Source organism: Thioalkalivibrio sp. ALE30 (genome assembly GCF_000377465.1).
Classification (GTDB): Bacteria; Pseudomonadota; Gammaproteobacteria; order Ectothiorhodospirales; family Ectothiorhodospiraceae; genus Thioalkalivibrio.
Genome location: NZ_KB898170.1, coordinates 281,290 through 336,760 on the forward strand (window position 1 = coordinate 281,290; position 55,471 = coordinate 336,760).

Consider the following 55,471-nt stretch of genomic DNA (forward strand, 5'->3'; position numbering starts at 1 on the left):
CGTCTGCCATCGCTCGACCAGAGGTTCTGGTGCGGTGACACCCACAACAGCAACCAGAATGACCCCGGCCAGGAGCATCAGACCCTTTTTCTGCATGTGCCAGAACAGGAACGGCGCTATCGCTAACAGGCCCACGAAGGCCCCACGAGAATAGGTCGCGAGGATTGCGATCGCTGTTAGCCAGAAGACGGCGTAGACGAACCATCCGATGGGGCGAGAGAAGCGGTTGAGAAGTTCGATTCCGAGGTCGGCTGCCCATCGTCGATCAAACATGCGGGCAGTGGCCAGGATCAGCGGCAGGATCATGAGCATCGCCAGGCCGATATAGGTGTTACCGGAGAGGTAAGACCCGGAAGGCCCGAGTACGTGGTGGGCTCCGCCAGTCTGGATCGCGAAAAGCCCGCCCTTGAAACCGTAAAAGGCGATGGATGCGGTGATGACCAGCAGGAGCCACACGACTCGGCGCTCGCCGTAGATCAACATGGGGGTAATGAAGGTGATCAGCAGGATCTTCATGAAGTGGATCCAGAAGTCCCACGCCCCGCTGGAATTGACCGCAAAGTAGCTGGTCATTGCAAGGTAGCCTGCCAGCACAAAAAGCATGACCGTCTCGCGGGTGAGCGGGATCGGCTTCCGGTCTTTTGTGAGGAACAGCGCGATGAGGGTTGCCCCGCCCACGTACTGCGCCAGCGGTGCGCCGCGCATGAAGGTCCATGTATTCCACTGGGGCGCAAAGAGCCCGACCCAGAACCAGGCCAGGATGCCGATCCACGCGTAGCGCACGATCAGGGGCACGAGCACGACGACGATCAGGGCGAGCAGGTAGTCACGCATGCAGTTCGAACCTCGCGCCGCTGTGGCTGGTTCAGGCGATAGGGGCTGGCTCATGGCCCGTTTCGTCGCATGTTACACGCGGCCGCTCCCGTGTAACCCCGGGCCGACGAACGGGCTACTAACGGTGCGCCCGGGCCGCGGCCGGAAGCGGCTAGTGCCTGGGGTATGATCGAGCCGTCAGTTTCCGATAGCCCCGGGCGCCGAGATGTCCTTTCTTGTGCACGATTCCGTATGGATGCAAGCCGATAGCGCAGCGGCCGCCCCGGCCCTGCGCTATCGGGACGAGGGCGAGGACTACGCGACAGTTGCGGCCAGTATCGATCGAGCCGCCCGGCGCCTTCTGGGGTGCGGTCTGGGGCGTCAGGAACGGGTGGCGGTCTACCTCGACAAGCGTCCGGAGACGGTGCACGCCCTGTTCGGCGCCAGCCGGGCCGGCGGCGTCTTCGTGCCGGTGAACCCGTTGCTCAAGGCGGAGCAGGTGGCGCACATCCTGCGCGACTGCAATGTGCGCATCCTCGTTACCTCAGCGGACCGCCTTTCGGCGCTGAGTCCGGTCCTCGCCGGCTGCCCTGATCTGCACACGGTGCTGCTGGTGGGGCGGGAGCCGAGCCAGGACTCGGGCGATGCCGAGGTCGGGCATGTCCGAGTGGATGCCTGGGATGCCGCGCCGGAGCGTGACGGCTTGCGCCCGCACCGGGTGATCGATACGGACATGGCGGCGATCCTCTACACCTCCGGGAGTACCGGACGTCCCAAGGGGGTTGTGCTCTCGCATCGCAACATGGTCGCGGGGGCGCAAAGCGTTGCGACCTATCTGGAGAACCGGCCCGAGGATCGTCTCCTCGCCGTGCTGCCGTTCAGCTTCGACTACGGCCTGAGCCAGTTGACCACGGCGTTTCGCACCGGGGCCCAGGCCGTGTTGCTGAACTACCTGCTCCCGCGCGACGTGATTCGGGCGGTGGAGCGTTACGGCATCACGGGGCTGGCGGCCGTGCCTCCGCTCTGGATTCAGCTTGCGCGTCTGGAATGGCCCGAGGCGGCGCGGGAGAAGTTGCGCTATCTCACCAACTCCGGTGGCGCGATGCCGAAGGAGACGCTGTCGGCCCTGCGAGCCGCACTGCCCGGCACCGACTGCTATTTGATGTATGGCCTGACCGAGGCGTTTCGCTCTACTTACCTTCCACCCAAGGAACTGGATCGGCGTCCGGGGTCCATGGGCCGGGCGATCCCCAATGCGGAGATCCAGGTGGTGCGGCCGGATGGCAGCCCCTGTGCGCCGGGCGAGCCGGGTGAACTCGTGCATCGTGGCGCGCTGGTCGCCATGGGGTACTGGAACGACCCCGAGCGCACGGCGGAGCGGTTTCGGCCCGCACCCGGGCAGCCGCCTGGCGTGCCGTTGCCCGAGATAGCGGTGTGGTCCGGCGACACCGTGCGCATGGATGAGGATGGCTTTCTCTATTTCGTGGGGCGGCGCGACGAGATGATCAAGACCTCCGGCTATCGCGTGAGCCCCAACGAGGTGGAAGAGGCGGCCTATGCCTCCGGGCTGGTGGCCGAGGTCGCCGCGCTCGGGGTGGAGCATCCGACGCTGGGGCAGGCCATCGTACTGGTGGCCCTGCCGCAGCAGCCGGATCTGAGCCCGGAGACCCTGATCGATGCGCTGCGCCCCGGCCTGCCGGGGTTCATGTTGCCGGCGCATGTGGGGCTGCGCACCGAGCCGCTGCCGCGCAACGCCAACGGCAAGATCGATCGCAAGGCGCTGGCCGCCGAGTTCGGAGACCTGTTCCGGGAGGGGGTGCCGGCATGAGTGATACCCGCCCCGAGCACTGTGCGCTGCATCCGTTCCGGGTGGTGGACGACTGCCTGGAACTTGGCGGGCAGTCGCTGATGGAGCTGGCGGCCCGAGTCGGCCAGACACCCTTCTATGCCTACAGCCGGGAGGCTATGACCGAACGGGTTGCGCAGTTGCGCGCGGGACTGCCGCAGGGGCTGTCGCTGCACTATGCGATCAAGGCGAACCCGATGCCGGCGGTTGTGCAGCACATGGCTGGCTTGGTGGATGGGCTCGATGTGGCCTCCAGCCGCGAGATGCAGGTGGCACTGGATACCGGCACGGCGCCGGGGGATATCAGCTTTGCGGGTCCCGGCAAGGCGATACCAGAGCTGGAGGCGGCGGTGGCGGCCGGGATCACCATCAACCTGGAATCGCCGACCGAACTGGAGCGGCTCGGGGCCATTGCAGAACGCACGGGTCGGCAGGCGCACGTGGCCGTCCGGGTGAACCCGGATTTCGAGCTGAAAAGCTCCGGCATGCGCATGAGCGGCGGGCCCAAGGCCTTCGGCGTGGATGCCGAGCGTGTGCCCGAGCTGCTGACCCGTATCGGCGAGCTGGGCCTGCACTTCCGCGGGTTTCACATCTTTTCCGGCTCACAGAACCTGCGCCCGGAAACCCTGGTCGAGGCGCAGGGGCATACCTTCGATCTCGCCCTGCGCCTGGCCGAGTCGGCACCGGGGCCGGTCGAGATGCTGAATATCGGCGGCGGTTTCGGCATCCCGTATTTTCCCGGCGACCAGCCTCTGGACCTGGGCCCCATCGCCGATCATCTGGAAAACCGCCTGCCTGCGGTGCGCGAGGCGCTGCCGGATGCGGAGATCATGCTGGAGCTGGGTCGCTATCTCGTCGGCGAGGCCGGCATCTACGTGGCCGAGGTGCTGGACCGCAAGGAGTCCCGTGGTCAGGTCTTTCTGGTCACGAACGGCGGGCTGCACCACCACCTGGCTGCCTCCGGCAACTTCGGCCAGGTGATCCGCAAGAACTATCCGGTGGTGGTGGGCAACCGGGTGCATGGCCACGAGCGTGAGCTCGTGAACGTGGTCGGCCCGCTGTGTACCCCGCTGGACGTGCTGGCCCAGCAGATGGAGCTGGCGCGCGCCGATGTGGGCGATCTGATCGTGGTCTTCCAGTCGGGTGCCTACGGCTACACCGCCAGCCCGACGCGCTTTTTGAGCCATCCGGAACCGGTGGAGATCCTGGTGTGAACAAGCAACCGATCGCTGCCCTCGACCCGAGCAGGCAGGCCGAGGCCGGTGAACGCCCATGAGCCAGCGGTTTTCTCCAATCGTTGTCGTGGGCAGCGGGCGTTCCGGCACGACATTCCTGGCCAAACTTCTCGACAGTCACCCCCGTGTTCTGTATCGACACGAACCGGACTGGGCACTTGTCGACAGGTCAATCCCGTTTCTTCCCGGGCCGGACGATCGGCAACGTTGTCTGCGTCTGGCGGGCGAATATTTAAGGCGGTTGGAGAATGTCCGGGCGCTTAAGGTCAGCGGCAAGGAGCCCTTCTTCCGCAAGTCTTACCGGTCCAGCCCGAGAGAGGCCGCTTACCGGCTCAATGTTGCGGCCGCTCGCCTGCTGGACCGGCTGGGGATCGCACAGAAACGAGACACCGTCGGGGACATGGTTGGCCGGGGTGCCCCCGATAACGTGGTGACTGTCATCAAAAGCGTGAATTCGGTGGCGCGGGCACCGCTGTTTGCGGATGCGCTGCCCCGTGTGCGGCTTGTGCATATCGTTCGCCATCCGGCTGGGGTCATTGCATCCAGACTGCGCGGAGCCGACAGGGGCCTTATGGACTCTCGGGTCTACATCAACAGCCTGTTCGACGCGGGCTATGCGGACCAGTGGGCGTGGCAACGAGAGGAGGTCAAGAGCTGGCCTATCGAGAAGCAGTTGGCCTTTGAGTGGATGGCGGTTAACGAATTCGTTTACCGATCACTCGAAACCCACGAGGCCTACATGTGTGTGACTCATGAGGCGTTGTCCCGGTCCACCGAGGCGGAAACCAGAAAGATCTTTGCCCACGCAGGGCTTGACTGGAATGAACAAACGGCTGGGTTTGTTCAGTCGCTGACCTCTCGTTGCGGCCAGTCCGGTTACTTCGACGTGCAGCGGGCGCCGGAGGCTCAGATCGCCAAATGGCGCGAGGAACTGACGGAGCAGCAAGTGTCCTGGATCGAAGAGGTCGTCACGCCCTCATTGGTGGGCAAGTGGTTTCTTTGAGCCATTTGCGGAACGCTGGCCAGACTGATCGGTGTCGCCTCAAGCGCGTACTTCTCTCGGCCCCGTGAGGTTGCGGGCCAGGCGCAGGCCGAAGCGCAGGGGGGTGCGATCCCAGGGGGTGAAGCGCGGGAGCTGGAAGAGATCGGAATCGAGACGCGCGGCGCCCGGCGCGGTGGACACGGCGGCCTCGAAGCCGCAATCGCGCGCGATCTGCACATGTTCGGCGGCGTAGTCCTTGTTCGGGCGTCCGTTGGGGTAGGCAAACAGGCGTGGTGCCCGCCCGAGCAGGGCCTCGAGGTCTTCCCGGCCCTTCTGGATCTCGGCGCGGGCGGTGGCTGCGTCCACCTCGGTCAGGATGGGATGGGTGGCGGTATGGCCGCCGATTTCCATACCCGCGTCCGCGAGTTCGCGCACCTGCTGGCCGCTCATCATCAGGTTGTCCGGCAGTTGCAGGCCAAAACGCGCGGCCAGGGCCTCGGTACCGGCTCGGCGCTGTTCGGCGGGCTGGTACTTGAAGCGGCCGATCAGCGCGTGGATCAGTTTCAGGCGGTCCTGGTGGGTCTCCAGCGCCCACTCCCCGAGGCCTTCCGGGCTCATGTCCGCATTTTTCGGCAGGCGGCGCACCGTCTCGATCAGGGTGTCGTTGAACATCCGGCCGCCATCGAGATAGCCGGTGGCAATGAAAAACGTGGCTGGCACGCCCTCCTCTTGCAGTAACGGCAGCGCCACCTCGGCATTGTCGGCATAGCCGTCGTCAAAGGTCACGCATACGGCCCGTGGCGGCAGGGTGTGGTTTTGCAGGCGTTCGACGGCCTCGGCCAGCGGTAATGGGTTCATGTGGCGGGCGAGCAGGCGCATTTGCCAGCGGAAGTCATCGGCGTGCGGATCGCCATCCAGCAGCGGGTCGGGCTCCGGCAGTACGCGGTGGTAGATCAGGATGGACAGACGCCCCCGGGAGCCACCAGGCGACATCAGGGACAGCAGCGAGCGCAGCAGCATGAGGCCTAGACCGTCCGAATGCGCGCGACGCAGCACCGCCGGGCGATCACGGGGGCGGTCTGCTCGCTGGCCTGGCTGACCCGCGCCAGCCTGTGCGGCGCCCGGCCAATTTTCATGAACCTCGGCCGGGCGCCGACCCCTCGCATGGTTTTGCATGGCGGATGAGATTTCATGGTTGTCGCGGTGTTCTGTTGGTGGATCTTCAGGGCGCTGTCGTGGCGCCGCCGACGGACGCTGCTCGTGTCCCTGGCGGGACTGTGTGGCCAGTCCAGATCCCTCCTTCAGATTTACTCTAACCTGCCTGCAGAAACATGCCGGCCCTTCGTGAATGACCCGTTATATCGCGAGGTTGGAAAGGAGCGTGACAAGGCCGGTTGAGCGGTCCACCTTTAGGTAAGTCTAGGATCAGGTTGTTGCGTTCCTGCGTCTGATTGCTCGTTGGGTTGGCGGGCCGGGGCAGTGCGCATGCGTTTCCTTGCGTGTGGTTCGTTTTCGGGCAATCCGCCGGAGCTATTCAAGGGGGTGGGCCATGGATTACAGGAAGCTGTTCAGCCCCCGCCGGCTACGAACGGGCTTGCGCGGCCGGTTCCTCGATGCCCGGGATACCTGGCGTCACCTGAAGGACGAACAGGCCTATTTCAAGGCTCGGTTCCCGAGCGCATTCCGCCGCTATCGGTACTTGGCCTCGCGGGGATTCTCGGCGCGCGAGATCAGGCTCTGGGGGTTGATGAATCCCGGGCTCGGTCGGCGGGCCCTTGAGCAGTATGTCAGCAAGCGCGAGATGCTGAAGATTCAGGCGAGGCACAGTCCTGTTGGGCACGCCGCCCTGCTGGAAGACAAGGCGGTCTTCTATCGCTACTGCCATGAACTGGGGTTGCCTGTTCCCCAGACCGTCGCGTTTCTCTCGCGGGACCTTGTGCGATTCCCGGATTCCCTGGAGCCCTTGTCCAGCGAGGACATGCCGAACGCCCTCAATAGAGAAGAGGGGCGTGAGTTGATCCTCAAGCCTGCCAACGGTGTGTATGGGGCCGGGATTCGCCGCTTTCGGGTCGTGGAGGGATGGTTACAGGAAGGTGAGCGGATCCTTGATCTTGGGGATCTGCTTGGTGAGCTCAAAGGGCAGACGCGTTATGTCCTGCAACGCAGGCTTGATAATCACCCGTCCATTGCAGACTGGACGGGCCTTGAAACGGTCCAGACCGTACGGATCGCGACCGCCATGCCCGCGAGTCCCGGCTCCAGCCCGAAATTGATCTCGGCCTTTTGGCGCTCTGTGGTCACGAATGCCGATAACGACAACTTCAACTACGGGGATACCGGAAACCTGCGCGCGCGATTGGACCTTCTATCCGGCCGGATTCTTCGGGTAGTCCGCGCATCGCCCTCGGGCATTGGCCTGGAGGAGGTAGAAAACCACCCCAATACCGGATCCCAATTGGTTGGGAGAACATTGCCGCACTGGGAAGAAACACGGCGACTTGCTCTGGCAGCCGCGCAAGCGTTCTATCCGATTCGTCTTATTGGATGGGATGTCGCGATCACCCCGCAGGGGCCTGTGTTGATCGAGGGTAATTACTGGTTCGACCCGGACAACGCCTGGGGCGAACTAAGGGGTCAGCTGGACAACGCCTTGAAACATTGACGGGCCCGGAGGTTGGACGTGGGCTTGCAAACACTGCGGTACCGGGTATCCGACCGTTGGCCGATCGGTTGCATCCTGTGGGTGCTCGCTCTTGGCATGGCGGCAAGTTATCCCCTTTGGGTTGCGGCAGAACCCCCTTCCGTTGCAGATGCTCCGCCTTTTGTTGGGCAGGTCGTGCGTGCGGGGCCGGAGGACTACCGGGTGGCGGTGGCTGCGCTTGAGCCTGGTGACTGGTTGCGGCTGGAGCCAGGGGACTATCCGCGTTCGCTGCGGTTGCACGGAGTGCGCGGGACGCCGGAGCGGCCCATCGTGATCAGCGGGCCAGCGGAGGGTGAGCCGGCCGTGCTGCGCGGGCGCCGCGGGGAGAACACGATCAGCCTGGTGGATGCGGAACATCTGGTGATCCGGCATCTGACGCTGGATGGCGGCGGGGAGCCGGTTGCGGGGGTGGTGGCGGAGGCGCGCGGTGACGGCGTGCATCACGTGACGCTGGCGCACCTGACCATCCGCCATTATGACCGTTCGCAGGGCAATACCGGGATTACGACGCGTGTGCCGGCCTGGGGCTGGGTGATCCGGCACAACGAGATCCATGATGTGGGTACCGGGATGTATCTCGGACAGCCGGATGGCACCAGCCCATTTGTCGGTGGCGTGATCGAACACAATCATGTGCACCGCACTCTGGGGTACAACATCCAGATCAAGCACCAGACGGAAAGGGAGATGATTCCAGGTCAGGACCCGGGCGCGCGCGAGACGCGGATTCGCTTCAATTTTCTGAACAAGGCAGAACGCGGGAGCGACGGGGCCCGGGCCCGCCCCAATCTGCTGGTGGGGCATTTCCCGCCCACCGGCCCGGGGTCTGAAGACCGCTATCGCATCGAAGGGAATCTGTTCTACCAGAACCCGCACGAGCGACTGTTCCAGGGCGAGGGCAACCTCCTGATCCACGACAACCTGTTCGTGAATGATGTCGGCGATGCGGTGCTGGTCCGCCCGCACAATCACCTGCCTCGCGAGGTCCGCATTGTGAACAACACGGTCCTGGCGACCGGGTTCGGGATTCGGGTGGACGAGCCCGACCAGGCATACGAGCAGGTGGTGGAGGGCAATGCCGTGTTTGCCGGGAATCCCCTGCAGCTTTCAGGCGGTATCGCCGGTGACCACAACTACACCGCACCGCGGGAAGACGCGGCCCGGTATCTGGAGGCACCGGATGCGGGACTGGATGAGCTGGATCTCTACCCGCGCGCGGGCGGTTTGCAGGAACGTGGAGACAGCGTGAGTTCGCCCGCAATCGCGGGCGCGGATCGCGATTACAATGGCCGCCTGCGCGAACGACCGGTCTGGGGAGCCTATGCCGGTCCGCCGGGCCCCAATCCGGGGCGTGTGGAGGGGATCGGGCCGCGCGTGCCGGGTTGCGCGCCCTGCCAATAGGGAAACATCGATCCGTGTTTCCCTGAGTTGGACGCGGTCCAGGGACAGAACGGCCCCCGCCGGGGTGCCGCATGACGAAGAGCAACGAGAACGGACATCTTATGCATACGCTTCCCGCGCTGGATGAAGTCACCATTGGGGTCATCGGACTTGGATACGTTGGCCTTCCGCTGGCCGTCGAATTCGGACATCACTGGTCCACCATCGGGTTCGACATCGACCCGGAACGGGTGCAACAGCTGCGGGCCGGGGTGGATCGCACGCGCGAGGTGGAGGCGGACAAGCTGGCGGCCACGCCGCATCTGGAATACACCTCGGACCTGGAGGCGATGCGGGCCTGCAACGTGTTCGTGGTGACGGTGCCGACCCCCATCGACCGGCACAAGCGCCCCGACCTCGGACCGCTGCTCGGGGCCAGCCGCAGTGTGGGGCGGGTGCTCAAGCCGGGCGATACGGTGATCTACGAGTCCACCGTGTATCCGGGCGCCACGGAGGAGGACTGCGTGCCGATCCTCGAAGCGGAGTCCGGCCTGGTGCACAACCAGGATTTCTTTACTGGCTACAGCCCCGAGCGCATCAACCCGGGCGACAAGGAGCACGGGGTCACCTCCATCATGAAGGTCACCTCGGGCTCCACCCCGGAGGTGGCCGACTTCGTCGACGCGCTGTACGCGCGAGTCATCACGGCCGGCACGCACAAGGCCGAGAGCATCCGCGTGGCCGAGGCCGCCAAGGTGATCGAGAACACCCAGCGTGATGTGAACATCGCGCTGATCAACGAGCTGGCGTTGCTGTTCGAGCGCCTGGGGCTGGATACGGAAGCCGTGCTGAAGGCGGCCGGGACCAAGTGGAACTTCCTGCCGTTCCGCCCCGGGCTGGTGGGCGGCCACTGCATCGGCGTGGACCCGTACTACCTGACCCACAAGGCGCAGGCGGTGGGGCATCACCCGGAGATGATCCTGGCCGGGCGGCGTGTGAATGACTCCATGGGCGCCCACATCGCGGACAACACGGTGCGGGCCCTGGTGCGCAAGGGCATCAATCCGGTGGGCGCACGCATCCTGGTGATGGGGCTGACCTTCAAGGAAAACTGCCCCGACCTGCGCAACACCCGCGTGATCGATATCCACGCGACCCTGGCCGGCTACAACGCCGAGGTAACCGTCTTCGACCCCTGGGTGGACCCGGCCGAGGCCGAGCACGAATACGGCATCACCCCGGTGACCGAGACCCCGGCCCCGGGGCAGTTCGATGCGATCATTGTCGCGGTGCCGCACCGCGAGTTCCTGAAGATGGGGATCGAGGCGATCCGGGCGCTGGCACGCCCGGAGTCGGTGATCTTCGACGTGAAATCGGTCTTCCCGCGGGAGACGACCGACCTGCGCTTGTAGCCGCGGTTCGGGGTGCACTCGCAGGGAGGCATCGAATCCATCGCGTTCGGTGTCGCCCCGGTTTTGCGACGAAACGATCTTCGACGGGTGGCGCAGCGCCCGTCGAAGATCTCCGTGGTGGATGTTTCAGCTGCCGCTGTCGGACTGCTTGCGGCGCCAGAGCATCGATCCGGCTACCAGCAAACCGCTGGCAAACAACACCAGCGTTCCCGGCGCGGGAACGGGCTCTCGCTCAACTTGCTCGAGTTCACCGATGGTCATGTTGTCGAAGCTGAAGATGTCGGTCTGCGGGCCTTCGACCAGGTCAAAGTCGAGCGAAGTGAACAGGAAGTCCTCACTTGAGGCGATTGCGCCGAAGTAGAAGACCGAGCCGTCCGTAGACCCGCCGGATCCCACGGTGTGCGGGACGGTTTCCTGGTGGACGCCTCCCGAACTCAGGTTGAAATTGATCAGCAGCTGCCCGCCGAAATCCCCGATGTCGATCCCGTAGAACCCGAAGGCGGCGATGTCCTGCCCGAAGTCCACGCCAAATCCGTCGTCTCCCGTCGCATCGGCCCGCCAGGTGTTGGTGCCGGATACGGAATAACGACCGAAGAAGGCGCTGCCCTCGGAGACGGTCTTGATGCGGCCGTCCCCCGTAAGGGTTGCGTCAAGCGTGCCACCAGCGAAGCCGGGGAAGGTCAGATTCAGTGGCGCAGTGGTCCCCGTGGCAAAGCCTTCGAAGTCCTCGGTCCCGACGCCACTGAGCGACCCGAGAAAGGCGCTTTCGGCCGCATCGGAGTTGGGGGTCTCAGACAATGGAACGGTCGCCGAGTTGTTCAGGTCCTCTCCGAAATAAGTGATGAACGCGGCCTGGGCCGAGGTTCCAGCCAGCATCGCGCCCGCGGCGATCAGTGCAATAGCGAGTGGTCCTTTCATGCTGCGACTCCCTTGTTGACATCCTGGGCCCCGGCCAAGGCAGAAATTGTGCCATTGCTCCGCAAGTGACTGACTTGTGGGTGTTCAACGGGGCACGCGAGCGGGTTCGGCCTTGCCGGTGTAAAGGTTCGTGACGCTTGTCGCGATTCCTGTGCGCTACTGCTCCGCGGACTCCACCGGGTATACAGTGATGACCCGGCCCCATCCCCGAGCGCCGCATGAACGCGATGGCGAATGCAGACGAGCCCTTGTCTCTGCGCACCTGTGCGCTGTGGGCCTGGCTGTCGCTGGGGGCGGCGATCTATCTGACGCTGCTGCCGTTCGAATTCGGCTCGATGAGTCTGGAGCGTGCCTGGGAGGTCTATCGGGGCATGAGCCTGACCGGCCCCGGGACCAGCGGCCGCCAGCAGTTTATGGCCAATGCCCTGATGTTCCTGCCGCTGGGGTTCTTCTGGACCGCCTGGCTGACCCATGGCCGCCGTAATCGACTGACGGCGTTTGCGGTGTTCACCTTTGTGGCGGCCCTGGGGCTGGCGGTTACGGCGAGCGTGGAGTTCCTGCAGGTCTGGCTGCCCTATCGGCACCCCGCGGGCGCCGATATTGCCGGTAACTTTTCCGGGGCCGTGGCCGGTTCGCTCGCCTGGCTGGCCCTGCGCAATCCGCTGGTGCGCTGGCGACAGGTGCTGGAAGGCGCGGGTGCGCAGACCCTGACCGCCGGCCTGGTGGTCTATGCCGCGCTCTACGTGCTGGTTGGCTTCGTCCCCTTTGACTTTGTACTGGCCGCGGACGAGTTGCGGGCCCGGTTGGCATCGGATGCCTGGGGCTGGTGGGTGGCGGCCGGCGCCTGCACGGGTGGTCTCCGCTGTATCAGCTGGCTGACGCTGGAGGTGGTGGTCAGTGTACCGGTGGGCTTGCTCCTGGCGCTTTGGCTGCAGCGGCGCGGAGCTTCGCTGCTAGGGGCCGGGATTCCCCTGGCCCTGCTGCTGGCGGGCCTGCTGGAGCTGTTGAATCTGGCGACTCTGTCGGGGATTGCCGAAGGACGTTCCGTGCTGCTGCGGGCACTGGGGATGGGGATCGGCCTCGTCCTGTTCCGGCGCCTGCCCGCGCATCCCCATGGCGTGATCCGGACGCTGCAGCAGTTCGCCACCCCGTTGCTTGTGACCGGCGCTGTCGCCTATGCCTTGCTGCTGGTCGCACTCAACCACGGCTTCGGTGCGTTTCACGCCGACGGGGAGGCGGTCCGTGCCCAGTGGGCCGACCTGAACCTGTGGCCGTTCTACTACCACTACCACGTGGACGAGATCCACGCCCTGCGCAGTACCGCGCTGCACCTGGCCATGTACGCGCCTCTGGGGATGCTGGTCTGGCTCTGGCAGTTGCGTCATCCACTGCAACCGGCCGCGTTGAACCTGCTGGCGGTCGTCGCGGGGGGTGCGCTGGCACTGGCGGTCGAGGCCGCCAAGCTGTTTGTGGACGGTGCCCGACCGGACCCGGCCAGCCTGGTCCTGGCCGGGCTGGCGGCCGGGCTCATGGCGGCCTCACTGCAGTGGCTGGAACGCGCGAGCGTGGCGGGTGTCGCGCAACCGGCCGTCGCGTCGCGAGACGAGCCCCGCAATGCAGCCCCGGGACCGAGCGTTCCCGGCCCCGTCGAGGGCTCTCTGCAGCGGTTGCGGCAGGCCCTTGGCGGTCTCCTGGCTTTGGTGGCCGTGCTGGCGGCGGTGACCTGGCCGGTGGCGCCGGTGGCGCCGGTCGCGCTGGCCGCGGGGTTGCTGGCCTACGCCGCCTTGCTGGCCTGGCGCCCGCAGGCCTGGTTGGTCGTGATCCCGGTTCTGCTGGCCACGCTGGACCTGACCCTCTACCACGGGCGCCTGTTCGTCTCCGAGCTGGATCTGTTCCTGCTGATGAGTCTGGCCGTGGCCCTGTGGCGGGGGCCCCATGCGCTGCATGCGGGCGTATCGCTGCTGCCGCGCGGGATCCGCTGGCCACTGGGGCTGCTGGTCGTTTCCACATTGGTCGGCCTGGGGCTGGCCCTGTGGCCGCCTGGAGGCTGGAACCCCGGCGCAGCGGTGCACTTTGCCCACGAATGGAATGCGCTGCGGGTGGCCAAGGGACTGCTGTGGGCGGTGGTGCTGCTGGCGGTGTTGCGCGTGGCGCCCATTCCGGTTCGGGAGCAGGTGACGCGCTGGTTCCTCCCAGGCGTGGCCCTGGCCCTGCTGGCGCAGCTGGCCTTCGTGGTGCGCGAACGGATCACCTACCCCGGGCTGCTGGATTTCGACAGCGGCTACCGGCTCTCCGGCCTGTTCTCGGAGATGCAGGCCGGTGGCCCCAGTATCGAGAGCTTCCTGGTATTGGCCTTTCCGCTGGCCTTGGTCTGGTGCTGGCGGCAGCGTCCCGGCCTGATGCTCGCCGGGGCGGCTGCGCTGGCGGTGGGGACGGCCTATGCAGTGGCCATGACCTACTCCCGCGGCGGCTATCTGGGGCTGGTCGTGGCGGTGGTGGTGCTCGCCGGCGGGGTATTGCTGGCGGCGCTGCAGGGGCGCATTCGGGCGCGCGGCGGGGCGCTGATCGGCGTGCTGTTGTCGGCCGCAGCGATCGCCCTGATTGCGGGCACGACCCTGGGCGGATTCGCCGAACAGCGTCTGGGTCAGATCGAGCGCGACTTCGGCAGTCGCGTGGATCACTGGCAGGCCGCGCTCGAATTGCCCGGTGGCGGGCCGCTGGCTCCCCTGTTGGGTCGGGGCGTCGGCAGTTTCCCCGAGCACTATCGCACCGGGAACCGCGACGGGCGCCTGCCCGGCAACCTGGCGTTTACCCGCGAAGAGGGTGAGCCGCGCCTGCAGCTGGGCGGCGGCGATTCGCTGTTCGTCAATCAGCGGGTGGACCTGCCGCGGGAGGGTGTCTATCGCATGACGGTTGAAGCGGCCAGCGCCCGACCCGCGGGTTTTCGTCTGTTCCTCTGCGAGAAGCCCATCCGCCATTCGTTCGCCTGTCGCAGCGAAGGGGTGCAACTGGAGGGGGGCGCGCGCCAGACGGTTGAATGGACCTTCGATCTCGATCCGATGGAGTCCCGCCCGTGGCCGTTCCAGCGCGGGCTCGTGCTGTCGCTGGCGGTCGATGCGCGGCAGCAGTCTGTCGTCGAATTTTACAACGTTCAGCTCCGGGGCCTGGACGGTCGCGAGTACGTGGCGAACGGCGACTTCCGGCATCTGGGGCGTCACTGGTATTTCACCACGGATCACCTCTGGCCCTGGCGGGTCGAGAACCAGTGGCTGGAGCTCTATTTCGATCAGGGCTGGCTGGGCCTTGTTGCCTTCGTCTGGCTGACACTGGCCGCCCTGGCAATGCTGATACGGCGCGGGCTGAGGGGCGATGCAGTGGCGCTGGCCATGGCGGCCGCGCTGGCGGGGGCATTGGCGATTGGCCTGTTCAGTACGCTGTTCTTCTCGCCGCGTATCGCGCTGTTGTTCTATCTGGTGCTGTTGCTGGGGGTGGCCTCCGCCATCATGCACGTCGAGGAAGAAAGCCGGACTCGGGCCCGGATGCCGGCCGATTCAGACCCGCGGGGTGCCGGTTGAACACAATGTCTGGATTATTCGACAGGCCTGAACGGATGGGCAGTCGGTGGGGTGTCCGATTTTTTTACGCAGCCAGGTGCGTGGTGTGTATCGGTGACGGAACACCCGGAGCGTGTTGTTAAAAAACAGCGGCCTATCGCGGGTGGCATCGTGATTGCTTGCGGGTCGGGCCAATGCCTCGGAACACCGACCAAGGGACGCGACCCATGAAAAAGGCACTTCTGATCGTACCGCTGGCGCTGCTGTCAGTCTCCGCCCACGCTGCGACGGTCGATCCGACCTACCAGTTCTTTGGTGCGTTGCCGGACGCTGATTTCGGAGGGAGTGGCATCCCCAACGATTCCGTTGCCCAAACCCCGTTCGAGACGGCGGAGGCCCCCGGCCTGCTGGGCCTCTCCGCGGCGCAGCGTTTCGGTTCGCCCGAGGTCACCAACGACGGCGCGGGCACGTTTTTCGCGCAGCCCGGCATCAGCGACCCGACCTACGACTCGGATTTCGGGTCCGGTCTGTCGTTGTGGAACTTCAATTTCTACATCGATCCCGGCGCCGGTTTCATGACAGGCGCGCCGCTGACTTTCGAGCTGTATTTCGAGACCGTGCCCGGCCAGATCAGCACGTTGCAGCTGGGAAGCCTGGAGGGCGTTACGCAGGGCTCGCAGAATCTCGGCTTCGACTGGGTGAACACCCTGGCGGGTTCACAAGGGAATGACCCGTTCGACCCCTTCGCGGAGGGCATCTACAGCTTCGGGCTAGCCGCGTTTAGCCAGTCTCTCGAACTGCAAACCACGCAGAGCGTTGCCCGTCCGGTGGCGGAAACCTGGATCAATGTCCAGGTGGGAGATCCGACTGCGGTGTCTGAGCCGGGCAGTGCGTGGATGCTGGGCACGGGCCTGGGGATGCTCGCGCTGATGGCCTGGGGTGTGGGGCGCCGGCGCCCCGGCGCTGGCACGGCCTGACACCGGCCTAGTCTGCCCCTGGCAACCCCCGGTGCTGGCTTTCGCCAGACCGGGGGTTTTTCGTATCGGGCTCACGTTCGCGCAGACGACTTGCCCCAAGGCGGGTATCTGTCCGGAAATCCCACCTGCTACTCTCGTTTGACCAACCTTCCTTGGATCCCGGGAGATGAACAAGGCCTTCGAGGCGTTTGACGAGCACCTGCTCGAGCTGGCCCGGTTTGTTGAAGAAGCCGAGTCCATGGAGAAGGGGCTGCACCAGTTGACGGTCCTGGTGGGCCACGCCATGGACTGCCGGCATTGCTCGATCATGCTGGTCAAACAGGATCCGGAGACCGGTGAACCGCGTCTCCGGGTCGAGGCGCACCAGGGGGTGCTTGTGCCGCAGGCCTACGGGGAGTCCCAGCGTTTCGGGACTGGCATCGCGGGACAGGTCGCCGCATCCGGCAAAGGACTCCTGATCAACGATCTCCACCATTCCGAATTTGCCGGCGACGCCCGCCGTTGCCACGAGGTGGAGGCGGTCGACGTGATCGCGGTGCCGGTGGTGCTCGATGGCGAGGTGATCGGCGTGATCAATATTGATTCCCCGCGTGATCAGCGGCGGCTGACGCAGGAGGATCTGCGCATGGCGTCGATCCTGGCGCTGGTGGTGGCCAAGTCCGTACTGGTCCATCGGCTGAAGGGGCTGCTGCGCACCAGCTTTACCCAGATGGCCTTGGCCCGTCAGCCGGGAGCGGCGACGGGGCCCATTACCCACGCACCGGAGCGCGTTGCCCGGTTGCTCGCGCGCACGCTGTACGACGAGATGAGCCGCGCCGGGTTTTCCCGCGATCATGTGCTGACGGCCGCGACCGAACTGATCGGCCAGGTGAGCGAGGGGCGGGAATGACGGCGAGGGTGCCATGAAGGACACCGGATTCGAGCGCCGCTGGCGCCAGCGTTTCCTCGAACGCGGAGCGAGCCTGGAGGATGACGCCGGGATCGCCGGCTGGACGCCGACCGGCCTGAACAGCCGCGTGCGGCAGTTCGAGCGTCTCTGGCGGGACGCGGCCCATGCGCCCGGACGCTGGCTCGATATCGGCTGTGGCGCGGGTACCTACACGCGGATGCTGCATGCGCAGGGTCATGCGGTGTGGGGGCTGGACTACTCCACCCCGTCCCTGGCGAAGGCGAGGGATCGCAGCAATCCGACGATCCCGTGGCTGGCGGCGGATATCCAGCAGCTCCCGCTGCCGGATGCCGCGTTCGACGGGGTACTCTGTTTTGGCGTAATGCAGGCGTTGTCGGAGCCTGCGCCGGCACTGGCCGAGATCCGGCGGGTCCTGCGTCCCGGTGGCGAGGCCTGGGTCGATGCGCTGAACCTGCGGTGTCTGCCCACGGCGCTTCGGGAGTGGCGGCGCCATCGCCGGGGCCGGCCGCCGCATTTGCGCTACGACGATCCCGCCGCCCTGCGTGCCACCGCCGAGGCCGAGGGTCTGGTGGCGCTGGAACTGGACTGGTTGCCGCTGGCACCCGGGCGTCTCGCGCGCCTGCAGCCACTGCTGGAGAACCGGGCCACCCGTGGCGTGCTGCAGACGGTGCCGGTCGCCGGGGCATGGCTGAGCCATTCGTTCATTCTGCGCTTGCGCAGGGCGTGATGCGCCAGTCGTCCGGCCCCTGTCGGGAAATTTTGCACTTGGCGGCGACGAGCTCCCTTGCGAACTCGAGGTCTGGTGAGGCGGCCCTCGATATCAGTGAGTTACCCGTTATTCGATGGAGTGGCATTGCGCTTGCTAACTCTTGGTAGAAAGCGTCTGATTGCAGTGTGCCCCGAAATTCCCCCGGTGCGGGTGGAGGCGGGTGCCCTGGCGCGAACGGCGTGACGCCGGGGACGGACCTGGAGCAGGCAAGAATGAGCGACGAACACGATCAGAACCACAGCCATGGCCCGGAGGGCGAGGATCCGTCCGGCAGCCCCGTGGATCGGGACGAGGCTTCAGCCGGCCCGCGCAGCCGGACCCGCCGCCGTCTGACCACCGCCGGCCTGGGTGGCGCGATGCTGGTGTCCCTCCCCGCCAAGTCGGTCTGGGGTGCGCAGGGCCAGTGCTCGCTGTCGGGCAATATCTTCTCCGCCAACGTCTCCAATATCGACCACGAGTGCACCGAGGGCGATGGCTGCACGCCGGGCTTCTGGAAGAACAACTGGTTCGCCTGGGACTGCACCGGCTACTCCCCGGGGACCTGCCACGAGACCAATCCCCCGGGTAGTCAGTGCCGCCGCTTCGATGCTACGGTGCATCCCGGTGGCGCGACCTCCTTCGAGTCGGTGTTCGGCTACAAGCCGGAGTGTCTGAGTGGCTCGCCGTCGCTGATGGAGGTGCTGCAGGCCAGTGGCGTGTGCAGTGGCTCGCTGGACTGGCATGCGGTGGGCGCGGTCCTGAACGCGGCCTGCACCTCGATCGACTTTGGCGCCTCGGTGGATGAGGTGGTGAAGGCCTATTCCATGGCCCGCGATGACGCGGACAAGTACACGGCCGTGAAGAACGTCTTCGTCTACATGAACGAGCGCTTCTGCCCAATCAACAGCCAGGGCGACTGCGAGGATGGATACTCGCGCAACGAGCAGGGTGTGTGCGTGGAAGTGCGCACCAGCCAATCCAACCTGCAGGGCAATCGCAATCGCTGACCCCCGGCGCCGTGCCCGGTACATCAGCCCACACGGTCCGCGAGGTCCGCGTGTCCGTTTCTGAAGAGACTCCCCTGGCGCTGATCCCGCTGCCCGCCGCTCACGTGCGGGCGTGGGGCGAGGCGGTGGTCGTCTACGACCAGCGCTGTGGTGCCACCCACGTGCTGCAGCCGCCCCTGGCCGATCTTTTTCAGGCCCTGCAGGGCGGTCCGATGACGCCGGAGGCGTTGTTCGAGTACCTTGAACAGCGCTACGACGCCGCGGAGGGGGAGTTGGAGGATGCCATGCAGGCCGGCCTGAGCCAGTTGCGCCAGCACGATCTGGTCCGTCGTGTGCCGGAGTCGCGGGAGGCGTGACGGGGCACCCGGACCTGAGGGCCGAGTTGCGGGACGCCGGCCTGGCCATCCAGGTGGGGCCCTTTGTGGTGCGCTTGCGGTCGCGGCTGGACCGGATCGCGCGCGCGGTGGCTCTGTTCTATGACCGGCAGGTGCTGCCGGCGGGCAGCGCGCCGTTTGCCGACTTCCACGTCACCCTCGCGGGGTCCTCCGGCCTGCGCGCGGTCTGGCGGCCGCAGGCGCGTTTCTTTCTCGATGGTCGCTCGCCTTTTCGCCCCTTGCCGCACGCCCATGCCTACCCGCTGTTCGAGTGGGGGCTGAACTGGTGCATTGCCCAGCACGCCCACGACTTCCTGATGATCCACGCGGCGGTGCTTGAACGTAACGGTCGGGCGCTGGTGATGCCGGGCGAGCCGGGGGCGGGGAAGAGCACGCTGACCGCCGCGCTGACCCTGTCCGGCTGGCGCCTGCTGTCGGACGAATTCGCCCTGCTTTCCCTGACGGACGGGCAGCTGGTGGCCCTGCCGCGCCCGGTCAGCCTGAAGAATGCCGCCATTGACCTGATCCGCGAGCGCTACCCGCAGGCGGTCATCGGGCCCGCCTCGCATGACACCAGCAAGGGGACCGTGGCGCATCTGAGACCGCCGGATGCGAGTATTCAGAAGATGCACGACCCGGCGCGACCGGCCTGGCTGGTCTTCCCGCATTTTGCCGCGGGGGGCCGCGACCACCTTGCACCGCTGGACCGGGCCGCGGCCCTGCAGCGGCTGGTCGGGTCGTCGTTCAACTACAGCGTGGTGGGGGCCGCGGGCTTCGAGGCCGCGGCCGACCTGATCGAGCAGAGTGCGTGCATCGAGCTCGAGTACGCGGATCTGGATGCTACCCTGGGGCTGCTGAACGACCTGACCGCGGGGGGCGCGTGACATCCTCCGTGCTGACGCAACTGCTCGCGGTCCTGGGCGCTCCGGAGTCGGCCGGGAGGCTTTCGCTGGCGGACTGGGACCTGCTGGTGCGGGTGGCGCGGGTGGCCTCCCTGGAAGGGCGGCTGCATGCATTGATCGAGGAGGCCGGGACACTGCCCGAGGTGCCGCCGGCGCCGCGACGGCACCTGCACGCGGCCCGAGTCCTGGCGGATCGTCAGCACGCCATGGTCCGCTGGGAGGTGGCGCGGATCCACGAGGCCCTGGCGCCCGAGGCGATCCCGGTGATGCTGCTCAAGGGCGCTGCCTATGTCATGGCGGGCTTGCCCTGCGCCCCGGGGCGTCAGTTCTCCGATGTCGACATCCTCGTCCCGCAGGCGCGGATTGAGCAGGCGGAGCAGCACCTGTTTGTCCAGGGTTGGGTCTGCGAGGGCTACGATGCCTATGACCAGCGGTACTACCGCCAGTGGATGCACGAACTGCCGCCGCTCACGCATATCCAGCGCAAGAGCGTGCTGGACGTGCACCACACCATCCTGCCGCCGACCGCGCGGCTGCATCCCGACCCGGATCTTCTGTGGCAGGCGGCGCTGCCGCTCGACGACTATCCGGGTGTGTATATCCCGGCTCCGGTGGACATGGTCCTGCACAGCGCGACGCACCTGTTCCACGACGGCGAGCTGGAGAACGGGCTGCGGGACCTGGCCGATCTGGATGCGCTGCTGCGGTACTTTGTGGCCGAGGATCCGGGTTTCTGGGAGCGGCTGACGGCGCGCGCCTTCGAGATGGATCTGGCACGCCCGCTCTTCTACGCCCTGCGCTATGGCCGCGAATTCCTGCAGACTCCCGTGCCCGATTCGGCCTTCGCGGCCCTGGCCCGCGCGCGCCCGTCGGCGCCTCTGCGTGGGCTGATGGACGGGCTGTTCCGTCGCGGCCTGATACCCCATCACTGGAGCTGCGATGGCGTCGGGTCCGGCGCCGCGCGCTGGCTGTTGTACGTGCGTTCCCATTACCTGCGCATGCCGCTCCACCTGCTCCTGCCTCATCTGGTGCGCAAGGCGGTCAAGGACCAGCGCAAGGGGAAGCGGGAACGGCCCGAACCCTGAGGGAGACGCTGATTGAATCGCACGTCCGCGCTCGAGTCGCTTTTGCGTGCGAACAAGGCGCGGTGACTGCGGTGCAGTCATTCTGCACAAGGGAACCGCAACGCCGTTCCCGCGCCCGTTTTTGATCAACAACGGGCGGCCGAGCCCCGACTTTCACTAGCTTGTGGGGTTGGCACCCCAAGTTCCCCGATCCTGCGTTGCGCCGCTTGCGGGTAGAACCACTACCCGCTGCACGACGCGCCTTGTCTCGGAACGCTTTGTCTCGAAGAACCGGGGGGCACCAACGCGGACGTGCGATTCAATCAGCGTCTCCCTGAGGTCCGCGCGCTCCCGAACCCGCAGCTCGACCGCCGCCCGTCTACCCGACCAGCGGGCCTTTACCCGGTAGCGGGGTCCGCCTCTACGCTTAGGGGTGCCAGGAGCAGCTCGGCGCGAAACAGGACGCGTGGGCCGGCCACCAGGCCGAGGCAGCGGTAGCGCTGCTGTGCCATCTCGGAGCCGGCCAGGCCGCGATCCGAGGTGTCCACGTGTTCGGCCGGGCTCACCAGCATATGCAGGGCATCGGCGCTGCGCAGGGCGCGCGCCAGACGCTGGTCGACGCTGATGTGATGCGCGGTATAGATCATGGGGTCGCGATAGAAATCGTGGCCATCGGCATGGGCCTTCTCCAGCAGCGCGCAGGAGATCAGGGATGCCGGAAACATGTCGGGAAAGTTGACCCGGTCCTCCAGCTCGTCGAAGTAGTCCGCCTGGCGCACGAGCGAACCCGACAGCAGATTCTTCGCGTTGCTGTTGGTCATGAACTTGCGCTTGTGGAACCACCCGTTGTCCGGCAGTTCGCGGCGGTCCTCGAGCCGGTCGAGGTCGAACCCCGCGGGCAGGGGCAGTGCCGCGTCCGGCAGCGCGCGGGGGGTGGCCGTGTCGCGCACGTGTCCCAGCAGCACCAGACCGCCGGATGTGCGCATCGCGATGCGGTTCGACAGTTGCGGCCGTCCCGCCTCGTCCATGCGCCGGTTCGTGGGCTTGACCACGGTGGTCAGGGCCTCGTCCGGGCGCAGGGCCCCGGCAAAGGTGAACTGGTAGTTCCGGAATGGCCGTTCGCGGATGTTCTCGCTGTCGCCCTCCGCCTGGCGTACCTGCGTGATCAGGGCCTCGGCGAGGCATTCCAGTTGAAAGCCCAGCACAATCGGGCCGCCAAACGGGTTGCCGCGGATCCGCATCCACTTGTCGCCGTCATGGAACGGATTGAAGTCATCGGTGGCGTTGCGCGCCACGTCGATGTGGATCTGACGAAAGACGCGGGGGGCGTCGAGAGGGGGCGCGGCCATGGGCGTGCGTTCTACCGGGCAGGGCCTGCCGTGACGTGTGCGGGCGTCGATGGGTTACTCCCGGGCGTTTGCCAGCAGCGGACGAATCCGGTCCGCTGGCACCGCGTAGCTGATCCCGCTGGGGTGGCCGACCGCCGCCTCGCGTCCGCCCTGGACGAAGACCTGATTGATCACGCCGACGACTTCGCCGCTGTCGATCCGGTAGACGGGGCTCCCGCTGTTGCCGGGGTAGGCGGTGGCATCCAGCTGAAACACCATGGGTGCGCCGGCCCGCAGTTGCCGGATGCGCGCCTCGCTCAGTTCGCTCGAGCGCCGGGCGGTGATCGCCATGGGGGTGCGCGCCGCCACGCTCGCGCGATGGGTCGCGGGATAGGTGCCCAGGACCATGCCGATCGGGAAGCCGGTAAAGGCCAGTTGTTCGCCTTCCCGCACGGCATCGGAGGATCCCAGCTGCAGGGGTGGCAGCGGGGGCCCGGCAATCCGCAGCAGGGCCAGGTCGTCGTCCGCCGAATGGGCCACCAGTTCCGCGCTGTGGATGGAGGTGTCACGGCCTTCGCCGCTGACCACCACGAGTTGTTCGCGGTTCTCGTGATCCAGGGACGTCGGGATCACATGGTGATTGGTGACGATCAGACTACCGTCGCCAACCGCAAAGCCGGTGGCGAGGTAATGGGCCCGGGGGCTGCGCGCGGGCTGGTGGGTGGCGATGCTGACCACCGAGGGTTTGACGCGCTCGATGGTGTCGGGCAGCGCATCGGCCGCGGCCGGGGGCTGGACGACCAGAAGGGCCAGAAGACTGGCCGCGGCCAGGGCCTTCAGCGTCCGCCATTTGCGCGGGCGGGTGCATGGCGCAGAGGCCGGTGACAAGAGGCCGGATCGCGTGCTCGTCGTATTGTTCATGGGCCACCCCCGCCGGTTGATGGTCCAAGTCTAGGCCAGGCGTCTCCGATCGTGGTGGCAGTGCGTTAGGTGACGCGGGTAGTGGCCGGCGGAGGCGTTAAGCCGAATGTTCAGTTGAAGACGATGGTCTTGTTGCCGTGGGTGAGGACGCGGCCTTCGAGGTGGTAGCGCAGGCCGCGGGCGAGGACCCATCGTTCGACGTCGCGGCCCTTGCGGATCAGGTCCTGCACGCCGTCGTCATGGCGGATGCGGGTGACGTCCTGTTCGATGATCGGGCCGGCGTCGAGGTCCTCGGTGACGTAGTGGCAGGTCGCACCGATCAGCTTAACGCCGCGGGCGAAGGCCTGGTGGTAGGGCCGTGCGCCGATGAACGACGGCAGGAAGCTGTGGTGGATGTTCAGGATGCGTTCGGGGTATTCGTCGCACAGCGCGGGCGGCAGGATCTGCATGTAGCGCGCCAGTACGATGGCGTCGGGCGCGAGTTCGGCGAGTCGCGCCTGCAGGGTAGCGAAGGCGGTCTCGCGGTCCTCGCGCGGCACGGGGATGTGCTCGAACGGGATGCCGTAGCACCGGGCCAGCGGCTCCAGGTCACGATGGTTGGAGAGGATCGCCGGGATCTCCATCGGCAGTTCGCCGTTGCTCCAGCGGGCCAGCAGGTCGCTGAGGCAGTGCGGCTCGCGCGAGACCATCAGGACCACGCGCGGCCGCGTTTCGGCTGCGGCCAGCCACCAGTCCATGCCGAGATCGAGGGCCAGCTCGTCCAGGCGTTCGCGCAGGGCGGGCTCGGCATCGACGGGCAGCGAGAATACCCAGCGCATGAAGAACCAGCCGGCCTCGGCATCGGTGTGTTGTGCGGCCTCGGTGATCCAGCCATCGGTGTTGGCGATCGCGTTGGCGATGCGCGCGACGATCCCGTGCTGATCCGGGCAGCGAATACTCAGCCGAAAACGCGGTCGATCATCCATGTCGTTTGGAGTCCTGAATCAGGTCACGAGCGGTTAACAGGAAGTCGGGAAGACAGGAAGGATTTTTTTGAGTGCGGCACCCCTGACGTTCGGGGATATGCCAGCAACGGCGGGTGTGTCCGGCGCGCCCCAATCCAATTTTCTTCAAATCTTCTTGTCTTCCTGTAGATCGTCCTGTCAGGCGGATTCGCGGCGCAGGCCGGAGGGGATGGAGAAGGTGATGGTCTCTTCGCGGCCGGACAGTTCGGAGATGGTGTCGACGCCGTGCCCGCGCAGGAAGTCGAGCACCTCGTTGACCAGGACCTCCGGGGCCGAGGCGCCGGCGGTGACGCCGATGCGGCTCTTGCCCTCCAGCCAGGCGGGGTCGATGTCGGCGGCACCGTCCACCAGGTAGGAGGCTACGCCCATGCGGGCGCCGATCTCGCTCAGGCGGTTGGAGTTCGAGCTGTTCTTCGAGCCGACCACCAGCAGCAGATCGCACTGCTTTGCCAGGTCCTTCACCGCGTCCTGACGGTTCTGGGTGGCGTAGCAGATGTCCATCTTGCGCGGGCCCTCGATCTTCGGGAAGCGCGCGGTAAGGGCATCGATGATGCCGGCGGTGTCGTCCATCGACAGCGTGGTCTGGGACACGAAGGCCAGGCGGTCCGGGTTCGCGACCTCGAGATTCTCGACGTCCGCGATGGTCTCGACCAGCATCATGCAGCCGCCCCGGGAGTCGTCGAACTGGCCCATGGTGCCCTCGACCTCGGGGTGCCCGGCGTGGCCGATCAGCACGACCTCGCGACCCTCGCGGGCGTAGCGTGCTACCTCCAGGTGCACCTTGGTGACCAGCGGGCAGGTGGCATCGAACACGGTCAGGCCGCGATCCTCGGCCTCCTGCTGCACGCGGCGCGGCACGCCGTGCGCGGAGAAGATCACCACCTGACCGTCGGGCACTTCGCTCAGTTCCTCGACGAAGCGCACGCCCGCATCCGTCAGGCGGCCGACCACGTGGCGGTTGTGCACCACCTCGTGGCGCACGTACAGCGGCGCGCCGTAGATCTCCAGGGCGCGTTCCACGATCTCGATGGCGCGTTCCACCCCGGCGCAGAAGCCGCGCGGATTGGCGAGCTGGGCCTGGATACTCATGGTGTTCTCCTGCGGTCGGTCGCGACCTATTGTGGCTCCCGTACGGATACCACATCCACCTCGAAGGTGAAGTGTTGCCCCGCCAGCGGGTGGTTGAAATCCACCGTCACGGTGTTGTCCTCCACCGCTTCGATACGGCCGGGGACGGCCTCGCCGGAGGGGCTGTTGAACTCGTAGATGTAGTCCACCTCCAGCGGCAGGTCATCCGGGAACTGCGAGCGCGGCATGCGCTGCACCGCCGCCTGATCCCGGAACGGGAACATGACGCCGGCCTCGATCGCAAATTCCCGGTGGTCGCCGGCCTCCAGCCCGACCAGCAGATCCTCCAGGCCGGGCAGGATCTCGCCGGAGCCGATCTCCAGGGTAATGGGTTCGTCGCCGGTCCCGTCCACTACAAAGCCGTTTTCAAGGATCAGGCGATAGTGCATCTCGATGTGCGCGCCCTTGGTGGCCGTGGTCATGCGTGCTCCCGTGTTCAGTGCTTGTGTTCGGAATGGCTGTGGTCACCCTCGATGAAGGTCGCCACGATCAGCGTGATCGCCCCCACCACGATGGCCATGTCCGCCACGTTGAAGGCCGGCCAGTGATAGCCCGCCCAGTGAAAGTCGAGAAAATCCACCACCGCGCCGTAGCGCACGCGGTCGATCAGGTTGCCGACGGCCCCGCCCAGTACCAGGCCCAGGGCGGTCACCGACCACCACGCCCGGCGCGGCAGGCGGGCCAGCCAGCCGATGATCAGCAGCCCGATCACCACGGCGATGCCGGTCAGCAGCCAGCGGCCCCAGTCCCCGGCGCCGGCCAGGAAGCTGAAGGCCGCACCGGGGTTGTAGACCAGCGACAGATTGAAGAAGCTCGTCACCTCGACCGGGGCGAACAGCGTCAGCGCGTGCTCCGCCCAGACCTTGGTGACCTGGTCCGCGACCACGATCGCGGCCGCGATCAGCAGCCCCGGGCCCAGACCGGAACCCCGCAGTTGCATCAGGCGAAGTGCCGGGTCTCGCCCGGGCCTTCCACGTTGCTGACGCAGCGTCCGCACAGTTCCGGGTGCTGCGCGTGCTCGCCGACATCCGGACGGCGGTGCCAGCAGCGCACGCACTTGGGCTGTTCGCTCTTGTGCACCACCACGCCCAGCGCTGTCCCGTCTGTCAGTTCGGCGGTATGCGCGCCTTCCGGGGCGGCGCCCTCGGCCAGACGGGCCTCGGAGGTGATCAACACGAAGCGCAGCTCGTCGCCCAGGCGCTCCAGCAGCGCGCGCGTCGCGGAGTCGGCCGGCAGATGCAGGTCGATCTCGGCATTCAGCGAGGCGCCGATGCCCTGTTCGTTGCGGGCGAGTTCCAGCGCGCGGGCGACGTGGGTGCGCACCTCCAGGATGCGGTCCCAGTCACCGTCGGAGAACGTCGCGTCCTCCGGCAGCGGGGCCAGTCCCTCGTACCAGGTGGCGAACAGCACGCTGTCCGGCCGCTCGCCGGGCAGCAGCTCCCAGATCTCTTCGGCGGTAAAGGTCAGGATCGGAGCCACCCAGCGGGTCAGGGCCTCGGCCACGTGGTACAGCGCGGTCTGCGCCGAGCGCCGGGCGTGCGAATCCGCCTGCGTGGTGTACTGGCGATCCTTGATCACGTCCAGGTAGAAGCTGCCCAGCTCCACCGAGCAGAAGTTGTGTACCCGCTGGTAGATCTGGTGGAACAGGTAGTCGTCATAGGCCTTGGTGACCTGGCCCTGTACCTGCAGCGCGCGGGCGACGATCCAGCGATCCAGCGGCAGCAGCTCGTCCAGCGGCAGGGCGTGCTCGGCCGGTTCGAACCCGTTGAGGTTGCCCAGCAGGAAGCGCGTGGTGTTGCGGATGCGGCGGTAGGCATCGGCGGTGCGATCGAGGATGTCCTTGGAGATCGCCATCTCGCCGGAGAAGTCGGTGGCCGCGACCCACAGGCGCAGGATATCCGCGCCCAGGGTGGAGACGACCTCCTGCGGCGCGACCACGTTGCCGCGCGACTTGGACATCTTCTCGCCCTTCTCGTCCACGGTGAAGCCGTGGGTCAGCACCGCCTTGTACGGCGCCGCGCCGCGCATGGCCACGCTGGTCAACAGGCTGGACTGGAACCAGCCGCGGTGCTGGTCGGAGCCTTCCAGGAACAGGTCCACCGGCAGTCCGCCGAGTTCCGGGCGCTTCTCCACCACCGTGGAGTGCAGCACGCCGGAGTCGAACCAGACGTCGAGGGTGTCGTTCAGCTTCACGTAGTCGTCGGCCTTGTCGCCCAGCAGTTCCTTCGGGTCAAGCTGGAACCAGGCCTCGATGCCGTCCTGCTCGATGCGCTGCGCGACCGCCTCGACCAGCTCCGCGGTGTGCGGGTGCAGGCGGTTGGTTTCCTTGTGCACGAAGAACGGGATCGGCACGCCCCAGTTGCGCTGGCGCGAGATGCACCAGTCCGGACGGTTGACCACCATGCCGTGGATGCGGGCCTGGCCCCAGCTCGGCATCCACCGGGTGTCGGCGATCGCCTTGAGCGCATCCGCGCGCAGCTCGGCGCGCTCCATGCTGATGAACCACTGCGGGGTCGCGCGAAAGATGATCGGCGTCTTGTGGCGCCAGCAGTGCGGGTAGCTGTGCTCGAACTTCACCGCCACGATCAGCGCGCCGTGTTCCTTCAGTACGTCGATCACATGGCCGTTGGCCTGGTGCACGTTCTCGCCGGCGAAATGCGGGGTGTCCGGCAGGAAGCGCCCGTCCGGGCCGACCGGGTTTTCCACCGGCAGGCTGTACTGCAACCCGACCGTGTAGTCCTCCTGGCCGTGGCCGGGGGCGGTGTGCACCGCGCCGGTACCGGTCTCGGTGGTCACGTGGTCGCCCAGGATCAGCGGGACTTCGCGGTCCAGGAACGGGTGGCGCAGCATCAGGCCTTCCAGCGCCTGGCCCTTGGCGCGGGCGACGATCCGGCCCTCGCCCAGCGAATAGCGGGCCAGGCAGTCCTCGACCAGGTCCTCCGCCAGCAGGATGCGCTCGTGCTCCAGCTCCACCAGGGCGTAGTTCAGTTCCGGGTGCAGGGCGACCGCCTGGTTGGCCGGCAGGGTCCACGGTGTGGTGGTCCAGATGACCACGCTGATCGGGCCGCGCGAGCCGTCTATGCCGTCGAAGCGGCGCAGAAAGTCGATGTCGTCGACCACGCGGAAGCGCACGTCGATCGCCTGCGAGATCTTGTCCTCGTACTCCACCTCGGCCTCGGCCAGGGCCGAGCCGCAGTCCACGCACCAGTGCACCGGCTTCTCGCCCATCTGCACGTGGCCGCGCTTGAAGATCGTGCCCAGCGCGCGAACGGTGTCCGCCTCCACCTGGTAGTTCATGGTCAGGTAGGGGTGGTCCCAGTCGCCCAGTACGCCGAGGCGCTGGAAGTCCGCACTCTGGCCGTCCACCTGCTCCTGGGCGTATTCCCGGCAGGCCTTGCGGAAGGTCGCGGCGTCCACGTCGCGCCCGGCCTTGCCCAGGTTCTGTTCCACCTTCAGCTCGATCGGCAGGCCGTGGCAGTCCCAGCCCGGCACGTAGGGCGCATCAAAGCCGGCCAGCGTGCGGCTCTTCACGATCACGTCCTTGAGGATCTTGTTGACCGCGTGGCCGACATGGATCGAGCCGTTGGCGTAGGGCGGGCCGTCCGCCAGCACGAAGCGCGGCCGCCCGGCACAGTGCTCGCGCAGGCGCTGGTAGCGGTCCTCGGTCTTCCAGGCCTCCAGCCATTCGGGCTCCCGCGTCGCCAGGCCGGCGCGCATGGGGAAGGCCGTCTCGGGCAGGTTGAGGGTGTCCTTGTAGGGATTCGGCGGTGCCGGTTTGCGTGCCATGAGCGAGTTCCGGATCGGCCCTGCGGGCCGGTTTCAGTCGAGTTCGGAGAGTTGCATGCGGGCCGTTTCGACGTCGCGCGCGATCTGTGCGCGCAGCGCCTCCAGGCCCTCGAAGCGTTGTTCGCCGCGCACCTGCGCGACCGGCTCGAAGCACACGGCCTCGCCGTACAGGTCGGGCTGGCCCTCGAGCACGTGGGCCTCCAGGCGCTGTTCGGTGCCGTCCACGGTCGGGCGCCAGCCGATATTGGCGACCGCCGGCAGGGCCTCGCCGGAGGCGCGTCGCAGCCAGCCGGAGTACACCCCGCGCAGCGCCAGCGGCCAGGGCCCCAGGCGCAGGTTCGCGGTGGGGAAGCCGATGGTGCGCCCGCGTTTGTCGCCATGCGCGACCCGGCCGTGCAGGCGGTAGGGCCGGCCGAGCAGCTCGGTCACCCGGGCGAAGTCCCCGGCGACGGCTGCGGCGCGCACCCGCGTGCTGCTGATACGGCCCTCGGCATCGCGCACCGTCGGGGTGGACTCCACAGTGAAACCGAGGCGTCGGCCGGCGGTCTGCAGCGCGGCCTGGTCGCCCTCGCGTCCGCGGCCGAAGCGGAAGTCGTCCCCGACCAGGACGTGCCGCGCGCCCAGCCGCTGGTGCAGGACCTCCTCCATGAAGGCGTTCGCCGACAGCCCGGCCAGGTGCGCGTCGAAGCGCAGGATCCAGGCGGCATCCAGGGCGCTGTCGCCCAGGGTGACCAGGCGGTCGCGCAGCCGCTGCAGGCGCCCGGGCGGAGCCGGGGCCTGGGTCCGCGCGCCAAAGTACTCGCGCGGCAGCGGTTCGAAGGTCATCAGGAGCGCCGGCGCCTGGCGATCCTGCGCCGCCTCGAGCAGGCGCCCCAGAACAGCCTGATGACCACGATGGAGACCATCAAAGTTGCCAATGGTCACCACCGCGCCGTGCAGGCCGGCCGCCTCGAACGCCTTGCTGTCGGCCGGCCCCAGGCCGCGAATCAGCCGCATCGCCCCGATCCCGCGCAAAACCGCGAGTATAACCCGCCGGGGCCACCCCGGGCATCATTGATCCGCGCCTTCCGTGGACTCGCGCAGCAACAGGTGACGCGGACGCAGCCCGGCCAGCCACAGCGTGGCGGCGAGCGTGGCGGTCCCGGCCAGAATCAGACCCGCGAGCGCCATAAGGCGTGTATCGATGGACCACTCGGTCCACTGGCCGAACTCGGGCGAGAGCCAGGCCAGCACGCCGATCATCGCGGCCAGGCCCAGCGGCAGCCCGAGCCGCAGCCGGCGCAGGCCCGGGCCCGGCTGGTAGATGCCCTCGCGGATCAGCCCGCGATAGAGCAGCCCGGCGTTGATGTAGGCGGAGGCCGAGGTGGCGAGCGCCAGCCCGGCATGCGCCCCCGGCATACCGGAGAGATACCACGGCAGCACGAAGGCCCCGTTCAGCACCATGTTCCAGAGCATGGCGATGATCGCGATCTTGACCGGGGTCTTCGTGTCCTGGCGGGCGAAGAAGCCGGGTGCCAGGACCTTGATCAGGATGAACCCGGGCAGGCCCAGCGCATATGCGGCCAGCGCCATCGCGGTCATGTAGGTGTCGAACTGGGTGAAGGCCTGGTACTGGATCAGCGTGGCCAGGATCGGCACCGCCAGCACCACCAGTCCGACCATCGACGGCAGCGCCACCAGCATCGCCAGGCGCAGGGCCCAGTCCAGCGTACGGCCGAACGCGGCCGGGTCGGCCTGGTTGTACTGGCGCGCCAGGCGCGGAAGGATCACCGTGCCGATGGCGATCCCGAACAGCGCCAGCGGCAGCTCCACGAAGCGGTCGCCGAAGTACAGCCAGGAGATCGACCCTGCGACCAGAAACGAGGCGATCAGGGTGTCCACCAGCAGGTTGATCTGCACCACCGAGGTCCCGAGGATCGCCGGCAGCATCAGCTTCACGATCCGGCGCACCCCCTCGTGGGCGCGCCGGAAGCGGGGGCGGGGCAGCAGTCCCGCGCGCCACAGGAACGGGATCTGGAAGGCGAGTTGCAGGGCCCCGGCGATGAACACGCCCCAGGCCAGGGCCATGATCGGTTCTTCGAACATCGGCGCCAGCCACAGCGCCGCGCCGATCAGCGCCAGATTCAGGAACACCGGGGTGAAGGCGGGCACCGCGAAACGCCCGATGCTGTTGAGGATGCCGGCCGCCATCGCGGTCAGCGAGATGAACAGCAGGTACGGGAAGGTGATCCGCAGCATGGTGGCGGCCAGATCCTCGCGCCCGGCCTCCTGGGTGCCCAGGCCCGGGGCGAATACCCAGATCAGCGCCGGTGCCGCCAGGACCCCGATCAGGGTCACCACGGTCACCACGGTCATCAGGGTGCCGGCGGTGTGATCCAGCAGATCGCGCAGGGCTTCGCGCCCGCGCTTCTCGCGAAACTCGGCGAACACCGGCACGAAGGCCTGGTTGAAGGCGCCCTCGGCGAACAGCCGGCGCAGGAAGTTGGGGATGCGAAAGGCGACGAAGAAGGCGTCGGTCGCGGGGCCGGCGCCGAAGGTGACCGCCAGCACCATGTCGCGCAGATAGCCCATGATCCGGGAGATCATGGTCATGCCACTGACAACGGCGGTGGAGCGGAACAGGCGGTTCATCGCGTGCGGGCGGCCGACGGGAAAGCCCCGCAGTGTACTTGAATCACCCGCGCCGGACCGCCGCCTTCGCCACGAGCAAGGGTCAAATCAAGAGCGTTTCACAGGAAGATGGGAAGACAGGAAGGGTCATTTGGGTGCGGGTGCGGGTGCGGGTGCGGGTGCGGGTGCGGGTGCGGGTGCTGGCTGTGGGCTCGTGGCATGCCCGGACCGTCAGGCCTGCCCCGTATGCCCACCCCAGTCCCTCTTCCAGTCTTCACGCCTTCCTGTAAATCGCTTTTGACGTTCTTCGTGGTGCATACAGAATGCCGGGCACGAAAAAGGCCGCCCGGAGGCGGCCTTCTTGGACGGTCCAGTGAAGGAGCCGTCAGCCATGGGAGTGGCGCCTTAGATGGCGGTCACTTCGCCGGCGGCGAGGCCCTTGGCGGTTTCCTGGATCTCAAAGGAGACCTTCTGGCCTTCGGCCAGGGTCTTGAAACCCGAACCGTTGATCGCGGAGAAATGGACGAACACGTCCTTGCCGCCATCATCGGGGGTGATGAAACCGAAACCCTTGCTCTCGTTGAACCACTTCACAACACCAGTATTCACAACTTGTAACCTCTTCATGTAACTAACAAATGTGTTCGCGGCATGCTGCCAACAGATCAACGGGAGCACTGGTTCAGAAACTAGAAACTTCCTAGTGTTGCCGCTCAACCACGAATCACGTCTCCGACTATACGCCCCATCCCCGGCGAAATCCAACGCCCCTCCATGAACTTTTTTTGGCGCTGCGACGCGGATTTTCCGCACGCCGGGGGCCACCACGAAGCGCACGATGGCACGCAGGAGGGCCAGGGCGGTTCACAGGAAGGCGGGAAGGTCGGAAGAATTATTGATTGGGTACGGACAGGGGCTGGATGTCGGTGCATGCCCCTGCCCGTCAGCCCTGCCCTCAACGCTTCAGCCCGATCCCCCTTCGGATCTTCCCGTCTTCCTGTCACCCGTCCTTGATCTTTTGGGTGGCTGGGACGGCGCTGCGTCAGAGCTGGCGGATGTCGACGAAGCTGCCGCGGGTGGTCTGGTGCAGGCGGGGCAGGACGTCGAGGATGGCGCGGGCGGCGTCCTCGGGGTTGGGCATGTCGCGGGTGCCGCGCGCGGCCTTCAGGCGCTGGAGGACCGGAAAGCTCTCGCGGTCCGCCTCGTCGCACAGGTAGTCCTGCATCGCAGTATCCACCAGGCCCGGGGCGAAGGCGTTGATCGCCGTCTCTTCCGGGAATTCGTGGGCGTAGAGCTGCATCATCATGTTCAGCGCCGCCTTGGAGAGCGAGTAGCCGCTCCAGCCGGCATGTCCGGAGACCGAGGCGCCGGAGGAGATGGCGATGATCTGGCCAACCCGCACGCGGTGCTTCAGCAGCGCGTCCAGGATCACCTTGTTGGCGAAGGTGTTCACGTCCATGAGCAGGCGTAGCTCGTCCATCGGCGCGTCCTGCATGCGCTGCATGTGGCCCAACAGTCCCGCGTTGAGCACCACCAGGTCCAGCGAGTCCACGCCCTGCAGCAGGCGTTCCATCGCGGCCCCGGTGGCGGTGAAGTCGCCGAGGTCCACCCGCTCGTCACCGCTGACCCCGGCCTCGGGGCAGCCGCGACGGCTCATGCCATAGACGTTTGCGCCCTGTTCCAGCAGTACCCGGGTCAGCCCCAGGCCCAGCCCGCTGGAGTTGCCGGTCACGAGCGCCGAACCAAAACGGCCGTCCTGCATATCGCTCTCCTTCAAGGTTTCGAATGTGCGGATTGTCTACCACGAAGCACACGAAGACACGAAGAAAGGCCAGGTCAAGAGCGTTTGCACAGGAAGATGGGAAGACCGGAAGAGGGATATGGGATGAAGCACGAGTGCTATGCCGGACTTCTCGGATGTGCCTCGGCCGCCCATCCAGTACCCACCAAAATCCTTCCAGACTTCCCGTCTTCCTGTGAACCGCCCTTGCCCTTCTTCGTGCCTTCGTGTGCTTCGTGGTGAATTAAGAAGGACTACCCCGGCGTACGGGGACGTTCGCGCCACTGGCGTTCGAGGTCGGCGGCCGGCATCGGGCGGCCGAGCAGGAAGCCCTGTACCTCGTCGCAGCCCATCTCGCGCAGGAAGCGGTGCTGCTCCTCGGTCTCCACACCTTCGGCCAGCACCCGCAGCTTGAGGGTCTTGCCCAGGCCGATGATGGCGCGGGTGATGGCCTCGTCGTCCGGGTCGTTGCCGATGCCCCAGGTGAACTCGCGGTCGATCTTCAGCGTGGTCAGCGGCAGCCGCCGCAGGTAGCGCAGGGATGATTGTCCGGTGCCGAAGTCGTCGATGGCCACCGACACCCCGAGATGCACCAGGCGCTGGAGCATGGCCGCGGCCGCGTCGATGTCCTCGACCAGGACACTCTCGGTGACCTCCACCTCCAGGCGCTCGGGGGCGAGCCCGGCTGCCTGAAGCGTCTCGAGGATGCGCTCGGGCAGGTTGGGGTCGGCGAACTGGCGCGCAGAGAGATTGATCGCCAGGCGCAGGGGCGGAAGGCCCTTGCGGTCCCACTCCACCAGTTGTTGCGTGGCGGTGCGCAGCACCCAGTCGCCGATCGGCACGATCAGCCCGGTCTGTTCCGCCAGCGGGATGAAATCCGCCGGCGAGATCATCCCGCGCTCCGGGTGGCGCCAGCGGACCAGGGCCTCGATGCCGACCGTGTCACCCCGATTCAGGCCGGTCTGCGGCTGATAGTGGAGCTCGAACTCGCACTGGCGCAGCGCCGTGCGCAGCCCCTGCTCCAGTTCCAGTTGCTCGCGCGCCTGGGTGTTCAGCCTCTGCGTGTAGAAGCGACAGGTGTTGCCGCCGGCGTTCTTGGCATCGTGCAGGGCGCTGGTGGCATGGCGCAGCAGGTCGTCCTTGCCCCGTGCATCCTGCGGGAACAGGCTGACGCCGGCACTGATCGTCGCCACATGCTGGCCATCCCCCAGGGCGAACGGCTCGGCGCAGTGTTGCAGGATGGCCTGCGCGCGATCACGGGCCTCGGCCGGGTCCGCGATCGCGGTCAGGACCAGGGCGAATTCGTCCGCGGCCAGTCGTGCGAGGGTGTCGCGTGGCTGCAACTGATGCTGCAGCCGTTGTGCCAGTGCGTTCAGCAGGGCGTCCCCGGTGTCGTGTCCCAGGGTGCTGTTGATCGAGGTGAAGCGGTCGATGTCCAGCAGCAGTACCGCCAGTGGTTCCCCCTGGCGCTCGGCCTCGTCGAGGGTGGCGCGCAGGCGGGTGCGCAGCCCGGTCCGGTTGGGGAGGCCGGTCAGGGCGTCGAAATTCACCAGCTTGAACAGGGCCTGTTCAGTCTTCTCGCGCTCGGTCAGGTCCTGGTGGATGCCGAGGATGCGCGTGGGCGTCTCCTCTGCGCGTTCGCCTTCGGCCAGCATGTAGCGTTCTTCGCCGTGGGGCAGCAGCAGGCGATGCCGGATGGAGAAGCGGTGGGTCTGGCCGTTGGCCAGGCGCAGCAGGCCGAATGCCAGCGCGGCGCGATCATCCGGATGGGTGGCCTCCACCAGGGCCTCGCGGGTCAGGGTGCGGGGCTGGTCGCCATGTCCGAAGAGTTTGCTTGCCTCGGGCGAGAGGTGGACCTCGTCGGTCTCCAGGTCCAGGTCCCAGTGGCCGATGCGGGCCACACGCTGTGCGGCCAGCAGGCGTTGATGGCTGTCCTGCAGGGCCTGCTCGGCGCGCATGCGTTCCTGCACCTGATGGGTCAGCAGGTCGATAGCCTCGCGCAGGTGTTCGGCCTGCTCCGGTGTGTCGTCCGGCCGGTCCGCGCGCTGTTCGCGCAGGACCGCGAACTGCAGCGGCTCTAGGGCGTGCTGGCAGGTCCCGATGTCGATCAGGGCGGGACGGGGCCGGCCGTCCTCGCGGACCAGGTCCACCGGGTCGCGCCGCGGGATCCAGCCCTCTGCCCGGGTCGCCTCGCGCAGCCGCTCGTGCAGGTCGAAGGCCGGGTCTCGCGGCGTGATCAGGCGGGCCAGATTGCGGCCGTCCAGGCTGCAGGCGGTGGTGCCGAACAGGCGTTCCGCCGCCGGGTTGGCGTAGCGTACGGTGCCGTCGGCCGTGACGAAGAGGATCGCCTCGCTCAGCGCGTTCACCAGATCGAGCGGGGCGGGGCTTTGACGGGTCTCCAGGGCGTAGGTCATGGCGTATCGCCGGATTCGCGCTGGGCGTCGGGGTCCGCTTGCCAGCGGTAGTCCGCCTCGACCCGGTTGCCGCTGCCGTGATAGCGCACCTGTTCGCACAGCTGGCGCACCAGAGTCAGTCCGCGCCCCCACAGGCGCTGGTCGCCGCGGCCCTCCAGGGCTTCCTGGATCCGCTGGTGGTCGAAGCCCGGTCCGCTGTCGCGCACGCGGATGCGGATGCAGTGCTGACCATCCAGCGGGCGGTAGCGCAGGGAGAGGGCGATCCGGCCGCGGATGTCGCTCAGGGCCGCGGCGCGCTGGCGATAGTACTGCTCGAAGCCCTCCACCGTGGCCTTCATGCCGGAGTCCAGCCGCAGCACGCCGTGTTCAAAGGCGTTGTTGCACAGCTCCGCAATCACGGTCTGCAGGGCCTCGGCGTGCCCGCCCCCCAGATTCGGCAGCCATTCGCGGAGCTGGTTGCGAGCCGCGCCGACCAGGTCGACTTCGGCCAGGCGCTGGTCGCTGGCCTCCAGGGACCAGCGCAGCGTGCCCCGAAGCTCGCGGCTCTGCGGTCGTTCGCTCTCGGTCACTACCGCCGGGCTGCAGTCGATGGTGACCAGGGTCATGTCGTCGGCGGGGGTCTGATCGCCACAGTGGAGATCCAGTGCCTTGCGGATGCGCTCGAAGGCGGTCCCGGCCGATTCGCTGGCCTGGCAGTGGCGAAAGATCGCGTCCTCGCCAAAGGCCGTTCCAGCGATGTCGGTGGCTTCGAGGACGCCGTCGCTGACCAGCGTCAGCCAGTCGCCGTCGTCGAGCTCGTAGCTGCGCGCCCCGGTGTCGAGGTCCAGCCGGTCGAGGATACCCAGGGGCATCGCCTGGGACTGGATGCGCCGGACCCGGTCCTGGCGCGTATTGCACAGCCAGGCATCCGGCATGCCCCCATTCCACAGACGCACCTGGCGGCCATCCGCGGAGAAGGTGGCGAGCAGCGCCCCCATGAACATCGCCGGCGGCAGGAAATCGTGCAGCACATGGTTCAGCTCGTGCAGCAGCTCCTGGTCGTCCACGCCGGCCTCGGTCAGGGTGTGGAAGGTCTCGCTGACCGGGTAGGCGCCGATCGCCGCGCTCAGGCCGTGGCCGGTGAAGTCGCCCACCAGCACGCGCAGGGCCCCGTCGGGCGTGTAGTCGGACAGCACCACGTCGCCGCTGAAGGTGGAGGCCGCGCAGCGATGCAGCTGCAGTCGGTCCAGCCCGCGGTTGCGGCGGGTGATGGCGCGCGAGAACAGGGTCTCGGCGGTTTCCTCCTCCCAGGCCTGGCGCGCCTGGGCGCGCAGCAGGGCGGCGTTGCGGCTTTGCAGGCCAGTGTGCAGGTCGCGCAGGCGCTCCATCGCGTGGATCTTGGCCTTCAGGATCGCGAGGTTCAGCGGCTTGCTAAGGAAGTCGTCGCCGCCCGATTCGATCGCCCGCAGCAGGGCGTTTTCGTCGTCCAGCGCGGTCAGGAAGATCACCGGGATGAAGTGCGCGCCCATCTCCGCCTTGATCCGGGACGTCGCCTGGTAGCCGTCCATCTCCGGCATCATCACGTCCATCAGGATCAGGTCGGGGGCCTGCTCCCGGCAGGCCTGCACGGCTGCCCGGCCATCCGCGGCCTCGCGCACGTCGTAGCCGGCTCCCTGCAGCATCATGCGCAGCAGCCGCCGGTTGTGGGGGTCGTCGTCGGCGACCAGTACTCGGCCTTCGCCGGAGATCAGGTCACCGGGCGGGGTCGAGCGCGGCTCGGGGGCGGTGTCGTCCACGGGGCCGGTTACTGGATGCGGAACAGGCGGCCAAAATTGGCGATGTCCAGTACCTTGCGCACGCCCTCCGAGGCACCGGTGATGCTGACGTCGGAGAACTCGCCGCCGGCGTGTTCGCGCAGCAGGAGCAGCATGCCGAGTGCGGAGCTGTCCATGTACTCGGTATGGGCGAGGTCGACGATGTAGCGCACGCCGGTCCCGCCGGTGTCGCGGTAGGCGGCGCGGAAATCCTGGTGCTGCTCGAAGTCGAACCGGCCCTTGACCCGGATGCGGACTTCCTTGCCGTCGTCGGAGGTGTACTGCTCGATGCTCATATGCGGTTCCTGGCGCTGTGACGGGCTTCATGCCCGGTGAGAGTTGGTACGCGGCCCCGGGATTCGCGAACGGGTACGCGGGGGTTCGACGGAAAAACCTCAGAACAATTCCACATCCCCCGTGCCCATGTTCTGCTGGTTGACTGCGCGGTGATAGGTCTCCTGGCGGCGCTCGCGCCATTCGCGCACGCGGGTGGCCATGGCCCGCGCGTCCTCGGTAGAGCGGGCCTCGTGCAGGATGCTTCGCAGCTCCTGCAGATGTGCCACGGCCTCCTCCGCGGTGCCCAGTGACTGGCGGGCGATGTCCTCGAACTGCAGCGAGCGCACGGCGGTCGCGACCGCCTGGTTCATGCGCTCGCTCAGCTCGGCCTCCTCGCGGATGCGGTCCTCGAGCTCGTCGGTGGCGCGCTGCGCGTAGGCGAACAACCGGGTGATGCGTTCCTTCTCGCCCATGCTGTCGCTCATGTCGCGCGAGGCCATGTCGTGCACGGTCCCGTGGACCTTATTGATCGATTCGCGGGCCTGGTCGATCTGCGCGCGGATATCGTCGTGGAAGGTGGCCGAGCGCTGGGACAGCGAGCGCACCTCTTCGGCGACCACGGAGAAGCCGCGCCCGGCCTCGCCGGCCCGCGCCGCCTCGATGCTGGCATTGAGCGCCAGCAGGTTGGTCTGCCCGGCGATCGCGCCGGCGCTGTCCAGCAGCTTGAACACCCCGTCCATGTGCTGGCTCATGTCCTCCATGTGGTGGGCGCTCTCCACGCTCTGGCGGCTGATTTCCACCAGGGTGTCGATGAACATCTGCAGGGTCTCGTCGGACTTGCGGGTCAGTTCGGTGATGACCTCGGCGTGGGTCATACCCTGTCCGTCAGCGCCCTCTCGCGCGACGTCGCTGGTCATCAGTTCCATCTGGCGGTCGGCGATCTGGTGCATCTCGTTGAAGCTGGTGCCCAGTTCCTGCACGGCATCGGCGATCAGCCCGCGCTGGCGGCCGATCTCCGCCTCCAGCTGGTCCAGCTCGAAGCGCATCGCCTGGTCCAGCGCGTCGGAGAGTTCGCTGCCGCCGGTGGGCTGGCTCGCGGTCATGTCCGCGCTGGATTCGGCCGCCGGGGCCGGCCCGCGCAGATACGCGCCTGCGGTGATCAGGGCCGCCAGTCCGGCCAGGATTGCGGCCCCCAGAGCGATCCAGCCGGCCCCATTCAGTGCGGCGAGGATCACCCCGAGCAGGAGCAAAACGGCGAGGCTGAGCGTCAGCCCCTTCTGGGTGATGTCACGGGTCAGCCATTGCATACGGTGGTCCATTCCGGTGGCTCCTATTCGCCGGCTGCGGCGGCTTTGCGGTGATCGCGGATCAGCGCGGCGGCGATCCGACCCAGCGGCAGCACCTGGTCAGCGGCGTCCAGCCTGACCGCCTCGCCGGGCATACCCCAGACCAGGCTGGTGCTCTCGTCCTGGGCGATGGTGTGGGCCCCGGCCTCGCGCAGCGCCTTGAGCCCGCGGGCCCCGTCGTCACCCATGCCGGTCAGCAGGGCGGCCATGACGTTGGCCCCGGCCTGTTCTGCGGCCGAGTTGAACAGCACGTCCACGCTGGGGCGATGACGGTTCACGGGGCCGCTGCGGTCCAGGCGGCAGACGTAGCGGGCGCCGTCCCGCGCCAGACGCAGGTGGTAGTCGGTACCCGGGGCGACGTAGGCATGCCCGGGCATCACGATGTCGCCGTCCTCGGCCTCCTTCACGCTGAGCGCGGTGTTCCGATCCATGCGTTCTGCAAAGGCGCGACTGAAGCCGGAGGGGATGTGCTGGGTGATCAGGATGCCCGGCGCGTCCGGCGGCAGGGCCGTTAGCACCTCGCGCAGGGCCTCGGTACCCCCGGTGGAGGCCCCCAGGGCGATTACCCGGTCAGTGGTGCGAAAGCGCGCCGCGCCCGCGGAGGCGAGCCGCTGCGGCGCTGCTGCCGGGGTCGCGCTGCGGGCCTGCAGGCGGATGCCGGCCGCGGTGCGGATCTTGTCGATCAGGACGTCGGCGTACTCCTGCAGGGCGTGGGAGACGTCTACCTTCGGCTTGGTGACAAAGTCCACCGCGCCGACCTCCAGGGCCTCCAGGGTCACATCCGCCCCCGCTTCGGTCAGCGAGGAGACCATCACCACCGGCATCGGGCGCAGGCGCATCAGATTGCGCAGGAAGGTGATGCCATCCATCTTCGGCATCTCCACGTCCAGGGTCAGCACGTCGGGTTCGTGCTGCTTGATCTTCGTGCGCGCGTCATAGGGGTCGGAGGCGGCGGCGACCACCTCGATGTCCGCGGCCTGCGACAGGATCTCGTTCAGCAGCTTGCGGATCAGGGCCGAGTCGTCGACGACCAGAACGCGGATGGGCTTGGCATTGGCAGGCATCTAGAACAGCTCCACGTCGCCCTGCAAGGGATCGTCCTGCAGTCGGCGGCGGTAGTCCTGCTCACGCTCGAGCAGGGTGTTGTTGTGCAGGGCCACGAGCTTCTTGATGCGCACGCGCCCGGTGGCGGGGAAGAAGACGACCTTGCGCGGCCAATGCCCGCCGACGTCCTCGGCGACCAGGTCCAGGTTCTCCTCGCGCAGGAAGCGGCGCAGGAAGGTGATATTGCCGGCACCGACGTCGGTCATCCCGGCCATTACGCGGCCGCCGCCGAACATCTTGACGCGCAGGTCGCTTCGCTCCGCGCCCAGCTTCAGCAGTTCGTTGATCAGGAACTCCATCGCATGGGTGCCATAGCGCGTGGCATTGGATACCGCCGGTCCCCAGCCGCTGTCACGGGCGCCGTCCGGCAGCATGAAGTGGTTCATGCCGCCGATGCCGGCCGCGGGTGACCAGACGCAGGCGGACACGCAGGAGCCCAGCACCGTGGTGATCAGTTCGGTCGGCGAGACCGAGACGTAGCACTCCCCCGGCAACAGCTTCGCGGCCGGGCAGGCGTGCACCCGGTCCCAGTAGCGATTGATGTGTGCGAAGGCGCCATCGTGCAGCTGCGGCAGGGCGGACATCAGGCCGCCCTCCGGTACAGCGTCTGCTCCAGCAGCCGGAAATCCTCGGTCACGCGGAACAGCGACTCGGAGTGCCCGATGAACAGGTAGCCCTCCGGGCGCAGCAGTTGCGCAAAGCGTTCCACCAGCTGTTTCTGCGTCGGCTTGTCGAAATAGATCAGCGTGTTGCGGCAGAAGATCACGTCCAGCGGGCCCTTCATGGGCCATGGGTCGAACAGGTTCAGCTGGCGGAAGTTCAGCATGGCGCGCAGCTCGTCGCGGATCTTGACCCGGCCCTCGTTGGCGCCAGTCCCGCGCAGCAGCCAGCGCTTCTGGCGCGCCTGCGGGATGCCGGTGACGCGCTTGGCGTCATACACCCCGGCATCGGCATGGACGACCACGCGCGAGTCGATATCGGTGGCGAGGATGCGCACATCCTCCGGCGACGGCAGGGCCTCGGCCAGCGTCATCGCGATGGAGTAGGGCTCCTCGCCGGTGGAGCATCCGGCCGACCAGACCTTCAGCGGGCCGGTCGGGTTGGCCCGCCGGAGCTCCTCCAGCACCGGGCCGCCCAGCATCTCGAAGTGGTGCGGTTCGCGGAAGAACGCGGTCAGGTTGGTGGTCAGCGCATTGATGAACTCCTCCAGCTCGCCCTCGTCGCCCCCCTCGACCCGGTCCAGGTAGGTGTCGAAGGCATCCAGGCCGAGCACGCGCAGCCGCCGCGAGAGCCGGCTGAAGACCAGCTCCTTCTTGCTCTCGTTGAGCATGATCCCGGTGCGTTCCTGCGTCAGGCGCGCCACGCGCCGGAAGTCGCGCTCGCTCAGGCGATCGGAGGCGGCCATCTAGCATCGAGCCTCCATCCTCAGAACTCCTCCCATTCTTCGGAGGCCTCCTGACGCGAGGGGGCCGGGCGCTTGCTGGCGGCGTTGCCGGACGCGGAGGCCGGGCGCTTCAGTCCGGTGGCACTGCCCTGGCCGGCGGCGGTCGCAGGCGTCGGACGCTGGCTGGGCTGCTTCATGGCCTGGCTGGCGGCCGCGGCCTGCTCGCCCTTGAAGAAGCTCATCAGCTCCAGCAGTTCGCGCGACTGGTCGTCCAGCGATTCGCTGGCGGCCGCGGCCTCCTCGACCAGGGCGGCATTCTGCTGGGTCACCTCGTCGAGCTGGGTCACGGCCTTGTTGATCTCGTCGAGGCCGGTGGACTGCTCCTCGCTGGCCGCGGCGATCTCGGCAATGATGTCGGAGACCTTCTTCACCGAGTCGACGATGTCCTCCAGGGCCTTGCCGGAGTTGTCGACCAGCTTGCTGCCTTCGCCGATGCGCTCCACCGAGTCGTTGATCAGGGTCTTGATCTCCTTGGCGGCCTGCGCACTGCGCTGGGCCAGGTTGCGCACCTCGGTGGCGACCACCGCGAAGCCGCGGCCCTGCTCACCCGCGCGGGCGGCTTCCACGGCGGCATTCAGTGCCAGCAGGTTGGTCTGGAATGCGATCTCGTCGATCACGCCGATGATGTCGGCGATCTTCTTCGAGGACTGGTTGATCTCGCCCATCGCGGTCACGGCCTTGTCGACCACCTCGCCGCCTTCCTGGGCCTTGTCGCGGGCGGCGCTGGCGAGCTGATTGGCCTGCTTGGCGTTGTCCGCGTTGGACTTGACCGTGGAGGTCATCTCCTCCATCGACGAGGCGGTCTCCTCCAGCGAGGAGGCCTGTTCCTCGGTGCGCTGGGACAGGTCGGTATTGCCCTGGGCGATCTCGGCCGAGGCCGAACGCACGTTGCCCGCGCCCTCGAGGATCTGCCCCACGAGCTGGTCGAGGTTCTCCAGCGAGGTGTGGATGGCGTCGCGGAACTCGGCGAATTCGCCGCGGAACTCGCCCTGCATGCGCACGCTCAGATCGCCCTCGGCCATGGCCTGCATCACCCGAGAGCCCTCGCGCACCGGCGGGACGACGGCGTCGAGCAGCTCGTTCAGGCTCTCGGCGATACTTTGGGTGAATCCGCTGTAGCGCTCGGTCTCCAGGCGTTCGCCCAGGTTGCCGCTCGCCGCGTCGCGGATCAGGGCATCGATCTCGGCCTCGGCGGTCCGCATCTCGGTGACATCCCGCCACTCCAGCATGTTGCCGGCATAATTGCCGTCGTCGTCGATGATCGCGGTCGCGTTAATCCAGAAGCGCAGGTCGCCCAGGCTGATTTCGGTTTCGTACGGCAGTTTGGACGGGTCCTTCAGGATGGAATGCTGATGCGACGGGACCGAGTGAAACTGGTCAATGGACTGGCCCACCATGTTGTATGGGTCGAAGCCTGGAAACGCCTTGGTGAAGGCCTCGCGGTGTTTCTGGAACATCGCGGTCAGTGATGCGTTGGAAAAGGTGATGGTCATGTTCTCGTCGCACATCATGAGTGACGCGGTAGCGCCATCAATCGCAGCCCTGAAGCGAGCGCGCTCGCGGTCCGCCTCGTTCCATTCCGTCACGTCCTGCCACTCGACCATGCTGCCGATGATCCTGCCGTTGTCATCGGTGATCCCGGATGCCTGCAGCTTGAATTCGAGTCCACCGACCTCGATCTCGGCGGTGTAGGGCATGCGTGCCGGGTTCGACAGGATGGCGCGCTGATGTGACGGGTCCTTGTGGAATTGGTCGATCGACTGTCCCACGAGGTTGTCCGGATCGAAGCTCGGGAAGTGCTGCTGCAGGATGTGGCGGCGTTTCCGCAGCAGACTGACGACCGCCTCGTTGGCGTAGATGATGTTCATATCGTCGTCGCACATCATCACCGCCATTTGCGACCCCTCGCAGGCGGCACGCATGAAGCGGCCGTCCATCATCTCGTTCGGGTCGGTTTCTGGGGCGTCGGTTTGCGGATTGGCGGCCATGGGGGTGTCCTCGCTTGGCTTGTTCGTATGACGCGCGGCCGAGGTGCGGCGGCGGGCGGGTTTGTTGGTTTTCGGCGTCTCGGTTTTCGGGCCGGACCGGGGTTCGGGGGCGGCTTCGTCAGAAGCCGTGCGCTCGCTCGGGGCCTCGTCGGAGCCCGGTTCGCGGGCCGCGCTGGATGGGTCCATCCAGCCCAGCGGGTCGTTGCCCAGCTTGTTGCGTTTGCGTGTCGTCATGGCCCGTGTTCTCCCTGGCTTGCGGCTCAGGCGTGTGCCGCCGTCGGGCGGGTGTTGGTTGGTGCCCCGGCCGCGATCAGGTCGGCGGCCAGTTGCTGGAAGTCCGCGGCCGCGCGATGGCGCGGCTGGTACTCGAAGATCGTCTGCCCGAAGCTCGGGCTCTCGGCCAGCACCACCGACTCGCGGATGGTGGTGGGCAGCAGGGCATCGGCGAAGTGTTCGCGGATGCGCTCGCGCACCTCGCGGGCGTGGCGGCGCTGTTCGACAAAGCGCGACAGCACGATCCACTTGCGACGGCTCGTACCCAGGCGCGCCTCGATGCCCTGCAGGATGCGCATCAATCGCGACAGCCCGTTCAGGGCCAGGAAGTCTCCGGCGACCGGGATCAGCATCTCGTCGGCGGCGATGATGGCGTTCATGCCCAGCAGGCCGGCCGACGGCGGGCAGTCGATCAGCACGAAATCGAAGGGCTGTTCCAGCCGGTCCAGGGCCTTCTGCAGGCGCCAGCCACGCGCGGCTCCACCCTCGTTCAGGTTCTCGACCTCCTGTAGCTGTTCCCCGGCGGCGACGATCTGCAGCCCGTTTCCGGCCTCGCTGAAGGCGTCCTCCAGACGCGCGCCAAACTGCAGGACCTGATCCAGGCCGGCCGGATCCTCCAGCCCGAAGGCCATGGAGAGATGCCCCTGCGGGTCGGCGTCGATCGCCAGTACCCGATGCCCGGCCAGGGCCAGGGCATGCGCCAGGTTCAGGGTCACGGTCGTCTTGCCGACGCCGCCCTTCTGGTTGATCACCGCGATGCTCCGCATGGTTCCCCGCAGCCCGCGGCTACGCCGTGGCCTCGGCCGCGATGGCGTCGGTGCTGGCAATCAGGCCCGGGCCGAGCAGGGTGTCGATGTCCAGCATCAGGATCATCTTGTCGTCGACCGTCGCCAGGCCGCGTACGAAGTCGATCCCGATGCGAGTGTTGAAGTCGGGGGCCGGCTGCATCTCGTCAGCGCCCACGCTGTAGACCTCGGACACGGCATCGACGACGATCCCCATCACGCGCTCGCGGTCCTCGTTGATCACGCGCAGCATGATCACCACGGTGGTCGGGCCGTATTCCATCGGTTCCATGCCGAAGCGCAGGCGCATGTCGATGATCGGCACGATCATCCCGCGCACGTTGATCACCCCGCGGATGTAGTCCGGGGCATTGGGCAGCGGGGTGGGCCGCTCCCAGCCCTTGATCTCCTGCACCCGCAGGATGTCCACGCCGTATTCCTCCTCCGCGAGGATGAAGGTGAGGTACTGGTCCTCGCCGGCGGTGGCGGGGTCGTGGATGGACTGGGTTGCGTCGTTCGCCATTGCGTTGGGCTCCTTGATTTTTACGCCGCGCGGGTGTCGCGCCCGGAGGCCATCCGCGCGATCCCCGCGACATCCAGGATCAGGGCCACCTGGCCGTCTCCGAGGATGGTCGCGCCGGCGGTGCCGGGGACCTTGCGGAAATTGGTTTCCAGCGTCTTGATCACGACCTGCTGCTGGCCCAGGAGGTCGTCGACGCGCAGGGCGACACGCTGGTCGTCGGCCTCGGCCACCACCAGCAGGGCGCGCTCCGGCAGCGGGCTGGGCTCGGCCCGGCCGAACAGCGCGGCCAGATCGACGATGGGGATGTATTCGTCCCGCAGCCGGTACAGTGGCAGCTTGCCGAAGGCCTGCTTGACGCTCTCCGGCAGGGTCTGCAGCGATTCGACGATCGCGATCAGCGGGATCACGAAGGTCTCGTCGCCGATCTTCAGCAGCTGACCGTCCATGATCGACAGCGTCAGCGGCAGGCGGATGGTCAGGCGCGAACCCTTGCCGGGCTCGGATTCCAGTTCGACGTTGCCGCCCAGGCCACGGATATTCTTCTTCACCACGTCCATGCCGACGCCGCGGCCGGAGAGATCGCTGACCTGGTCCGCGGTGGACAGCCCCGGCTCGAAGATCAGCTGCAGGATCTCGTGGCGGTCCAGTTGCTGGTTCGGGCCGACGATCCCGGCGTCGCGGGCCTTGGCCAGGATGCGGTCGGCATCCATGCCCTTGCCATCGTCGCGGATCTCGATGACCACGTTACCGCCGCGGTGGTAGGCCTCCAGACTGACCTGGCCGGTCTCGGGTTTGCCCGCCGCCGCGCGAACATCGGGCATCTCGATGCCGTGATCCACGGCATTGCGCACCAGGTGCACCAGCGGGTCGCCCAGGTGCTCCATGACCGTCTTGTCGATCTCGGTGTATTCGCCCTTCAGGGTCAGATCGATCTGCTTGCCGAGCTGCCCGGAGATGTCGTGCACCAGGCGCGGGAAGCGGTTGAAGACCTGGGCGATCGGCACCATGCGGATGCCCATCACGCTTTCCTGCAGCTCGCGGGTATTGCGCTCCAGCTCCGCCAGGCCGGTGCGCAGGCGCTCGATCTGCGCCTCCATCTGCGAGGGGTCTTCCTCCAGCTGTTCGCTGATATCGGTCAGCATCGACTGGGTGATGACCAGCTCACCGACCATGTCGATCAGCGCATCGATCTTGCCGGTGTTCACCCGCATGGAGCTGGATTCCGCGCTGCGGTTATTGCCGGCGCGCGCAGCGGGTGGCTCGGCGCGGGTCTCCGTGGCAGGGGAATCCGGGGGCGTAACCGGTTGCTCTGCCACTGTGTCCGGGGCCGTCTCGGGGACGGCAAGGGGTTCGATCTCCAGGTCGCATTCGTCCTCAACCCATTCGAAGACCTCTTCGATCTGGTCGCGGGTCGCGTCCCCTTCCAGTTCCAGGGTCCAGGCGAGATAGCAGTCCTCCGGGTCGAAGGCCTCTGCGCTGTCCGGCAGGCGGTCGGTCTCGCAGTGCACGGTCAGTCGGCCCAGCTCCTCCAGCACCTCGAACATGCGCAAAGGGTCGTTGCCGGTGCGCATCAGGTCTGCAAAGGGCCGGAACCGGATGCGCCAGCCTTGCGGGCCGTCGCCGCCGGTGGGACCGGCCGCTTCGCCCGCCCCTTCAGACGTTGGGGCGGCCGGCGCGGGTTCGCCCAGATGGGCCTCGATCAGGGTGCGCACCTCGGCCACTTCGGCGGCATCGGCCTCGCCGCCGTCGCGGGCGGCATGCAGCTGGGCGCGCAGGATGTCCACCGCGCGCAGCAGCAGGTTCACCGTCTCCGGCGTCGCCTCCTGCTCGCCGTTGCGCATCCGGTCCAGCAGGGTCTCGACCCCGTGGGTGAACTCGGAGATCGCGCCGAATCCGAAGGTCCCGGCCCCACCCTTGATCGAATGGGCGCAGCGGAAGATGGTATTAAGGGCCTCCGGATCGCCGCCGTCCAGCGCCAGGAGTTCGGTCTCCATGCGCTCCAGCCCCTCGAAGCTCTCCTCGAGAAAGGCATCGACGAACTGGGCCATGTCGATCGACATGACTAGCGCAGCACCCGGTTCACGGTGTTCATCAGCTGGTCCGGGTCGAACGGCTTGACCAGCCAGCCGGTCGCACCCGCCGCCTTGCCTTCCTGTTTCTTCTCCGGGCCGGCCTCGGTGGTCAGCACCAGGATCGGGGTGAACTTGTAATCGCCCAGCTTGCGCAGTTCGCGGGTCAGTTGCAGCCCGTCCATGCCCGGCATGTTCACGTCGGTGATCACCAGGTCCGCCTTCGTCCCCTGGGCCTTGCCCAGGCCGTCGTTGCCGTCGCGCCCCTCGGTGACCTCGTGTCCGGCCTGCTTGAGGGTGAATGCGACCATCTGGCGCATCGAGGCAGAATCGTCCACCACCAGAACCTTAGCCATTGTGTTCTCCTGAATCGGTATCGTGTTCCTGCCCCGCACGCGCGGCGGCCGCGTCCGCACCGAGCGCCTGGAAGGCCTGCGTTAAGACGGCGCTTGCTCCGTCGATCGAAAAGCCCTGCGCATGGCGTGCCGCGCTGTGGCGTGCCATCAGCAGGACCTGAACCCCGGCGGCGTCGATATCGGCCACGGTCGTCGCGTCCACCTGAAGGTCCTCGCCGGCATCCAGCGCCACGCGCAGCTCCTGCCAGCAGGCGGTCGCGGTGTCGATGCGCAGGCGTTCGGGCAGCGCTATGGTGGTCATCGCCGTTACCTTTCCGTGAATTCGTTCACACTGTACAGGAGCTGTACAGATATTTCCCAGCTCCTTGTAAAAACTTGTACGGCTGCGGGTGGGAAAACTTGAGGACGGATTCACATGGAAACGTCGGCAGCGCGCTGGACTTTCGTCGCGCCAGTGTGACCAGATGCCGTGTGCGCCCGCGCAAGCCCGCTTTTTCCATGCAACCTTCGACCCCGGTGAGATGCTGAGATGGAGGCCCGTTCGCTCTACCGACTACCGGCCGACCCGGCGGCCCGGCAGGCCTCCGCGGCCTGGCTGCGGACCGCCGCAGCCCGGGGGCCGGTGCTCTGGGTGGGGCGGCATGTGCCCGACGGCCTGCCGCACGTGGCGCCGGCACAGGTCGGGCACTGGCTGGGCCACGAAGTGCAGGCCCTGGTGTTCGAGGCCGGGGATCCGCTCGCCGTGGACGCGCTGGTCACCGTGGCCGGGCTGCTGCGCGGCGGGGGCACCCTGGTGGTCCTCGACGGGGTCACCGGTGCCGGCGCATTCACCCGGCGCTGGCGGACGGCGCTGGCCGAGGCGTGGGTGCGGACGCCCGCATCGGCGGAGGGGTTGCCCGAGGTGCCGGACCGTCCGGCGCCTGCCTTTGCGTGGACGCCGGATCAGGCTGCGGCGCTGGATCGTCTCGCGCATCTTGGTGCCGACGAATGCCTCGCGCTGATCGCCCCGCGCGGTCGCGGCAAGTCGACCCTCCTGGGCGAGTTCCTCGGCGGGACACTCCGACACGGCGGGCCCGCGATCACGCTGACGGCACCGAGTCCACGGGCCGTGGGTGCCCTGCTGGCGCGCGCCCGTCGGTGGGTCGACACGCCGGAGCGTCTCTATCGGGCACCGGATGTCCTGCTGGAAGCGCCCGAGCCCGTGGATACCCTGATCATCGACGAGGCAGCGAACCTGCCGGTGGAGCGCCTGCTGCGCCTCGCCCGCCGTGCCCGGCGCCTGGTGTTGTCCACCACGACCGGCGGCTTCGAGGGGAGTGGCCAGGGCTTCCGGCTGCGTGCGCTGCCGGCCCTGGAGGCGGCGGGCTTCCGGGTGCGGTTGCAAGCCATGGCGACCCCGGTGCGCTGGGTGCCGGGAGATCCGCTGGAGGACTGGCTCGATCGGCTGTTCCTGCTGGAGGCGGAAAGCACGAGCCCGTCCGCCCAGGCCGTTCGCCTGCGCTGGACGACCGGGGCGGCCCTGGCGGGTTTGCCGCAGACCCTGGAGGCCGTGACGGGCCTGCTGGCGGATGCGCACTACCGGACCCGTCCGTCCGATCTTCTGCGCTGGCTGGAGGACCCCGGCGTGCGCGTGCTGTGCATGGAGGGCGTGACGGACGGGGCGCTGTTCGGCGTCGCACTGATCCAGGAGGAACCCGGCCTGGATCGGGCCCTGGCCGAGGCGGTGTGGGCGGGTGAGCGCCGTCCGCAGGGGCAGTTTCTGCCCTGCACACTGGCTGCTCTGGGGGGCTTCGAGCTGGCGGCGGAGCGTACCTGGCGCATCCAGCGCATCGCGGTGCACCCGCGCTGGCAGGGGCGGGGCCTGGGCGGCCGCCTGCTGCGGGCGGTCGCGGATCGGGCCGTTGCCGAACGGGTGGCGCTGCTGGGGGCGAGTTTCGGACTGCAGCCCGCGTTGCTGCGGCTCTGGCAGCGGGAGGGCTACGTTCTGGTGCGCGTGGGCACCCAGCCGGACGCGGCCAGTGGTCAGGTCAGTGGCGTGGTCCTGCGCGCCCTCCGGCCCCGCACGGCCTCCGGTCTGCAGCCAATCCAGCGCGTCTTTTGGCGCGACTGGCCAGTCTGGCACCCACGCTTCCTGCCGGCATCCGCCGCGGCCATGGTGAGTGCGGTCCTGGAGGAAACGGCCCGGCCGTTGGCGGAGTCCGACCCGGCCACCGATCTCGCGGAGGTTCGAGCCTTTGCGTACCGCGCGCGGCCGCTGGAATGGGCGTTGCCGGCCCTGTTGCGGCAGCTGGAAGCAGCCCCGCCGGCCGATCCGGAAGGCCGCCTGCTGGCGGCGACCCTGGCCGCGCCCGTTGACTGGGATCAGCGGGCGCGTGAGCTCGGGGTGTCCGGGCGGCGCGGCGTCACCCGCAGGCTGCGCCGCGCCGCCCGGACCTGGCTGGAGGTACGTAGCCCGTAGCCCGTAGACCGGGTCAGAGCCGGAACTGCGCCAGGGCCTGCTGGATCTCCTTTTCCACCTGCTTGAGCTCGTCGGAGGCGGCGCTGACCCGGTCGGCGGTGTTGGCCGACTGATCCGCCTCGTCGGAGATCTGCACGATATTGCGGTTGATATCCTCGACCACCGTGCTCTGCTGGCGCGAAGCGACCGCGATCTGCTCGGTCATCTCCACGATGGTGGTGACCGACTGCCGGATCTGCTGCAGGGCGCCGTTGACCTCGGCGGTATGCTCCATGGTCGACTCGGCCTCTTCCTGACCCTGTTCCATGGCCTTGACGGCACTGGTGGTGGCGGTTTGCAGGCGCGAGATCATGGACTCGATCTCGTCGGTGGATTCCTGTGTGCGGGTCGCGAGCTTGCGGACCTCGTCGGCGACCACCGCGAAGCCGCGGCCATGTTCGCCGGCGCGGGCGGCCTCGATGGCCGCGTTCAGGGCCAGCAGGTTGGTCTGCTCGGCGACCCCGCGGATCACCTCGAGGATGGTCCCGATCTGCTTGGAGTCCTCGCCCAGCTTGGAGACGGTCCCGGCGGCCTGCTCGACGGTGCCGAGCAGCGAGGCCATGGACTCGATGTTCTTCTCCATCACCTCGGAGCCATTGTTCACCGCATCCCCGGCTTCCTGGCCGGCCTGGGAGGTCGCGTCGGTGTTGCGCGCGATCTCCTCGGCGCTGCTTTGCAGCTCGTTGATCGCGGTGGCGACACGCTCGGTCTCGTCGCGCTGGCGCGAGACCGCCTCGCGGGCCTCGTAGGCCTCCTGGTTCAGGTTCTCGGTGGCGCGGTTGAGTGTCTCGGTGCTGCCGCGTGCGTGGCCGATGGCCTGGGCGATCTTGTCGGTGAAGCGGTTGAACGCACGGCCGAGCTGGGCGGTTTCGATCAGGCCGTTCTCGTCCAGACGGCGGCTCAGATCGCCATCGCCATCGGCGATCTCCTCGAGCGCCGCGGTGGAGTGGGCCAGCGCGCGCCGCACGACCAGGATGATGAACACCGCGCCGGCCAGCCCGAGGATCACGCCGATCAGGGCCAGGATGCCCTGGGTCGTCTGGGTGGCGCGCATGTCGGCGGTCAGGGCGGCGGCGCTGCGTTCGGCGCGGGCAGTGATGCGCTCGCTGAGTCCTTGCAGATGATCGCGGGCCTCGACCAGCAGCGGGCCGATCTCGGTCCGAATCAGGTAGGCATCCTGCAGGGCCTGTTCGCTGCCGTGGATCTCGATCAGGTCGTCCAGCGCGGTGTTCTGGGTATCCAGGGCCATCTGGAAGTCTTCCAGCGCGATCTGCTGTTCGAAGTCGAGATCGTCGAACTGGTCCATCAGCTGCGCGGTGATGTCGTTGGTGCGGGTCGAGAACAGGCGCACGTTCTCGCGGAAGGCGTCATCGCGGAAGGCGATGAACCCGCGCAGGTTGGAGGTGACCTGGACCACCGACATGCGCAGCTCATGCAGGGTGTCGAGACGGTCCCAGGAACGCTGGAAGCGCGGCAGGGCCATCTCGGCGTCGATCATCATGTTGGTCTGCTGGGTCATCTCGCGGCTGGCCGGGTTGGCCCGGGCGTTGGCGATTCCCAGGGCCGGCATGTTCTCGGCCGCGTTCTCCGCCACCTCGATCAGACGATCCTCGAAGCTGGCGAACTGATCCACCAGGCGGCGTACCTCGGTCGCGCTGGCGGCGAGTTCCTCGTCGGCCGCGATGACCGGATTCTCGTTCAGGGCCCGCGTGGCCGCATCGAGCTCGCGCATCGCGTTTTGCCATGCATCGCGATGCGACTGCTCCTCGCTCATCAGGTAGAAGCCGAGAAACGCCGCGCTCTCCTGCAGCAGCTGTTCGACATCGTTGACCCGGGCGACGGCCGGGTAGTCGGCCTGCGTGAGTTGCTCGACCCCCTGACTGCCCGTGCTCATCGCGCGCAGTGCCAGCAGGGAGTTGATGATCAGGATGGCGACGACCAGGCCGAACCCGGCAATCAGCAGCCCCCGGATGGAGAGTTTGTCCAGCATGCGATGACTCCTTCAGCGCGCCCTGTCCCGGGCGCTTCGCGAACCGGCCGCGGTCTCGGAGAGCGCGGACCCGAAAGGTGGCTATTCAACCCCTGTTACGGCAGACCCCCGGCAGAGTTGAGGGGTGGCCGGAAACCCGAGTGTAGACGCGCCGACGCTCAACCGGATTCCAGCTGCTCCCAGCGCTCGAAGCAGTGGGCCAGCTCGGCCTCCACGGTCTCGAGCCGCGCCTGCAGGTCGCGCATGCGTTCGCCGTCGCGCAGGGCCTCGGGATCGGTCATCGCCGTGGTCAGTTCCTGTTGCTCGGTCTCCAGGGCCTCGATCCGGGCCGGGAGGGCCTCCAGTTCGCGCGCATCCTTGTAGGACAGCTTGCGCGGGGTCGCCGGAGCGTTTTCCGATGTCTGCGGCGATGGTTCGGGAGCGGGCTCGGCCCGCGGCTCCGGGGCGCCGGGGCGGGCGGCGGCCGCGGTTTCGCCCTCCAGCAGCCGCCGCGTGACACGTTCGGGCAGGTCGGACCAGCCACCCACGAACTCTTCCACCGATCCGTCGCCCGGCAGGACCAGGGTCGAGGTCGCGACATTGTCCAGAAACGAGCGGTCGTGGCTGACCACGATCACCGTCCCGGTGTACTCGATCAGGAGCTGTTCCAGCAGCTCCAGGGTCTCCACATCGAGGTCGTTGGTGGGTTCGTCGAGCACCAGCAGATTTGCCGGGCGCAGGAACAGCTTGGCCAGCAGCAGGCGATTGCGCTCGCCCCCGGACAGCGCCGACACCGGCTGGCGGGAACGTGATGGCGGGAACAGGAAGTCTTCCAGGTAGGACAAAATGTGCCGGCTCTCGCCATTGACCATCACCCGGTCTCGCCCCTCGCCGACCGCGTCCTGCACCGTGGTGTCCTCGTCGAGATGCGCGCGCGCCTGGTCGAAATAGGCGATCTCCAGCTGGGTGCCCAGCTTCACGTGACCGGCCAGCGGCTCCATCTGTCCGAGCAGGCCGCGCAGCAGGGTCGTCTTGCCCGCGCCGTTGGGTCCGACGATGCCCAGGGCATCGCCGCGTTGCAGCAGCAGGTTCACGTCCCTGACGATGGGTTTGTCGTAGCCGAAATCGGCGTGTTCCGCCTCGATCACCAGCCGGCCCGAACGCTGTTCCGGGCTCAGCTTCATCTTGACCTGGCCGCTGCGTTCGCGACGCTCGGCGCGCTTCTTGCGCAGGGCCTGCAGTGCCCGCACGCGCCCCTCGTTGCGGGTACGCCGTGCCTTGATGCCCTGGCGCACCCAGGCCTCCTCCTGCGCCAGCTTGCGGTCGAACTCCGCGCGCTGGGTGGCCTCGGTCTCCAGGCGTTCGGCCTGACGGCGGCGGAATTCCTCGATCGACGGCGGATGTTCATACAGCTGCCCGCGGTCCAGCTCCAGGATGCGGGTGGCTACACTCTCCATGAACTGGCGGTCATGGCTGATGAAGACCACGGTCAGGCCGCTCTCGAGCAGGAACTCTTCCAGCCAGCGGATCGCGGCCACGTCGAGATGGTTGGTCGGTTCGTCGAGCAGCAGCAGCTGCGGGCGCTGCACCAGTTCGCGTGCCAGCCAGACCCGGCGCTTGAGTCCGCCGGATAGGGCGGCGAACTGCGCCTCGGGGTCCAGGCTCAGGCGGGAGATGGTGGTCTCCACCCGGTTCTGCAGGCTCCAGCCATCGATAGCGTCGAGCTGCGACTGCACCGGCCCCATCTTCTCCAGTGCCTCCATGTCGCCGCCGGCCGCGGCCTGGCTCAGGTGGTGGAAGCGCTCCAGCAGGCGCCCGGCCTCGCCCAGGCCCTCGGCCACGACATCGAACACCGTCCTTTCAATGCCCGGGGGCAACTCCTGGGTCAGGTAGGCGGTGGTGAGGCCATCCTGGCGGGTGATCTCGCCCGAATCCGCCTGTGCCTCGCCGTTGAGCACTTTGAGCAGGGTGGACTTGCCCTCTCCGTTGCGCCCGGCGACGGCGACGCGCTCGCCGGGTTCCAGGCTCAGGTTGATGCCGTCGAGCAGGGCGGCCATGCCGTAGGCCAGGTGGATGTTGCGCAGGGTGAGCAGTGCCATTCGAGTTCCGGTCGCGAGCGAGTGTTGTAGCGGGCGCCAAGCCTATCACCTTGGCGTGCTGGGGCGTGCGGGTGGTTGCGTCCGGCCGCGTGCCATGATGTGGCTGGCCCTGGTTCGTCGTTCGGTGTTTACGGTGGCTCCGGCCGGTCGCCTGCCGATTTTTGGCTAGGCCTGGTTCGTCCTCTGGTGTTTACGGTGGCTCCGGTCCGCATACTGCCCGGCGCTGACTCGCCAGCGCGCCCCGCCCGTTGTTGATCAAAAACGGGCTTCTTTGCTCGTGCAAAGAAGTAACCAAGAAACACGCCCGACTGCCGCGACCCCGGCCCGCTGCGCGGGCCGGGGTTTCCCTCGCTCCGAGGCTTTTCGCGGGCGGCGCTGAACTCGCTACGCCTTCGGCTTCGCTCAGACATCCAGCGCCCCGTTTCTATTTTGAATCGTCCCGCGAAAACCCTCTCCACTCGGCGCGACGACAACGGGGGATTCAAGGTCAAGACAACAGCCGTCCCGACGGTCGTGCCAGTGGAGGATGGCTAACTTTTCGGACATCTTGGGCACGCTCGGCCCTCGGCCGTTGCGTGCCGCGCCCGCAGGGCGGGCGCCAGGGGCTTTCGAGCGGCGTTGCCTATGGTTAGGCGCAAACATGGGGATGCGTTCGGTTTTGACCTTCGCCTCCCGTATGGAGCCCCTTGCGGAAGGGTTCTCGGGCCGGGAGAAGGCGCTGGATGTCTGAGCGAAGCGCAGCGTAGCGAGTTCAGCGCCGCCGGCCCGAGGGCCCTGGAGCAAGGTTCCCGGGCGGAATCCGGGTGCCCTTCTTTGGGCACTTTCTTGGGCAAGCAAGAAAGTGCCTCGGGGTGCGCTGGCGAGTCAGCGCCGAGTAGTGTGCTGAGTTATGTGCAGAAGCTGGCAGGAGGTGAGCGGCCATGGTATTCGGGTTGGTTAGCGACCACCGGAACCCCTCAAGGAGGGCGAGACCATGACCACTCACAAGAGCCAGGCTACTGCGGATCGCACGTCACTGCGAGCGTTATTGGGGACAGACGAGGAACTGATGCGCACGCTGGTGCGCGAGGCGGTCCAGCAGGTTCTGGAAGCCGAGATGAGCGACCAGCTCCAGGCGGCACCGGGCGAGCGCACCGAGGGCCGCCTGGGCTACCG

The 55,471-nt window shown here is 67.3% G+C and carries 46 protein-coding genes (1 of these 46 cut by a window edge); 17 read left to right on the forward strand and 29 right to left on the reverse strand.

Annotation, left to right across the window (positions count from 1 at the left end):
- On the reverse strand, window positions 1-834 hold the 5' portion of the coding sequence (locus tag D107_RS0106255; protein WP_018881025.1) for a putative O-glycosylation ligase, exosortase A system-associated. Its footprint begins 591 nt before the window's first position; 834 of the gene's 1,425 nt are visible here — the first part of the coding sequence; the start codon lies at window positions 832-834; the stop codon falls past the left edge of the window.
- 235 nt (window positions 835-1,069) lie between these two features.
- On the opposite strand from D107_RS0106255, the gene D107_RS0106260 reads away from it, so the two are divergent.
- From D107_RS0106260 to D107_RS0106270, 3 genes are read left to right on the forward strand one after another with little or no spacing between them, the layout of a single operon-like run.
- Entirely contained in the window at window positions 1,070-2,641 is a 1,572-nt protein-coding gene (locus D107_RS0106260; RefSeq protein WP_018881026.1) for an acyl-CoA ligase (AMP-forming), exosortase A system-associated, read from the forward strand.
- Window positions 2,638-3,873: a pyridoxal-dependent decarboxylase, exosortase A system-associated gene (locus D107_RS0106265; protein WP_018880101.1), complete on the forward strand. Its 1,236-nt coding sequence runs from the start codon at window positions 2,638-2,640 to the stop codon at window positions 3,871-3,873. The genes D107_RS0106260 and D107_RS0106265 overlap by 4 nt, the downstream gene beginning before the upstream one ends.
- 58 nt (window positions 3,874-3,931) lie before the next feature.
- Window positions 3,932-4,897: a sulfotransferase gene (locus D107_RS0106270; RefSeq protein ID WP_081619365.1), complete on the forward strand. Its 966-nt coding sequence runs from the start codon at window positions 3,932-3,934 to the stop codon at window positions 4,895-4,897.
- Between the two features lie 39 nt (window positions 4,898-4,936).
- On the opposite strand, the gene D107_RS0106275 is transcribed toward D107_RS0106270, so the two are convergent.
- Entirely contained in the window at window positions 4,937-5,896 is a 960-nt protein-coding gene (locus tag D107_RS0106275; RefSeq protein WP_018881028.1) for a polysaccharide deacetylase family protein, read from the reverse strand.
- A gap of 529 nt (window positions 5,897-6,425) precedes the next feature.
- On the opposite strand from D107_RS0106275, the gene D107_RS0106285 reads away from it, so the two are divergent.
- The 3 genes from D107_RS0106285 to tviB all read left to right on the forward strand — a co-directional run bounded on the left by D107_RS0106285 (window position 6,426) and on the right by tviB (window position 10,369).
- Entirely contained in the window at window positions 6,426-7,538 is a 1,113-nt protein-coding gene (locus D107_RS0106285; protein ID WP_018881030.1) for a sugar-transfer associated ATP-grasp domain-containing protein, read from the forward strand.
- 309 nt (window positions 7,539-7,847) lie between these two features.
- Window positions 7,848-8,978, forward strand: a complete 1,131-nt coding sequence (locus D107_RS0106290; RefSeq protein ID WP_018881031.1) for a hypothetical protein — start codon at window positions 7,848-7,850, stop codon at window positions 8,976-8,978.
- Window positions 8,979-9,079: 101 nt separating this feature from the next.
- Entirely contained in the window at window positions 9,080-10,369 is a 1,290-nt protein-coding gene (gene tviB / locus D107_RS0106295) for a Vi polysaccharide biosynthesis UDP-N-acetylglucosamine C-6 dehydrogenase TviB (RefSeq protein WP_018881032.1), read from the forward strand.
- Between the two features lie 126 nt (window positions 10,370-10,495).
- On the opposite strand, the gene D107_RS0106300 is transcribed toward tviB, so the two are convergent.
- Window positions 10,496-11,287 (reverse strand): PEP-CTERM sorting domain-containing protein, encoded by a 792-nt coding sequence (locus D107_RS0106300; protein WP_026280755.1) that lies wholly within the window; start codon window positions 11,285-11,287, stop codon window positions 10,496-10,498.
- Between the two features lie 218 nt (window positions 11,288-11,505).
- On the opposite strand from D107_RS0106300, the gene D107_RS0106305 reads away from it, so the two are divergent.
- From D107_RS0106305 to D107_RS0106340, 8 genes are all read left to right on the forward strand, one after another.
- Window positions 11,506-14,862 carry a VanZ family protein gene (locus tag D107_RS0106305; RefSeq protein WP_018881034.1) on the forward strand — a complete coding sequence of 1,119 codons (3,357 nt, stop codon included), beginning with the start codon at window positions 11,506-11,508 and terminating at the stop codon, window positions 14,860-14,862.
- 206 nt (window positions 14,863-15,068) lie between these two features.
- Window positions 15,069-15,818, forward strand: coding sequence for a hypothetical protein (locus D107_RS0106310; RefSeq protein ID WP_018881035.1), 750 nt, complete (start codon window positions 15,069-15,071; stop codon window positions 15,816-15,818).
- 166 nt (window positions 15,819-15,984) lie between these two features.
- Window positions 15,985-16,707 carry a GAF domain-containing protein gene (locus tag D107_RS0106315; RefSeq protein WP_018881036.1) on the forward strand — a complete coding sequence of 241 codons (723 nt, stop codon included), beginning with the start codon at window positions 15,985-15,987 and terminating at the stop codon, window positions 16,705-16,707.
- Between the two features lie 13 nt (window positions 16,708-16,720).
- Window positions 16,721-17,455, forward strand: a complete 735-nt coding sequence (locus tag D107_RS0106320) for a class I SAM-dependent methyltransferase (protein WP_018881037.1) — start codon at window positions 16,721-16,723, stop codon at window positions 17,453-17,455.
- Between the two features lie 254 nt (window positions 17,456-17,709).
- On the forward strand, window positions 17,710-18,483 hold the full coding sequence (locus tag D107_RS0106325) for a hypothetical protein (RefSeq protein ID WP_018881038.1): 774 nt from the start codon (window positions 17,710-17,712) through the stop codon (window positions 18,481-18,483).
- Window positions 18,484-18,533: 50 nt separating this feature from the next.
- A complete protein-coding gene (locus D107_RS0106330) occupies window positions 18,534-18,839 on the forward strand; it encodes an HPr-rel-A system PqqD family peptide chaperone (protein WP_018866646.1) in 306 nt (101 codons plus the stop codon).
- Window positions 18,836-19,741, forward strand: coding sequence for an HprK-related kinase A (locus D107_RS0106335; protein ID WP_018881039.1), 906 nt, complete (start codon window positions 18,836-18,838; stop codon window positions 19,739-19,741). The genes D107_RS0106330 and D107_RS0106335 overlap by 4 nt, the downstream gene beginning before the upstream one ends.
- The gene (locus tag D107_RS0106340; protein WP_026280756.1) at window positions 19,738-20,844 is read left to right on the forward strand and encodes a nucleotidyltransferase family protein; all 1,107 of its coding nucleotides are present in this window, start codon (window positions 19,738-19,740) and stop codon (window positions 20,842-20,844) included. Before D107_RS0106335 ends, D107_RS0106340 begins: the two co-directional genes overlap by 4 nt.
- A 377-nt stretch (window positions 20,845-21,221) precedes the next feature.
- Here the strand turns inward: D107_RS0106340 and D107_RS0106345 are convergent, their stop codons facing one another.
- The 24 genes from D107_RS0106345 to D107_RS0106460 all read right to left on the reverse strand — a co-directional run bounded on the left by D107_RS0106345 (window position 21,222) and on the right by D107_RS0106460 (window position 48,052).
- The gene (locus D107_RS0106345) at window positions 21,222-22,172 is read right to left on the reverse strand and encodes a hypothetical protein (protein ID WP_018881041.1); all 951 of its coding nucleotides are present in this window, start codon (window positions 22,170-22,172) and stop codon (window positions 21,222-21,224) included.
- Window positions 22,173-22,226: 54 nt separating this feature from the next.
- Window positions 22,227-23,072 carry a S1C family serine protease gene (locus D107_RS0106350; protein ID WP_038028714.1) on the reverse strand — a complete coding sequence of 282 codons (846 nt, stop codon included), beginning with the start codon at window positions 23,070-23,072 and terminating at the stop codon, window positions 22,227-22,229.
- Window positions 23,073-23,182: 110 nt separating this feature from the next.
- On the reverse strand, window positions 23,183-24,037 hold the full coding sequence (gene purU, locus D107_RS0106355; protein WP_018881042.1) for a formyltetrahydrofolate deformylase: 855 nt from the start codon (window positions 24,035-24,037) through the stop codon (window positions 23,183-23,185).
- A 177-nt stretch (window positions 24,038-24,214) separates the two neighbouring features.
- Entirely contained in the window at window positions 24,215-25,165 is a 951-nt protein-coding gene (ispH, locus tag D107_RS0106360; RefSeq protein WP_018881043.1) for a 4-hydroxy-3-methylbut-2-enyl diphosphate reductase, read from the reverse strand.
- Between the two features lie 26 nt (window positions 25,166-25,191).
- Entirely contained in the window at window positions 25,192-25,626 is a 435-nt protein-coding gene (locus tag D107_RS0106365) for a peptidylprolyl isomerase (RefSeq protein ID WP_018881044.1), read from the reverse strand.
- Between the two features lie 14 nt (window positions 25,627-25,640).
- Window positions 25,641-26,144, reverse strand: a complete 504-nt coding sequence (lspA, locus tag D107_RS0106370; RefSeq protein WP_018881045.1) for a signal peptidase II — start codon at window positions 26,142-26,144, stop codon at window positions 25,641-25,643.
- Window positions 26,144-28,990, reverse strand: coding sequence for an isoleucine--tRNA ligase (gene ileS, locus D107_RS0106375; RefSeq protein ID WP_018881046.1), 2,847 nt, complete (start codon window positions 28,988-28,990; stop codon window positions 26,144-26,146). Before ileS ends, lspA begins: the two co-directional genes overlap by 1 nt.
- Before the next feature lie 33 nt (window positions 28,991-29,023).
- Window positions 29,024-29,986 (reverse strand): bifunctional riboflavin kinase/FAD synthetase, encoded by a 963-nt coding sequence (locus tag D107_RS0106380; RefSeq protein ID WP_018881047.1) that lies wholly within the window; start codon window positions 29,984-29,986, stop codon window positions 29,024-29,026.
- A gap of 54 nt (window positions 29,987-30,040) precedes the next feature.
- Window positions 30,041-31,621: a murein biosynthesis integral membrane protein MurJ gene (gene murJ, locus D107_RS0106385; protein ID WP_018878436.1), complete on the reverse strand. Its 1,581-nt coding sequence runs from the start codon at window positions 31,619-31,621 to the stop codon at window positions 30,041-30,043.
- Between the two features lie 384 nt (window positions 31,622-32,005).
- Complete coding sequence (locus D107_RS0106390) at window positions 32,006-32,209, reverse strand: cold-shock protein (protein WP_018873518.1); 204 nt, start codon at window positions 32,207-32,209, stop codon at window positions 32,006-32,008.
- A gap of 433 nt (window positions 32,210-32,642) precedes the next feature.
- Window positions 32,643-33,362 carry an SDR family NAD(P)-dependent oxidoreductase gene (locus D107_RS0106395; protein WP_018881048.1) on the reverse strand — a complete coding sequence of 240 codons (720 nt, stop codon included), beginning with the start codon at window positions 33,360-33,362 and terminating at the stop codon, window positions 32,643-32,645.
- Between the two features lie 272 nt (window positions 33,363-33,634).
- A complete protein-coding gene (locus D107_RS0106400) occupies window positions 33,635-35,794 on the reverse strand; it encodes a bifunctional diguanylate cyclase/phosphodiesterase (RefSeq protein ID WP_018881049.1) in 2,160 nt (719 codons plus the stop codon).
- Window positions 35,791-37,569: a SpoIIE family protein phosphatase gene (locus tag D107_RS0106405; RefSeq protein WP_018881050.1), complete on the reverse strand. Its 1,779-nt coding sequence runs from the start codon at window positions 37,567-37,569 to the stop codon at window positions 35,791-35,793. The genes D107_RS0106400 and D107_RS0106405 overlap by 4 nt, the downstream gene beginning before the upstream one ends.
- An 8-nt stretch (window positions 37,570-37,577) precedes the next feature.
- The gene (locus D107_RS0106410; protein WP_018866661.1) at window positions 37,578-37,883 is read right to left on the reverse strand and encodes an STAS domain-containing protein; all 306 of its coding nucleotides are present in this window, start codon (window positions 37,881-37,883) and stop codon (window positions 37,578-37,580) included.
- A gap of 99 nt (window positions 37,884-37,982) precedes the next feature.
- The gene (locus tag D107_RS0106415; protein WP_026280757.1) at window positions 37,983-39,182 is read right to left on the reverse strand and encodes a methyl-accepting chemotaxis protein; all 1,200 of its coding nucleotides are present in this window, start codon (window positions 39,180-39,182) and stop codon (window positions 37,983-37,985) included.
- Between the two features lie 11 nt (window positions 39,183-39,193).
- A complete protein-coding gene (locus D107_RS0106420) occupies window positions 39,194-40,273 on the reverse strand; it encodes a chemotaxis response regulator protein-glutamate methylesterase (protein WP_018880082.1) in 1,080 nt (359 codons plus the stop codon).
- Window positions 40,274-40,897, reverse strand: coding sequence for a chemoreceptor glutamine deamidase CheD (gene cheD, locus D107_RS0106425; protein WP_018880081.1), 624 nt, complete (start codon window positions 40,895-40,897; stop codon window positions 40,274-40,276).
- Window positions 40,897-41,718, reverse strand: coding sequence for a protein-glutamate O-methyltransferase CheR (locus D107_RS0106430; RefSeq protein ID WP_018881052.1), 822 nt, complete (start codon window positions 41,716-41,718; stop codon window positions 40,897-40,899). The genes cheD and D107_RS0106430 overlap by 1 nt, the downstream gene beginning before the upstream one ends.
- A gap of 20 nt (window positions 41,719-41,738) precedes the next feature.
- On the reverse strand, window positions 41,739-43,979 hold the full coding sequence (locus D107_RS0106435) for a methyl-accepting chemotaxis protein (RefSeq protein ID WP_018881053.1): 2,241 nt from the start codon (window positions 43,977-43,979) through the stop codon (window positions 41,739-41,741).
- 26 nt (window positions 43,980-44,005) lie between these two features.
- Complete coding sequence (locus D107_RS0106440; RefSeq protein WP_018881054.1) at window positions 44,006-44,785, reverse strand: ParA family protein; 780 nt, start codon at window positions 44,783-44,785, stop codon at window positions 44,006-44,008.
- Between the two features lie 19 nt (window positions 44,786-44,804).
- Entirely contained in the window at window positions 44,805-45,326 is a 522-nt protein-coding gene (locus D107_RS0106445) for a chemotaxis protein CheW (protein ID WP_018878445.1), read from the reverse strand.
- A gap of 20 nt (window positions 45,327-45,346) precedes the next feature.
- Complete coding sequence (locus tag D107_RS0106450; protein WP_018881055.1) at window positions 45,347-47,386, reverse strand: chemotaxis protein CheA; 2,040 nt, start codon at window positions 47,384-47,386, stop codon at window positions 45,347-45,349.
- Window positions 47,387-47,388: 2 nt separating this feature from the next.
- Complete coding sequence (locus D107_RS0106455; protein ID WP_018866670.1) at window positions 47,389-47,751, reverse strand: response regulator; 363 nt, start codon at window positions 47,749-47,751, stop codon at window positions 47,389-47,391.
- Window positions 47,744-48,052 (reverse strand): STAS domain-containing protein, encoded by a 309-nt coding sequence (locus D107_RS0106460; RefSeq protein ID WP_018866671.1) that lies wholly within the window; start codon window positions 48,050-48,052, stop codon window positions 47,744-47,746. Before D107_RS0106460 ends, D107_RS0106455 begins: the two co-directional genes overlap by 8 nt.
- A 228-nt stretch (window positions 48,053-48,280) precedes the next feature.
- On the opposite strand from D107_RS0106460, the gene D107_RS0106465 reads away from it, so the two are divergent.
- Window positions 48,281-50,209, forward strand: a complete 1,929-nt coding sequence (locus D107_RS0106465) for a GNAT family N-acetyltransferase (RefSeq protein WP_018881056.1) — start codon at window positions 48,281-48,283, stop codon at window positions 50,207-50,209.
- A gap of 13 nt (window positions 50,210-50,222) precedes the next feature.
- Here the strand turns inward: D107_RS0106465 and D107_RS0106470 are convergent, their stop codons facing one another.
- Together D107_RS0106470 and D107_RS0106475 are read right to left on the reverse strand one after the other, a co-directional pair.
- Window positions 50,223-52,238: a methyl-accepting chemotaxis protein gene (locus tag D107_RS0106470; protein ID WP_018878450.1), complete on the reverse strand. Its 2,016-nt coding sequence runs from the start codon at window positions 52,236-52,238 to the stop codon at window positions 50,223-50,225.
- Window positions 52,239-52,396: 158 nt separating this feature from the next.
- Window positions 52,397-54,316, reverse strand: coding sequence for an ATP-binding cassette domain-containing protein (locus tag D107_RS0106475; RefSeq protein ID WP_018881057.1), 1,920 nt, complete (start codon window positions 54,314-54,316; stop codon window positions 52,397-52,399).
- Between the two features lie 526 nt (window positions 54,317-54,842).
- Between D107_RS0106475 and D107_RS14170 the strand changes: the two genes are divergently transcribed.
- Together D107_RS14170 and D107_RS14030 are read left to right on the forward strand one after the other, a co-directional pair.
- Complete coding sequence (locus tag D107_RS14170; protein ID WP_081618662.1) at window positions 54,843-55,046, forward strand: hypothetical protein; 204 nt, start codon at window positions 54,843-54,845, stop codon at window positions 55,044-55,046.
- 243 nt (window positions 55,047-55,289) lie between these two features.
- A partial coding sequence (locus D107_RS14030; RefSeq protein ID WP_196799921.1) for a transposase occupies window positions 55,290-55,471 on the forward strand: 182 nt, incomplete at its 3' end.

Excerpts from the sequence above, each read along its gene's own strand:
- D107_RS0106260 (WP_018881026.1), top strand. The coding sequence starts at position 1,070 with ATGCAAGCCGATAGCGCAGCGGCCGCCCCGGCCCTGCGCTATCGGGAC.
- D107_RS0106265 (WP_018880101.1), top strand. The coding sequence starts at position 2,638 with ATGAGTGATACCCGCCCCGAGCACTGTGCGCTGCATCCGTTCCGGGTG.
- D107_RS0106270 (WP_081619365.1), top strand. The coding sequence starts at position 3,932 with ATGAGCCAGCGGTTTTCTCCAATCGTTGTCGTGGGCAGCGGGCGTTCC.
- D107_RS0106275 (WP_018881028.1), bottom strand. The coding sequence starts at position 5,896 with ATGCTGCTGCGCTCGCTGCTGTCCCTGATGTCGCCTGGTGGCTCCCGG.
- D107_RS0106285 (WP_018881030.1), top strand. The coding sequence starts at position 6,426 with ATGGATTACAGGAAGCTGTTCAGCCCCCGCCGGCTACGAACGGGCTTG.
- tviB (WP_018881032.1), top strand. The coding sequence starts at position 9,080 with ATGCATACGCTTCCCGCGCTGGATGAAGTCACCATTGGGGTCATCGGA.
- D107_RS0106300 (WP_026280755.1), bottom strand. The coding sequence starts at position 11,287 with ATGAAAGGACCACTCGCTATTGCACTGATCGCCGCGGGCGCGATGCTG.
- D107_RS0106305 (WP_018881034.1), top strand. The coding sequence starts at position 11,506 with ATGAACGCGATGGCGAATGCAGACGAGCCCTTGTCTCTGCGCACCTGT.
- D107_RS0106310 (WP_018881035.1), top strand. The coding sequence starts at position 15,069 with ATGAAAAAGGCACTTCTGATCGTACCGCTGGCGCTGCTGTCAGTCTCC.
- D107_RS0106315 (WP_018881036.1), top strand. The coding sequence starts at position 15,985 with ATGAACAAGGCCTTCGAGGCGTTTGACGAGCACCTGCTCGAGCTGGCC.
- D107_RS0106320 (WP_018881037.1), top strand. The coding sequence starts at position 16,721 with ATGAAGGACACCGGATTCGAGCGCCGCTGGCGCCAGCGTTTCCTCGAA.
- D107_RS0106325 (WP_018881038.1), top strand. The coding sequence starts at position 17,710 with ATGAGCGACGAACACGATCAGAACCACAGCCATGGCCCGGAGGGCGAG.
- D107_RS0106345 (WP_018881041.1), bottom strand. The coding sequence starts at position 22,172 with ATGGCCGCGCCCCCTCTCGACGCCCCCCGCGTCTTTCGTCAGATCCAC.
- D107_RS0106350 (WP_038028714.1), bottom strand. The coding sequence starts at position 23,072 with ATGAACAATACGACGAGCACGCGATCCGGCCTCTTGTCACCGGCCTCT.
- purU (WP_018881042.1), bottom strand. The coding sequence starts at position 24,037 with ATGGATGATCGACCGCGTTTTCGGCTGAGTATTCGCTGCCCGGATCAG.
- ispH (WP_018881043.1), bottom strand. The coding sequence starts at position 25,165 with ATGAGTATCCAGGCCCAGCTCGCCAATCCGCGCGGCTTCTGCGCCGGG.
- D107_RS0106365 (WP_018881044.1), bottom strand. The coding sequence starts at position 25,626 with ATGACCACGGCCACCAAGGGCGCGCACATCGAGATGCACTATCGCCTG.
- lspA (WP_018881045.1), bottom strand. The coding sequence starts at position 26,144 with ATGCAACTGCGGGGTTCCGGTCTGGGCCCGGGGCTGCTGATCGCGGCC.
- ileS (WP_018881046.1), bottom strand. The coding sequence starts at position 28,990 with ATGGCACGCAAACCGGCACCGCCGAATCCCTACAAGGACACCCTCAAC.
- D107_RS0106380 (WP_018881047.1), bottom strand. The coding sequence starts at position 29,986 with ATGCGGCTGATTCGCGGCCTGGGGCCGGCCGACAGCAAGGCGTTCGAG.
- murJ (WP_018878436.1), bottom strand. The coding sequence starts at position 31,621 with ATGAACCGCCTGTTCCGCTCCACCGCCGTTGTCAGTGGCATGACCATG.
- D107_RS0106395 (WP_018881048.1), bottom strand. The coding sequence starts at position 33,362 with ATGCAGGACGGCCGTTTTGGTTCGGCGCTCGTGACCGGCAACTCCAGC.
- D107_RS0106400 (WP_018881049.1), bottom strand. The coding sequence starts at position 35,794 with ATGACCTACGCCCTGGAGACCCGTCAAAGCCCCGCCCCGCTCGATCTG.
- D107_RS0106410 (WP_018866661.1), bottom strand. The coding sequence starts at position 37,883 with ATGAGCATCGAGCAGTACACCTCCGACGACGGCAAGGAAGTCCGCATC.
- D107_RS0106415 (WP_026280757.1), bottom strand. The coding sequence starts at position 39,182 with ATGGACCACCGTATGCAATGGCTGACCCGTGACATCACCCAGAAGGGG.
- D107_RS0106420 (WP_018880082.1), bottom strand. The coding sequence starts at position 40,273 with ATGCCTGCCAATGCCAAGCCCATCCGCGTTCTGGTCGTCGACGACTCG.
- cheD (WP_018880081.1), bottom strand. The coding sequence starts at position 40,897 with ATGTCCGCCCTGCCGCAGCTGCACGATGGCGCCTTCGCACACATCAAT.
- D107_RS0106430 (WP_018881052.1), bottom strand. The coding sequence starts at position 41,718 with ATGGCCGCCTCCGATCGCCTGAGCGAGCGCGACTTCCGGCGCGTGGCG.
- D107_RS0106435 (WP_018881053.1), bottom strand. The coding sequence starts at position 43,979 with ATGACGACACGCAAACGCAACAAGCTGGGCAACGACCCGCTGGGCTGG.
- D107_RS0106440 (WP_018881054.1), bottom strand. The coding sequence starts at position 44,785 with ATGCGGAGCATCGCGGTGATCAACCAGAAGGGCGGCGTCGGCAAGACG.
- D107_RS0106445 (WP_018878445.1), bottom strand. The coding sequence starts at position 45,326 with ATGGCGAACGACGCAACCCAGTCCATCCACGACCCCGCCACCGCCGGC.
- D107_RS0106450 (WP_018881055.1), bottom strand. The coding sequence starts at position 47,386 with ATGTCGATCGACATGGCCCAGTTCGTCGATGCCTTTCTCGAGGAGAGC.
- D107_RS0106455 (WP_018866670.1), bottom strand. The coding sequence starts at position 47,751 with ATGGCTAAGGTTCTGGTGGTGGACGATTCTGCCTCGATGCGCCAGATG.
- D107_RS0106460 (WP_018866671.1), bottom strand. The coding sequence starts at position 48,052 with ATGACCACCATAGCGCTGCCCGAACGCCTGCGCATCGACACCGCGACC.
- D107_RS0106465 (WP_018881056.1), top strand. The coding sequence starts at position 48,281 with ATGGAGGCCCGTTCGCTCTACCGACTACCGGCCGACCCGGCGGCCCGG.
- D107_RS0106470 (WP_018878450.1), bottom strand. The coding sequence starts at position 52,238 with ATGCTGGACAAACTCTCCATCCGGGGGCTGCTGATTGCCGGGTTCGGC.
- D107_RS0106475 (WP_018881057.1), bottom strand. The coding sequence starts at position 54,316 with ATGGCACTGCTCACCCTGCGCAACATCCACCTGGCCTACGGCATGGCC.
- D107_RS14170 (WP_081618662.1), top strand. The coding sequence starts at position 54,843 with ATGGCTAACTTTTCGGACATCTTGGGCACGCTCGGCCCTCGGCCGTTG.